This is a genomic window from Erythrobacter sp. EC-HK427, from assembly GCF_902498745.1.
Classification (GTDB): Bacteria; Pseudomonadota; Alphaproteobacteria; order Sphingomonadales; family Sphingomonadaceae; genus Alteraurantiacibacter.
Genome location: NZ_LR701479.1, coordinates 2,530,361 through 2,588,031, shown reverse-complemented (window position 1 = coordinate 2,588,031; position 57,671 = coordinate 2,530,361). Strand labels below are relative to the sequence as shown.

Below are 57,671 nucleotides of genomic sequence, written 5' to 3'. Positions count from 1 at the left end.
CAATATGGCGCCTGACAAGGTTCGCGGATGGCTGCTGCGCTGCGCCAAGGCGCGCGAGGCGTGGGAAGGGCCGGGCGGATGGCAGTCACCGATGCGCGACCGTGTGCTGCGCCTGCTGGGCTTGCCTGCTGAAGCGACGATGGAGAGCCTGTCCGCGTGCTGCGCTGACGATACGCCTGCCATCGCCAGCGTGCGGCAAGCGATGTGGGCCTTTCACGAATGGGGAACGCCTACCGGTCAGAAGATTGCCGAGGCGGTGGGAGGATGGCTGCTCGGCACGCCGCAACAGCGGTTCGAGAAAATCAGCGACGTGATGGGTGAGCTGTTCAACAAAGAGGGGGTTTTCAAGAACCTCAACAATCTCTCAAAGAAGGTCGAGAATGCAAAGGCGATCGGAGAGGAAGCACACGCTTGGCTGACCCAAGTCGCTGATCAGGCGGTGCTCTTCGAACTCGCGCAATTCCTCACCCCCGCGCTCGAAACCGGGCGCAAATTCGCCATGGCGTGGCAGGCGGCGAAGGCGCGCGAGGGGTTTGTCGACTTTGACGATCTCATCCACCGCGCCGCCGCTCTGCTCACCAAAGCGGAAATGTCTGACTGGATCCGCTACAAGCTCGACCGCGAATTTGATCACATTCTGGTAGACGAGGCGCAGGACACCAACGCGCAGCAATGGGAGATCATTGGCGCGCTGACCGATGATTTCTTCTCGGGCGAGGGGCAGAAGGGCAACCGCCAGCGCACGATCTTCGTGGTGGGCGATTACAAGCAGGCGATTTTCGGCTTTCAGGGCACCAGTCCGCAAAATTTCGCGCAGGCGCAGAAACGCTATGCCGAATTGCTGCGGACGCGGAAGGAAAACTGGGCGCGGGGGCGCGACGCCATCACTGTGAACGAGCTACGCGCGCTCGATCTCGGCCGCTCGTTCCGCACCGCGCAGCCGATCCTCGAATTTGTTGACCACGCGATTGCTGCCATTGGCCATGATGCCTTGGGGTTGGATGCGAATGCACCGCCACATGAGGGCGAGGATCGCGCAGGGATCGTGCGGCTATGGCAACCCGTTCCCGCTCAGGGCGGCGAGGCTTCCGATGACGAAGCGGAAGACGGCAGCGACTTCCGCCTCACCCCCTCCGAACGGCGCATGGCGGACGGAATTGCCAAGGAAATCAGACGCTGGCTCGATGAAGGCTTCCCGCTCGAAAAGGGCAAGCACCGCAACGCGACGCCGGGCGACATCATGATCCTTGTGCGCAAGCGCGGCGAGCTGGTGAACCCGATTGTCGCCCGCCTCCACGCCCGCGGTGTGCCGGTGGCCGGCGTAGACCGCCTGCGTCTGGGCGCGCCGCTGGCGGTGAAGGATCTGATGGCGGCGCTGCGCTTTGCCGCGCAGCCATTGGACGATCTGTCGCTTGCTAACCTGCTGGTTTCGCCCATTTTCGGTTGGTCGCAGGAGCAATTGCTCGAACACGGCTACCGGCCCGACAAGCGATGGCTGTGGGAGCATTTGCGCGGGTCGGACGATCCCTTTGTCGGGCGCACGGTTGCGGCCTTGCGCGACCTGCTGGCGCTGGCGGATTTCGAACCGCCACAGGCTTTGCTCCACTGGATGCTCACCGGCCCGTGGCGCGCGCGCGCGAAGCTGGTCGCGCGCCTTGGCAGCGAAGTGAACGATCCTATCGACGAGCTGCTCAACGCCGCGCTGCAATTCTCCGCCAGCCACACGCCGAGCCTGCAAGGCTTCATCCGCTGGTTCGATGCCGGGGACGGCGAATTGAAGCGCGAGGCCGAGGGGGCTGGTGGTCTGGTGCGGGTGATGACGGTGCATGGCTCCAAAGGCTTGCAAGCGCCCATCGTTATTCTGGCGGATGCTTGCGTTGATCCCGATGCGTCGAAAGCGCGCGATCTGGCGCTGGTTGAGGAGACCGTTGGCGATGGGCCGGAACGCGAAATCCCGATCATCGCATCGCGCAAGGAACAGCGCGTCGGCCGGATTGGCGAAGTCGAGGCGGCACAGCTGGCGGCGGACAAGGAAGAGCATTGGCGGTTGCTCTATGTTGCCATGACGCGGGCCGAGGAGGCGCTGTTTATCGGCGGCGCGCTCAATCAGAAGAGCAAGGACGGGCCGAAGCCCGACAGCTGGTTCGCGCGGCTTGAACCGCTATTTGACGGGGACTGGCTGGCTGGCGGGCCGTTCGGTGCCTACAAGCAATTGGGCCGGATGGCCGCGCCGGTGGTGGAAACCGGGAGGGTTATCGAGGGCCAACGCCTGCCCTTGCCCGATTGGGCCGTCACCCCCATCGGTGCGGAACCGCGCCCGCCGCGTCCGCTCGCGCCTTCGGGCGGGATTGAGGACAGCAGCGCTGATCCCCCGCTCCCCAGCGCGGAAGCAGCGGCGGCAGCGCGGCGCGGGGTTCTGATCCACGCGCTGCTCGAACGGCTGCCCGATGTGCCGGTGGAGCTGCGCGATGCTGGCGGGCGTGCATGGCTCGCGCGGCATGGCGAGGGGTTGGACGAAAGCGAGCGGGCAGACATCCTCGCGCGGGCCATCGCGGTGCTGGAGCATCCCGATTGGCGCGATCTGTTCTCGCCCGGCGCGCTTCCCGAAGTCCCGCTGGCGGCGACTGTGGGCACGCAAGTGATCGCGGGCACGGCAGACCGCCTGCTGGTGCGTGACGACAGTGTGCTGGTGGTCGATTACAAAACCGCGCGACGCCCCCCGCAATCGCTGGCGCAGATTCCGCCTGCCACCTTGCGGCAGATGGCGGCCTATGTGGCGGCTTTGCAGGTGATCTATCCCGGGCGGACGGTGTCGGCGGCGGTGCTTTATACCCAGACGCCGCGCTTGTTCGCGCTCCCCGCAGAAATGCTCGCCGCGCACGCGCCGGGCGAAACCGGAAGCGCGGCGTAGGCGAATTGGGGAAGACCCAAGGAAAGCTATCGCGCCAAACGCGTTGCCTTACTAACGAACGCACCTAAATGGTGTGCGAGACGAAATCAGGAGAAGCCGAGATGGCCACTATTGCAGTTACCGATGACAGTTTCCAGGCTGATGTGCTCGATGCCGAAAAGCCCGTGCTGGTGGATTTCTGGGCCGAATGGTGCGGCCCGTGCAAGATGATCGCGCCCGCGCTGGAAGAGATTTCGGAAGAGCTGGCCGACAAGCTGACCATCGCCAAGATGGACATCACCGATAACCCCGAAGTTCCGGGCAAGATGGGGGTGCAGTCGATTCCCTTCCTGGTGCTGTTCAAGAACGGCCAACCGGTGGCCCAGCAGGCGGGTGCCGCGCCCAAGAACGCGCTCAAGGGCTGGATCGAAAGCGTGCTGTGATCAGGAGTGGCCGAGCGCGTTCAGCCGCTCGGCCATGTCCGCCCAGAGCGCGGGCGACGCTGCGCCGATCAGGCCTTTGCGTTCCCATTCGTCCACGCGGTAGGGGGAACCATCGAGGCGCGCGACTTTGCCACCAGCTTCGTTGAGCCAGAGCGCGCCAGCGGCATGATCCCACGCCAGCGTGCGTTCGAAAATCGAGACGTCGTTCACGCCAAGGCCAAGGCGGGGATATTGCTCCGCCGCACACCACGGAATATCCACCAGCGTGTAATGCGGCGCGATATGCGTCTTCATCGCTTCACGCTGGGATTCGTCCATGAAGGCGAGCGAGATTGCGGCCACGGGCGGCGCATGACCTGTTGCCTGTGCGGTGACTTTCTCATCGCCGATAAACGCGCCCTTGCCCTTGTGCGCGATGCAGAGCCGTTCGGTCAGGCAGTCATAGATCCACCCCGTATGCGCCTCGCCGCCGCTGGCCATGGCGATGAGAATGCCGAAGGGTGGCTTGCCGGAAGCGAAGTTGCGGGTGCCGTCGATGGGGTCGACAATCCAGCAATCGGCTTTCAGGTTCTCCAGCGCCGAGGGATCGGCATGAACCTGCTCCTCGCCCACGAAAGCGAGGCCGGGGATGATCTTGTCGAGCCCTTCGCGCAGCATCGTCTCGGCTTCGCGGTCGGCGATGGTGACTGGATCATTGCCGCCTTTGTCCTCGATCTCGCCAGCGGTGAGGTTACGATAGCGCGGCAGGATGGCCTTTTCAGTGACGGTGTGCAGCAGCGTTTCGATAGCGCGGTGGAAGGCCATTATGTCGCTCACGAGCGATAATCCGCATTGATGCTGATATAGCCGTGGGTGAGATCGCACGTCCAAACGGTGGCGCGGCCATTACCGATGCCGAGATCGACAGTGATGTCGACTTCGTCGCCCGCCAGATGCGCCGCCACAGGAGCTTCGTCAAAGCCTTCGACAGGCAAGCCGTTGCGCGCCGTCCAATGCCCGCCAAAAGCGATGGAGAGCGTGTCGCGGTCGGCAGGCTCGCCCGCTTTGCCTACCGCCATAACCACGCGGCCCCAATTCGCATCGCCCCCTGCAATCGCGGTTTTGACCAGCGGCGAATTGGCGATGGCGAGGCCGACGCGCCGCGCGCTGTCATCGCTCGCTGCGCCCGACACACTCACGGAAATAAACTTGCTCGCCCCTTCGCCGTCGCGCACCACCAGATGCGCGAGCTGGCGGCAAACATCCTCCAGCGCGGCCATCAAGGCGTCGGCTCCGCCGTCATCGAACGAGGCGAGCGGCGCGTTACCCGCTTTTCCGGTGGCGAAGGCCAGCACCGTGTCGCTGGTCGAGGTGTCGCTATCCACCGTGATGCAGGAATAGCTGCGGCTGTTCGCGGCAGAGAGGCATTCTTGCAGGAAAGCAGGCTCCACCGCCGCATCGGTGAAGATATAGCCGAGCATCGTCGCCATATCGGGCGCGATCATGCCGCTGCCTTTGATAATGCCGTTGAGCGTGACTTTGGTCTCACCAATCATCGCCGTGGCGGTCGCTCCCTTGGTGAAGGTGTCGGTGGTGCCGATGGCGGCGGCGGCTTGCTCCCACGAGCACGGTTCGGCCTGTAAGGCGCTCGCTACGCCCGCTTGCGCGATATCTTTGGGCAAGGGCACTCCTATCACGCCGGTGGAGGACACCAGCACTTCACCCGGCCCGCAGCCAAGATGCGCGGCCACTTGCGCGGTAATCTGCTCCACCGCCTCGCGCCCGCGATAACCGGTGAAAGCATTGGAATTGCCCGCATTGACGATTAGCGCCCGCGCGCGGCCCGCCGCCACACTTTCGCGCCCCATTTCGACTTCGGTCGAGCAGCAGACATTGCGCGTGAACACACCTGCCAGCGCGGTGCCCTCGGCCAGCTCGGCATAGGTCAGATCAGAACGATCCCATGCCTTGTATCCCGCCCGCACTGTGCGCAGCGTCACGCCCTCAATCGGCGACATATCGGGGAAGGGCAGGGCGAGCGGGGAGCGCGGGATATCCATCGCTTGGCGCTCTATTGCGCCGGACTATGGCTCGCAAGTATCTTGGCGCATCAGGCCGTCGCGGCCTGCACGGTCTTGCCTTTGGATGATGCAGCGCCGGCCCGCGGTTCGAGCCTGTTCGCCACCACCAGCGCCAAGGCTGGCGCGACGATGATCGAGAAAGTCACTGGCGCGATAATGTCCTCCAAGCGGCCAGCCAGCCAGAGCACCGGCATATGCGTTGCATACAGCGGGTAGGATATGCGACCAAGCTCGGCGCAGGATCGCTCAAACGCCTGTGGCAGTGTCGCGCCGATGGCCAGCACGAACAGCGCGGGGAAGAGAACGACGCTCACCACGATGTCGCCAAGCGCATCGTCGATTTTGAAGACGTCCAGCGCCGCAATGAACAGCAGGGGCAGGGTTAGCGCGGGCAGCCAGGCGATGCCGCCAAAGCGCGGCATTGATCCGGCGCGGTACCGGCGGGCGAGGGCGACGCCCAGCACATAGGCGAAGGCGACGCGCGGCAGGCCGAGCAGCCAGCCCTCGGCGGCAACGCCCGACGTGTTCGATCCATGAACCATGATCGCAGCAACCAGCAGCACGCCGCTCACAGCCGTCAGATACCACAAGGTTCTCTCCTTGAGGCGCACCAGCAGCAGGCCGTGGACAAGGTTGGCAAGCAATTCGAGCAGCAGCGACCAGTGCGGCGTGTTGAGCGGGTAGAGGACGCCCGACTGCCAGAATGCGGGCACCAGCGCCATCGCCAGCATGGTGCTCATAACGAGACCGCCAACCGGCACCTGGCCCAGCATCGCCGCACCGCCGAGCACGGCACCCAAGGCGATGACCGGCCAAAGGCGCCGCACGCGCGATGTCATGAACCTGCGCCAATCGGTCAATCGCGGCTCTGCAGCGAGTCCGAGGACGAAGCCGCTAAGCAGGAAGAAGAAATCGACGAAGAGATAGGATCGGCCCAGCGGCACCGACAGGCCGAATTGCGCCACCATATGATACACAAACACCGCCAGTGCTGCGATGCCGCGCAGGCCATCCAGCAGCGGCAACCGTGTCGAAATGGCAGCGTTGTTAGGTGCACCCGTCATGCGATGGAGGCTATGCGAAAAATGCTGACAAATGGCTAAGGCAGGCGGGACGCAGGTTTGCAGCAATCTTTGCCCCGCACGCAGTCGGCGCAGAATTTCGCCTTAGTAGTGGACGATTAAGCCGCGCGCGCCTATCTGACACGCCAGATGCTTCGCCAATTGCTCACCCTGCTTGCCGTTTTCTCGGGCTTCACGCTCGCGGCGGAGCCTGTGCAGGCGGCGCAAGGCGCGGTTGTCAGCGTGGCCGCAAGTGCAGCGGCGAGCGAGCAGCAGGCTGCCGGTTACACGCTTGGTGAGCAGCAACTTTCGGTTGCGGAAACGCTGCAAACACAGACCTTTGAGGCAGCCGAGCAGCGCTTCGCCATCCCGGCAGCGCCCAGCGTCCGTCTGCAGGCCGACCGCGCCCGCGAATAGCGCGCCGCGCTTTTCCCATCGCCAGAGATTCTCAGGCCGTGCCCGTGCCGCATGGCCGCATTCCATATACACAGACAGGTATTTCCCATCATGTGGCAAGCTATCGCCAAGACCATTTTCGGTTCGTCCAACGACCGTTACGTCAAATCGCTCGACAAGACCGTCGCCCGCATCAATGCGCTCGAGGAGCAGCTCGTCGATTTCTCCGATGAGGAATTGAAGGCGCAAACGCTCAAATTCCGCAAGAAGCTGGAAGAGGGCCAGACGCTCGACGACATTCTGCCCGAAGCCTTCGCCACCGTGCGCGAAGCAGCCAAGCGCGTGATGGGAATGCGCCATTACGATGTGCAGATGGTCGGCGGCATCGTGCTCCATCGCGGCGAGATCGCCGAGATGAAGACGGGTGAAGGCAAGACGCTTGTCGCCACGCTCGCCACCTATCTCAATGCCATCGAAGGCAAGGGCGTCCACGTCGTTACCGTGAACGATTACCTTGCCCGCCGTGATGCGGAATGGATGGGGCAGCTTTACGGCTTCCTCGGCCTTACCACCGGCGTCATCATCCCCAATCTGCCCGAAGCAGCGCGGCGGCAGGCCTATGCCTGCGACATCACTTACGGCACCAACAACGAATTCGGCTTCGATTATCTGCGCGACAATATGAAGCAGGAACGCCGCCAGATGGTGCAGCGGCCTTTCAACTTCGCCATCGTTGACGAGGTCGACTCGATCCTGATCGACGAAGCGCGCACGCCGCTAATCATCTCCGGCCCGACCGAAGACAAGTCGGAGCTCTACATCGCGCTCGACGCGCAGATCAAACAGCTGGTGAAAGACCAGGCCGCGCTGGAAAAAGCCAATGGCGGCCCGATGCCCGAAGGCGAAGGCTATTTCACCAAGGATGAAAAGTCGCGCAATATCCAGCTCACCGAAGAAGGCTTCGAGGAGATGGAACAGCGCCTTCTCGCCGCCGGGCTGATCGAGACCGACAATCTGTATGATGTCGAAAACACGCTGGTGGTCCACCACATGGATCAGGCGCTGCGTGCGGTGGTGATGTTCAAGAAGGACACCGACTACATCGTCAAGCATGACAAGGTCATCATCATCGACGAATTCACCGGCCGCATGATGGACGGTCGTCGCTGGTCGAACGGCTTGCACCAAGCGGTCGAGGCGAAAGAGGGCGTGGAAATCCAGCCCGAGAACCAGACCATGGCCTCGATCACCTTCCAGAACTATTTCCGGATGTATCCCAAGCTGTCCGGCATGACCGGCACCGCCGCCACCGAAGCGAGCGAGTTCTGGGACATCTACAAGCTCAACGTCGTGGAAATTCCCACCAACGTGCCGGTGGCGCGCGTGGACGAAGAGGACGAGTTCTACAAGAACACGATGGACAAGTTCGCCGCCATTGCGAAGGCCATCAAGGAAAAGAACGAAATCGGCCAACCGGTGCTGGTCGGCACCGTCTCCATCGAAAAGTCCGAATTGCTCAGCAAATTCCTCGACAAAGAGGGCGTGGCGCACAGCGTTCTCAACGCCCGGATGCACGAACAGGAAGCCCGCATTGTGGCGCAGGCCGGTCGGCCCGGCGCAGTGACCATCGCGACCAATATGGCTGGTCGCGGCACCGACATCCAACTGGGCGGCAATGTCGAATTCCGCATCGATGACGAGCTGGCCGAGATGGAAGACGGCCCCGCCAAGGAAGCAGCCATCGCCAAGATCAAAGCCGAAGTGGCCGAAGAAAAGGCCAAGGTTCTGGCCGCGGGTGGTCTGTTCGTGCTCGGCACCGAACGCCACGAAAGCCGCCGTATCGACAACCAGCTGCGCGGCCGCTCGGGCCGTCAGGGTGACCCCGGCCTGTCGCGCTTCTACCTCTGCCTTGAGGACGATCTCCTGCGCATTTTCGGGCCGGACACGCTGTTCGCCAAGATGATGAACGCCAATCTGGAAGATGGCGAGGCGATCGGTTCCAAATGGCTCAGCAAGGCGATCGAGACCGCGCAGAAGAAGGTCGAGGCGCGCAACTACGAAATGCGCAAGCAGGTGGTGCAGTTTGACGACGTGATGAACGACCAGCGCAAGGTCGTCTACGAACAGCGCAGCGAGATCATGGATTCAGAGCGCGTCGATGACGTGGTCGATGAAATGCGCCGCGACGCCATCAACGCCATTGTCACCGGCGCGTGCCCGCCCGGCTCCTATCCCGAACAATGGGACGTCGCGGGGCTGAAGGAAAAGGTCACCGACACGCTCGGCCTCGATGCTCCCATCGATGCGTGGATGGAAGAGGAACAGATCGAGCCGGATATCTTCGAAGAGCGGTTGCAGGAAATGTCGGAAGAGAAGCTGGCGGCCAAGATCGCCGAGCTTCCCGAGGACACCTGGCGCCGGGTGGAAAAGAGCATCCTGCTCGAGCGGCTCGATTACCACTGGAAGGAACACCTCGCCACGCTGGACGCGCTGCGGCAGGTTGTGTTCCTGCGCGCCTATGCGCAGAAGCAGCCGATCAACGAATACAAGCAGGAAGCGTTCGGCCTGTTCGAAACGATGCTCGAAACGCTGCGTGAGGATGTGACCAAAGTGCTGCTGACCGCGCAATTCCGCGCCGCCGCCCCGCCGCCGCCGCGCCCGCTGCCCGATCTGCCCCAGTTCCTCACCGGGCATATCGACCCGCTGACGGGCGAGGACAATTCGAACGACGGGGACGGCTCGGAAGCCATGGCCCCGCTGTTCGGCACGCTTGCCCCGTCACCCGTAGCCTCGACCGGCTCGGGCGGCGCACAGACGAACGATCCCTATGCCGGGATGGGCGTCAGCCGCAACGCACCATGCCCCTGTGGTTCGGGCAGCAAATACAAGCACTGCCACGGAGCGCAGAGCTGATCGGCTGAGTTCCCGTTATATCGAAGAGAATGACGAGCGGCCGCGGACACCAGTTCGCCGCCGCTTGTCCATGACCAAGGTCTATTGCTGCGGGCTACCGCGGAGTTTGGGCGCCGGATTGCGCTTTCCCGGCCGAGTCACCTCTGGTAAGGAACGGCAAGATTTCGATGGGGGGAAATTCGATGGTTCTCGTTGGCGCTCTTCAGCAGCACTACGACTTAGCGAGGTATTATCTCGCTGGCGGAATGTTCGTCGCAATAGCCGAAGATCATACGAAAACGCATGGAAGAACATTGGCCGAGGCGCTACTGAAGTGTGGCCATGTGGAAAAGTTCTTCGTTGAATATTTTGGCCAAAGTTTCGCAGATAATGCGGCAATCGGATCTCTAAACTACTGTGCAGACGAAGAAGATTTCGATGGCATCAAAAGATTGAGAGATGACGAACACATTTTCTCAAGCCTCAAGACGAACCATGCTCGCCCGACTATAAAGGATCTCGCGTTTCTCGCCGCTGAGCGCGGAATAGAAGTCATAGCAGCCGATCCCAAGATTAGTCAGAAAACTCTCACGGATACGATTGAGCGGGACCAAGCAGCGGCAGAGATGATCGCCGAAAACTACTCAGCGCGAGTTGGGCGCGGGTGCTTGATGTTATGGGGCCAGGATCATCTCCGTATCGAAAACGGCATTCACAAGATGCTGATGCGGAGTGAGAAAGTACCTGGAATGGTGGTGCACCTCTTTGACGTAGCCGATCTTTGATTCGATTGGAAAATATGGCTCTACGCATCCACAGGCGGTACCGCTTGAATTCCCGGCGATGTGTGGAAAAGTGGCTCCCCGAGTAGGATTCGAACCTACGGCCAAGTGATTAACAGTCACCTACTCTACCGCTGAGCTATCGGGGAGCAGCCCCCAAGCGGTAACTCAGGGGGCAGGAGTGCGCCTATATGGGCGCGGGATTCGTTTGGCAAGACCGTTTGACGGGCAAATTTCACCGGCTGGTAATTTTCCTGAAGAGGTCAGGTAACAAACTGTTCGGCGACAATCCGCTCATCCAACGTGTGGCCGCGATCGAAGAGCAGCGTCATGCATTTCTCGCGCGCGATTTCGATGTGAACCTCCGCCACGTCGCGTACTTCGCGCTGGTCGGCAACGGCGGCGACGGGACGCTTGGCAGGCTCGCGGACGCGGAAGGTGACGCGGCTTGAATCGGGCAGGATGGCGCCCGGCCACCGGCGCGGGCGGAACGGGCTGATCGGGGTGAGCGCGAGCATCGCCGAATCGAGCGGGAGGATCGGGCCATTGGCAGACAAATTGTAGGCTGTGGAGCCGACGGGTGTGGCCAGCAGCACGCCATCGCCCGCCAGTTCCGGAATGCGCACTTTGCCGTTCACCAGAATTTCGATCTTCGCGGTCTGGCGCGTTTCGCGCAGCAGGCTGACTTCGTTGATCGCACAGAACGTATGCGCATCACCATCCTGCGTCACCGCGTCCATCCGCAAGGGTGAGACGACAATGGGCTTGGCCTTTGCCAGCCGCGCCGCCAGATCCTTGGTCTTGCGGTGCGGGTTCATCAGAAAACCCACTGTTCCCAGATTGATGCCGAACACCGGCATGATATGCTTGCCATCCAGCATTGCGTGCAGCGTATCGAGCATGAAGCCGTCACCACCCACCGCGATCACGGCATCGGCGTGTTCCAGCGGCACGAAATCCGCGCATTGCCGCAATTGCTGCGCCGCCTCTGCCGCCCGCTCGGTTGGCGAATGGAGCAGCGCGAGTTTGCTATATGGCTGCGGAACAGGTGCGGGCTCAGTCATGGGAGGCGACACTATGGAGCAGCGTCCCGATTTGCAACGCGCCATTCACTGCGCAAGACGCGGATGTTAAGATTTGCCAGAGGCCGCCAATGCCTATTCCCGCCCCCACCTTTGAACGGCGCACCGCTATCGATCGCCGCAGCAGCGAGCCGCATCCGATTACCGAGGATTTGGCCGAAGCCATTACGCGTGACAAGATCGAGCTGCTGTTCCAGCCACAATGGCGCTCCGACGACGGCGCGTTGGTGGGAGCAGAGGCGCTGATCCGCTGGAACCATCCCGAGCACGGGGCGCTGGCCGGCGACGCGCTGTTTGCCATTGCGCAGAGCGGCGGGCTAGCACGGCGCCTTTCGCGCCACGTCACCCGTGCCGCGCTGGATGCCGCGCGGCTTTGGCCTGCGGAGTTGCGGCTGTCGGTGAATGTCACGGCGATGGATTTGTTCGACCGCACCTTCGCCGAAGGGCTGCTCGAAATGATCGATGACAGTGGCTTTCCGCCCGCACGGCTGACGCTGGAGATCACCGAACAGGCGCTGGTGGCAGACCTTGATCGCTCGGCGACGCGGCTCAAAATCCTTGCCAATGCCGGACTGCACATCGCGCTCGACGATTTTGGCGCGGGTTTCTGCAATTTCCGCTACCTCAAGCTGCTCCCGCTGCATTCGCTGAAGCTCGACCGATCGATGATCGAGGGCGTGGCCGAGGATGCGCGCGATCTGGCGGTGCTGCGCGGTATTCTGGCGATGGCGAAGGCGCTCGATTTGCAAGTGATTGCGGAAGGCGTCGAAACACCCGCCCAGCGCGATGTAGCGGTGCGCGAGGGATGCCATGTCTGGCAGGGCTTTCTGGGCGGAAAGCCAGTACCCGTCGCAGACTTCGCCCATGCCGGGAGCGCGTTCCGCTTCGAAGCCTAAGCCGCCTTCTTCTCCGCGCGCTTCACGATATTGCCAAGCCCCTTGGTCAGCTGGAACAGCCCATTCAGGCGGCTTTCCGGATCGCCCCAGGCGCGGTTGATTTGCAGTTTCATATCCGGACGCAGTTTCGCGGTGCCTTCGCGGCTTTCATTGAGACGCGCCACATAAGCGATCAGGCCTGCGGGATCGGGGAAGTGGTCCTTGTGGAAGCTGACCAGTGTGCCGCGCGCGCCGACATCGATCTTGGCGATTTGCGCGGTGATAGCCTGCGCCTTGATTTCGATAAGGCGGATGAGGTTCTTGGTCGGTTGCGGCAGCTCGCCGAAACGGTCGATCATTTCGGCGGCGAGGCTTTCGATTTCGGACTGGCTTTCGGTCTGGTTGAGGCGGCGGTACAGCGCCATCCGCACCGCCAGATCGGGGACGTAATCCTCCGGAATCATGATCGGCGCATCGACGGTGATTTGCGGGCTGAGACCCGAGGAGGCTGCCTCCAATCCGGCATCGCCCGCCTTGGCGGCCATAATCGCGTCTTCCAGCATCGACTGGTAAAGTTCGAAGCCGACTTCACGGATATGGCCGGACTGCTCGTCCCCCAGCAGATTGCCCGCACCGCGAATATCCAGATCGTGGCTGGCGAGTTGGAAGCCTGCTCCCAGCGAATCCAAATCGCCGAGCACTTTCAGCCGCTGCGCCGCCACTTCGCTCATCTGCATATCGGCGGGTGTGGTGAGATAGGCATAGGCGCGGATTTTGGAGCGGCCAACGCGGCCGCGCAGCTGATAGAGCTGGGCAAGGCCGAAGCGGTCCGCGCGGTGGATAATCATCGTATTGGCGGTGGGCAGATCGAGCCCGCTTTCGATGATGGTGGTGGAGAGAAGGACTTCATACTTGCCTTCGTAAAAGGCGCTCATCCGCTCCTCGATCTCGCCTGCCCCCATCTGCCCGTGCGCGCTGACGGCCCTGATTTCGGGGACGAATTCGCGCAGCCATTCCTCGACAGATGCCATGTCCGAAATGCGTGGCACCACGATAAAGCTCTGCCCGCCGCGATGGTGTTCGCGCAGCAGCGCCTCGCGCACCACCATATCGTCCCACTCCATCACATAGGTGCGCACGGCGAGCCGGTCGACCGGCGGAGTCTTGATGGTGCTGAGTTCGCGCAGCCCGCTCATCGCCATTTGCAGCGTACGCGGAATGGGCGTTGCGGTGAGCGTGAGGACGTGGACGTCGGCGCGGAGCTGTTTCAGCTTTTCCTTGTGGGTGACGCCGAAACGCTGCTCTTCATCGACGATCACGAGGCCGAGATTCTTGAACTGCGTGTTCTTGGACAGAATAGCGTGGGTGCCGATAACGATATCGATATCGCCAGAGGCTAGGCCCTCGCGTGTTTCCTTCATCTCTTTGGCGGAGACGAGGCGCGACAGGCGACCGGTCTTTAGCGGGAAGCCGGCAAAACGCTCGCTGAAATTCTGGAAATGCTGGCGGGCAAGCAGCGTGGTCGGCGCGATCATGGTGACTTGCTGGCCATTCATCGCGGCAACGAACGCTGCACGCAGGGCGACCTCGGTCTTGCCGAAGCCGACATCCCCGCAAACGAGACGATCCATCGGCCTGCCGCTTTCCAGATCGCGCAGCACGTCGGCGATGGCGGCTTCCTGATCCTCGGTCTCTTCATACTGGAAGCGGTCGAGGAACTGGTTGTAACTGGCTTCGTCCGCCGCCAGCACAGGGGCCTTGCGCAAAGCACGCGCGGCGGCGACTTTCATCAGCTCTCCGGCAATGGCGCGGATACGCTCTTTCAGGCGCGCGCGGCGTTTCTGCCATGCTTCGCCGCCCAGCCTGTCGAGCGGGACGCTTTCTTCGGATGAGCCATAGCGGCTGAGGACTTCCAAGTTCTCGACCGGAATATACAGCTTGTCGCCGCCTGCATATTCGAGCCGCACGCAATCGTGCTGGCTTTTGCCGACAGCGATGGGTTCCAGCCCGATATATTTGCCGATGCCATGATCGAGATGTACCACCAGATCGCCGCGGCTGAGCGCCTGCAATTCGGCGAGGAAAGCGTCGGCATCCTTCTTCTTCTTGCGGCGGCGGACAAGGCGGTCACCCAGCAGATCCTGCTCGGTGATGATCTCCAGCTCGTCATTGGCAAAGCCGGTGTCGAGCGGCAGCACCATGGCCACCGCTTTTCCTTTTACTGAAGCGCCCAGCGCCTCCTGCCAGGTCGCCGCAGCGGCAACCGGTGTCCCGGCTTCCTGTATGATCGAGGTAATGCGGCTCAGCGAACCTTGGGTGTAGGCAGCGAGCAGCGGGCGCCTGCCCGCCTTGCCGAGCGCCGCCAGATGCTTCGCCGCCGCTTCATAGACATTCGCGCCTTGTCCGCGTTCCGGCGTGAAATCGCGGGCGGATTTGAAGCCGAAATCGAGAGTGTTCGCGCTCTCCGGCTCGTCAAACAAGGTCGCGCGGTGGATCGGCCAGCTGGCAAGCGCGTGCTGGAATTCGGCTTCGGTCAAATAGAGCTGCTCGGGATCGATCGGGCGATAGCTGCCCCGGCGCTGTCCCGACGTCTCGCCGCGTTGGCGGTGATAGTCGGCAATGTCCTTCAACCGCTCCTCGGCGGCTGACATCGACGCGGCGTCGATCACCATCGTGTCTTTCGCATCGAGATGGTCGAACAAAGTCGCCATCCGGTCTTCGAACAGCGGCAGCCAGTGCTCCATTCCGGCGAGCCGCCGTCCGTCGCTCACCGCTTCATAGAGCGGGTCTTGCGTGGCGTCCGCACCAAAGCTCTCGCGGTATCGGCTGCGGAAGCGTTTGATGCTGTCCTCATCGAGCAGCGCCTCGCTGGCCGGCAGCAGCAAATGGCTTTCCATGGTCGCGGTGGTCAGCTGCGTGGCGGGATCGAACAGGCGCAGGCTTTCCAGTTCGTCGCCGAAGAAATCGAGCCGCAATCCGCCTTCCAGCCCGCTGGGATAAATATCGACAATGCTCCCCCGCATCGCAAACTCGCCAGTGTCCACCACCGTGTCGACGCGGGTATAGCCTTGCTTGCGGAGCAGATTGGCGAGGCTGGCATGGCCGATTTCTACGCCCGGCTTGAACTCGCGCACCGCCTCGCGAATGCGGAACGGGGTGAGGACGCGCTGGAGCAGGGCGTTCACCGTTGTCACCAGCAATTGCGAACCGGCCTGGCCCTTTTGCAGCCGGTGCAGTGCGGCAAGGCGCTGCGCGCTGATCGACATGGCGGGGCTCGCACGATCGAAGGGGAGGCAGTCCCACGCGGGGAACTCGATCACCTCCAATTCGGGCGCGAAGAAGCGCGCGGCATCAGCGACCGCGCGCATGGCGGCATCGTCGGGCGCGACAAACACCGCGCGGCCTGTGGATGCGCGGGCGAGATCGGCCATCACCAATGGCTGCGCACCGCGCGCAACCTGTGCGAGCGTGAGGGGGCTTTCCGCCTTCAGGATACGGGACAGATCGGGCATCGGGGGCATCAACTCACGGCAAGCGAAAAAGCCCCCAGCTCTCATGAGATGGGGGTGCGGTGCCGCTCAAATGCTCACATAATCGAGTTTCCGCAAGGCCGCCATTTGGCTGCCTTGCAGATTTTCCGGCGGCTCCTGCGTGCCGAGCGCCCATGCCATCACATCCACATCGTCCTCGTCCAGCAGGGCCTCGAACCAAGCGAGCTCGTTCGCGCTCCATTGGGCGTGATAGGTATCGAAGAAGCAGCCGAAGGTATAATCGGCCTCGCGCGTTCCGCGATGCCAGGCACGGAACTTGGCGCGGGCGAGGCGAGTGGTGAGATCGGTGGAAGTCATTGCGCGGCCTTCTACCGATGCGCTGCGCAATCGGCTAGAGGCAATCCATGCGCCCCGAAATTCTCAACCCGCTGTTTGCCGAGATCGACAGCCTCGACGGCGTCGGGCCGAAGCTGAAGAAGCCGCTCGCCAAATTACGGTTGGAGCGGGTGCGCGATGTGCTGTTCCATCTGCCCGACCGGTTCGTGATACGGCGCGCGGTGCGCGATCTCGACGATGCGCAGGTGGGGGAGAACGTCTTTATTGCCCTGACCGTTGTCGAACATCGCAGCAGCCGTTCCCCGCGCGGGCCATACCGGGTGATTACGCGCGACGAGCCCGGCAATATCTGCACGATCACCTATTTCGGCAAAGCCAGTTTTACCGCGAAGAAGCAGCTTCCCGTCGGCGCGCGGCGGTGGGTCGCAGGGCGGCTCGACCAGTATGACCAGATGCTGCAGATCGTACACCCCGATCATGTGGCGGAAGAAAGCGCCGAAGCGATGGGCAAGATGGTGGAGCCGATCTACCGCCTTGCCGAAGGGCTAACCCAGCCACGGATTGCGGGCATGGCCACGCAGGCACTGGAACGCGCACCTGACCTCGCGGAGTGGATCGAACCCGGCGTGCTGGCGCGTGAAGGCTGGCCGTCATGGCGCGAAGCCATTGCTGCCGCCCATGCAGGCGAGAACGCCAAAGCCAGTGATCGCCTCGCCTATGACGAACTGTTCGCCAACGCCCTCGCGCTAATGCTGGTGCGGCAACAGAACCGCGCGCGTAAGGGCCAGGTCTTGCAAGGCACCGGCGCGCTGCGCGACAAGCTGCAACTGCCGTTTCCGCTCACCGGCGCGCAGCAGCGCAGCATTGCCGAGATCACTGCGGACATGGCGCGACCATCCCCCATGCTCCGCCTTTTGCAAGGCGATGTGGGCGCCGGGAAGACGGTGGTCGCGCTGGAAGCGATGCTGGTGGCGGTGGAGGCAAGCGCTCAGGCCGCTTTGTTGGCCCCCACCGAACTGCTCGCCCGCCAGCATTACGACAGCCTGCGCAAGTTAGCCGCATCGACAGGCGTAGAAATCGCGCTCCTGACGGGCCGCGACAAGGGCAGGGCGCGCGAAAGTATCCTGATGGGCCTGCTCGACGGGAGCATCGACATTGTCGTGGGCACCCACGCGATTTTTCAGGACACGGTTGCCTACAAAAATCTCGGCCTGGTGGTGATTGACGAGCAGCACCGCTTCGGCGTGTCGCAGCGGCTGATGCTGACGCAAAAGGGCCGGGTGACACCGCACACGCTGGCGATGACCGCCACCCCGATCCCGCGAACGCTGGTGCTGGCCAATCACGGCGAGATGGAAGTCAGCCGGTTGGACGAGCTTCCGCCGGGGCGGCAGGCCATAGACACCCGCGTGCTCCCCTTGGACAGGCTGGAAGATATCGCAGCGGCGGTAGGGCGGCATTTGGCGAGCGGGCAGCAGGCCTATTGGGTGTGCCCGATGGTGCGCGGCACCGAAAGCGAGACCGACGATCTGGCCGCCGCCGAGGCGCGCTACGCTGCGTTGAAAGTGCGGTTCGGTGACGACGCTGTGCTGGTGCACGGCCAGCTCGCCCCCGAGTTGAAAGACGCCGGGATGGCGCGCTTTGCTTCAGGCGAGGCCAAATTGCTGGTCGCCACGACGGTGATCGAAGTCGGGGTCGATGTGCCCAACGCCACGCTGATGGTGATCGAGCAGGCCGAACGCTTCGGCCTTGCACAGCTCCACCAATTGCGCGGGCGCGTGGGGCGGGGGAGTGAGAAGTCGACCTGCCTGCTGCTCCGCTCCAGCGAGTTGAGTGAGACGGGCAAGAAGCGGCTTGAGTTGATGAAATCCTCGCAAGACGGGTTCGAACTCGCCGAAGAAGATCTGCGTCTGCGCGGGGGTGGCGAGTTACTCGGCACGCGGCAATCAGGCGAGGAAGGTTTCACCATCGCCTCGCTGGAGCAAGTGTCCCGCCTGATCGACACCGCCAATGCCGACGCCAAGATGCTGGTGGAGCAGGAGGGCGGGCTGGACAGCGCCCGGGGACAGGCGGCGCGCGTGGTGCTGTATTTGTTGGAACGCGACTGGGGCGTGCAGACTTTGCGGGGTGGGTAGGCTGTCGAATCCCGATTGCGCGGCGCAAAAATCGGCGTAATCAACGCGGTGTGGCTGGTTGAGCGGGAGGGTCTCGCGGCAAGCCATGGGGTTCAATCAAAACATGATACTAGATCGGGTTAAACCGCTCGACGCCATCCTTGCGACGGCCGAGCGCAAATCGCTCCATCGCTCATTGTCGGGTATCCAGCTGATGCTGTTCGGCATTGGCTGCATTATCGGCACGGGCATTTTCGTTCTCACCGCTGCGGGCGCGCAAAAGGCCGGTCCCGGTCTTATGCTCGCCTTCATCATCGCGGGCGCAGTCTGCATCGTCGCGGCGCTGTGCTATTCCGAAGTCGCCTCCATGATCCCGGTGGCGGGATCGGCCTACACGTATAGCTATGCTTCGATGGGCGAGTTCATGGCGTGGACCGTGGGCTGGGCGCTCATCCTCGAATATGCCGTTGCCGCCAGTGCGGTTTCGGTCGGATGGTCGGGCTATTTCAGCGGGACGATATTACAAGAGTTTTTCGGGATATCTTTGCCAGCATGGCTTGCCGCAGGGCCGCTGGCTTTGGGCGGCGCACCGGGCGGTTTTATCAACTTGCCTGCGCTGGTGATCGCACTGCTGGTGACTGCTTTGCTGGTTGTCGGCACATCGGAAAGCGCGAAAGTGAACGCGGTGCTGGTGGCGATCAAAATCAGCGCGCTGCTCGCCTTCATAGGCCTGACGCTGACCAGTTCCGAGTTCGATATGGCGAATTTCAACCCCTTCCTTCCCGCCGGGCTTGATGGGGGGTTTGGCAGCGGGATTGGCGCGGTGGGGGCCGCCGCCACGATCTTTTTCGCCTATGTCGGGTTTGACGCGGTTTCGACCGCGGCAGAGGAAACCAAGAACCCGCAAAAGAACGTGCCATTTGGCCTTATCGGTTCGTTGTTGGTCTGCACCGTGTTCTACATCCTTGTGGTGGCAGGCGCGGTTGGCACGATTGGCGGCCAGCCAATCATGGGCCCGAACGGCATTCCCTTCCCCGCGGGATCGGAAGAGCTGGCGCGCCAGTGTGCCTTGCCCGCCTATTCGGGCATGCTCGTGTGTTCGGACGAAGCGCTGGCCCACGTGCTGCGGCAGATCGGCTTCGGCACTATCGGCAATATGCTCGGTATTGCGGCCTTCCTCGCCCTTCCTTCGGTCATCCTTGTGCTGATCTTTGCGCAAACCCGCATCTTCTTCGTGATGAGCCGTGACGGCCTGCTGCCCGAACGCCTCAGTACGGTGCATCCCAAGTGGAAGACGCCGCACATCGTGACCATCATGACCGGTCTGGTTGTCGCTGTTGGCGCGGCCTTCTTCCCGGTCGGATTGTTGGCGGACTATGCCAATGCGGGAACGCTCTACGCCTTCTTCATGGTGGCCGTGACAGTGATGGTGCTGCGCAAGAAGGATCCGACGCGCCACCGACCGTTCAAGATGGCTGGGGTGTGGATCATCGCGCCGTTGACTATGGCGGGGTGTCTGTGGCTTTATCTGAGCTTGCCCTATCAGGCCATTTTGGTACTGCCGATCTGGGCCGCTATCGGCCTGGTGATATACTTCGCTTACGGACGCAGCCGCAGCCATCTTGGGCGCGGTATTGTTGAAGTGGTGGACGATATCGGTGGCGAAGAGACCATGGTCCCGATCCATCCGCCAGCCGACGGCAAGTCCGGCTAGGGCCACTTGCCTTCGATTGCAGCTCGTCTAGTCTCCCGGAAAGCGATTTCCGGGAGACTTTTTATGATCCGCACCCTTCTTGCCGCAACGGCGCTTTCCGTGATTGCGCAGCCTGCCCTTGCGCAGAGTGCCGAGCAGGATTTCACCGAACTACGCCAAGAGGTGTGGGAGTGGACGCTGGACAACTCGCCGGGGCTTGCCACCAGTCTGGGGGATCGGCGGGGGGATGGGTTGCTGGGTGACAATTCGCTCGCGGGCAGCGAACGTTTGCTCGCCGAAACCGCTGCCTTCCGTGCGCGGTTGCTTGCCATCGATCCCGCCAGCTTACCCGCCAATTTGCAAATTGACCATGCGCTGATGCTGCGCAGTTTTGACGACGAGCTGGAAGCCGCCACCTATCCGCACACGCAGTATATCGCCTTCACCAATCGCGGCGGGCCGCAGGGGGCGATTGCGGGGTTGCCCTATGGCTCACCGCTGTTCACCGCCGCCGATTACGAAAGCTATATCGGGCGGCTGGAGGCGTTTCCTGCCTATGTCGAAAACGTGATCGAGCGCAGCGAGCGCGCCATCGAACTGGGGCTGACCCAGCCTTGCGAGCCGATGCAGGGCTACGAAAATTCGATCACCGGCCTGCTCGCGGAGACACCCGAGGACTCGGTCTGGTGGAGCGCCTTTGCTGAGCGCCCGTCCACCATTGCCGAAGATGTCTGGAGCGATCTGGTGGTGCGCGGCCGGGAAGCGATTGCGGACGGGGCCTTTGCTGGCCTGCAAAACTTCGCGGACTTCTACATCACCGAATACGCGCCCAATTGCCGCACCGACGCGGCACCCGGCATTGGCGGCACACCGGGTGGGCAGGACTATTACGCCTACCGCGTGCGCAGCTTCACCACGACCGAGATGACTCCGCAGGAGGTGCACGATCTCGGCCTGTCCGAAGTCGCGCGCATCCGTGCGGAAATGGAGGCAGTGGCAGCATCGGCGGGCTTTGCCAGCCGCGAGGCCTATATTGAGCATCTGCGCACTGATCCGCAGTATTATCCGACGGATGAGGCGAGCTATCTGCAATATACGCAGGCGCTGGCGAAAGAGATTGACGGGTGGATGCCGCGCCTGTTCGGCCGCCTGCCGCGCCTGCCCTATACGGTGCAGCCGATCCCTGCGGCCAATGCGCCGGGCAACACCACCGCCTATTATGAGCCGGGTTCGATCGCCACCGGACAGCCGGGGATTTACCGCCTCAACCTGACCGAGCTTGACCAGCGTCCCTTGTGGGAACTGCCTGCCTTGGGCGTGCACGAAGCAGTGCCGGGGCATCACCACCAGATCGCTTTGCAGCAGGAACTCGACATCCACCCGCTGCGCGCCAATGGCACGTTTTTCACTGTGTTTATCGAGGGCTGGGGCCTCTATTCGGAGCGGCTTGGCATCGAAATGGGGTTGTATGACACCCCCGCCGAGGAGATGGGGCGTCTGTCCTACGAAATGTGGCGCGCAAGCCGTCTGGTGGTCGATACCGGCATCCACGCGCTGGGCTGGACGCGGCAGGAGGCGGTTGATTTCATGCTCGAAAACACCGCGCTCTCCGAGGGCAATATCAATGCCGAGGTCAACCGCTACATCACCTGGCCGGGGCAGGCGCTGGCTTACAAGCTGGGCGAACTGAAGATCCGCGAATTGCGCGCAAGGGCGGAAGAGATGCTGGGCGAGAACTTCGATTTGCGCGCCTTCCATGACACCATTCTTGAAAACGGATCGGTGCCGCTCGACGTGCTCGAAGCGCATGTGGATCGCTGGATCGCTTCTGAATTGGCCGAAACTGCACAATAAGGCGAGCACAGCGCCGCCATTTTCATTGCAGGGCAAGGTGGCGCTTCCTAAAGCGCGGTTACGTCACACAAGGTAGTCTGAACACCGTGATCCTATCCCCATTCGAATGGTCTATCGCCAGACGCTATATGCTGCCCGGCCGCAGCGAGGCGATTATTGCGCTGGTGGCGGGCATTTCCATCACCGTGGTCGCGCTTTCGGTCGCCATGTTGCTGATCGTGATGAGCGTGATGAACGGCTTCCGTGCCGAGCTGATTGACCGCATCACTGCGCTGAACGGTCACGCTGTGGTGCAGGCCTATGGCGGGCGGCTCGAAAACTGGGAGAGCGTGCTGGAAGAAATCCGCGCGACCGAAGGCGTTATCGATGCCTCGCCAATGATCGAGCAGCCGCTTGCTGCATCCTATAATGGCCGCACCGAAGTGGTCTTCGTGCGCGGGCAGACCGATGAAGATATCGGCCAGATGGCGGAAAACCTCGTCGCCGGGGATCTTGCGACGCTTTCAAACGGCGAGCGCAATATCGCCATCGGCTCGCAGCTCCAGCGCAATCTGGGCCTGCGGCTGGGCGACACGCTGACCGTGTTCAATCCGCAGGGCCGCACCACGCCGTTCGGCACCGTGCCGCGCCAGATCGGCTACACCATCACCGCTGTGTTTGAAGTCGGCCTGTATGATTTTGACGAGCGGTTTGTCGTCATGCCGATCCCGCAAGCGCAGGAACTGCTGCTGACCGGCGATGCGATCAGCATGATCGAAGTGCAAACCGAAGACCCGAATCGCGTCGATGAAATTCTCGCGCCGGTGAAAGATCGGCTCGCTTCGCAGGCGATTGTCACCAATTGGCAGCAGATGAACGCCTCGCTGTTCGAAGCCTTACAGGTAGAGCGGGTGGCGATGTTCTTTGCCCTCTCGATCATCGTGCTGGTGGCGGCATTCAATATCCTGTCCTCGCTGGTGATGCTGGTGCGCAGCAAAACCCGCGATATCGCCATCATCCGCACCATGGGCGCGACGCGGCGCAGCCTCATGAAGATCTTTGTCACCACCGGTTCGGTCGTGGGCGTGATCGGCACGTTGACCGGGCTTGCGCTGGGCTTCATCGTGCTGTTCTTCCGCAACGGAATTGCGAAGTTCCTCAGCAATGTTTTCGGCGTGAATGTGTGGGACCCTTCGGTGCGCTTCCTCACCGAATTGCCCGCGCGCACCGATCCGGGAGAGGTGCTGATGATTGTCGGCATGGCTATGGGGCTGAGCTTCCTTGCGACGCTCTATCCCGCCTATCGCGCGGCGAATACCGATCCGGTGGAGGTGCTGCGTTATGAGTAGTCCGGTTGTCAAACTCACCGGCCTGGCGCGCAGCTTTACGCAAGGCGACGTCACCATCGAAGTGCTGCGCGGGGTCGATTTGGAAATTGCGCCGGGCGAGATCGTGGCGCTGCTCGGCCCGTCGGGCTCGGGCAAATCGACGATGCTGCAAGCCGTGGGTCTGCTGGAAGGCGGCTTTTCGGGCAAGATCGAGATAGCTGGCAACGATGCAAGCGCGCTCGACGGGGCTGCGCGCACCGTCTTGCGCCGCGATCATCTGGGGTTCGTGTACCAATTCCACCATCTGCTGCCCGATTTCACCGCGCTTGAAAACGTGATGATGCCGCAGCTGCTGGTCGGCACTGCGCGGCCCGATGCTGCCGAGCGGGCGCGGGCGCTGCTTAGCGCATTGGGATTGGAACACCGGCTCGATCACCGGCCCGCAAAGCTATCGGGCGGTGAGCAGCAGCGCGTCGCCGTAGCCCGCGCGCTCGCCAACAAGCCGCAGCTGGTGCTGGCGGATGAACCGACAGGCAATTTGGACGAGAAAACCTCCGACCGAGTGTTGGGTGAATTTCTCGAACTGGTGCGCGGGCAGGGCAGCGCCGCGCTGGTCGCCACGCATAATGAAGGCCTCGCCGCACGGATGGATCGTGTGGTACGCCTGCACGAAGGACGGATCGAATAGGGGGAAACCCATGTCCATGATGAAAGCACTTCTCACCGCCGCTGCACTGCTCGCCGCCCCCGCCGCTATGGCGCAGGACGAGAACGGTGCGGGCGAAGACGCCGAAGGTTCGCAGCCCGCCAAGGCTTCATGCGACGGCATCGAGTTTCGCGCTTTCGACTTCTGGATCGGCCGCTGGACGGTAGCGAACAATGGCGAAGCCCTGCCTTTCGCTATGAACCATATCGAAAGCGTGGCCGAAGGCTGCGTGATCCGCGAGACCTACACCCCGATGGACGGTCCGATGGGCGTTAGCATGACCACGCTGGAGCCCGATACCGGCGTATGGCACCAGCAATGGGTTGGCGGCGTTCCGGGGCGGGTGCATTTCCAGGGCGGCCCGGTGGGCGATCTGGGCGACACCATGGTGCTTACCGGCTTCTGGGGTACCGATAACAATGGTGTGCCGCGCCTCGTGCGCATGACCTATACCTACCGCGAAGACGGGACGGTACGGCAATTGGGCGAGGCGAGCAGCGACCAGGGCACCAGTTGGCAGGTCTCGTTCGATCTCATCTACACCCCCTATCCGCCGCAATAGGCGCTGGGCCTGCGTAACCAAAGCGCGCTGCGGCGCGAACCTTCCCCGCAAAGGAGGAAGCAAGCATGATTGAAGCACTATCCGACTGGTTCCTGTCGCTCGGCAGCGAATACGGGGTCAATCCGTGGATTTTCGGCGCGATCTATGTCGGCGCAATCCCGTTCTTCATCGCCTCCATCGGATGGCTGGTAAAGAATGCGCGGGCGGGCAAATCGACCGTGTTTCCGATCATGTCGGCAGGGTTCTTCTTCGTTTCCGCCTATATCTATCTTGCCATTGTCGGGAACAATATTCCGGTATGGGTCTGGATTTTTCTCGCCGTGCTGGTGATTTGGGGTGCGATTTCGCAGGTGCGCCAGACGCGCGCCAAAATTGCCGCAGCCAAGGCAGAAGAGGCAACGACCGAAGCCTAGTTTTGCCCGCGCTTCTCCATCGCCGGGCTTGGCGAATCCGGGGGCGGGACGCATATTACGGTCATGGCTTTTGCACCCTTTGTCCCGCTGCGTATCGTCTCCAGTTACTCGATGCTGGAAGGCGCGATTGATCCCAAGGCGATTGCCAAACTGGCCAAGGAACGCGGCTTTCCCGCCATCGCGATTTGCGACCGCAACGGCCTCTACGCCTCTTCCATGTTCGCCAGCGCGGCATTGGCAGAGGGGGTGCAGCCGGTCATCGGGACGCTCCTCGGCTTGCAACGCAGTGAGGGCGAGGCGGTGGATTACCTGCCGCTCTATGCGCAGGATGAGGATGGGTGGAACAACCTCTGCCACCTCGTCAGCCGCGCGCATCTTGACCGCCCGCTGGAATTGGAGCCGCACGTCACCCTGGCCGATCTGGAAGGGCATACGGACGGGCTGATCGCGCTGACCGGCGCAAGCGAAGGCGCGCTGACGCGGTTGCTCGCCGATGGCAAAGAGCGGCGCACGCATGAACTGGCGCAGCGACTGGCCGGGTTGTTCCCCGGGCGGCTCTATGTCGAACTGGCGCGGCGGGGTAATCCGGTGGAGGAAGCGGCGGAGCAGGGCCTGATCGACCTTGCCTTTGCGCAGAACCTGCCGCTGGTAGCCACGAACCCTGCCAATTTCGCCGAGCCACACCAGCACAGCGCGCATGATGCCATGCTCTGCATCGCCCATTCCTCGCAGATCGACAGCGCCGACCGGCCGACCTCCAACAAGCAAGCCTACGTCAAACACGCCAGCGTGATGGAAGAGCTGTTCGCGGATTTGCCCGAGGCCTCCGCCAACACCCTCGTCATCGCCCAGCGTTGCGGCTTCGCTCCCCCGCGCCGTAAACCGATCCTGCCCAGCCTCGCAGGCGATCAGGAAGGCGAGGCACGGATGCTGGAGGAGGATGCGCGCAAGGGACTCGACGCGCGCCTTGCCCTGTATGAGGGGCTGACCGCAGAGGAGCGCAAGCTGTATGATGAGCGGCTCGATTACGAGGTCGGCATCATCCGCAATATGGGCTTTCCCGGCTACTTCCTGATCGTTGCCGACTTCATCAAATGGGCGAAGGCGCAGGGTATTCCGGTGGGGCCGGGGCGCGGTTCGGGTGCGGGTTCGCTGGTTGCTTGGGCGCTGACAATCACCGATCTCGATCCGCTGCGACTTGGCCTGCTGTTCGAACGCTTCCTCAATCCCGAGCGCGTTTCGATGCCCGACTTTGATATCGACTTCTGCGAAACGCGGCGCGGCGAAGTGATCCGTTACGTGCAAGATCGGTATGGCAAGGACAAGGTCGCGCAGATCATCACCTTCGGCAAGATGAAGGCGCGCGCGGTTCTGCGCGATACCGGGCGCATCCTGCAAATGCCCTATGGGCAGGTCGACCGGCTGACCAAGATGGTGCCCAACCACCCGACCGACGCGTGGACGCTGCCGCGCACATTGAATGGTGCGGCGGATTTCAAACGCGAATATGACAATGACAGCGAGGTGAAACGCCTCATCGATCTGGCGATGCAATTGGAGGGCTTCCCGCGTAATTCCTCCACCCACGCTGCCGGCGTGGTGATCGGGGACCGGCCGCTAAGCCAGCTCGTCCCGCTGTTCCGCGATCCGCGTTCGGATATGCCGGTGACGCAATTCGACATGAAGAATGTCGAGGATACGGGGCTGGTGAAGTTCGACTTTCTCGGCCTCAAAACGCTGAGCGTGCTGCGCAAGGCCTGCGATTTGCTGGAGCGGCGTGGGATTGCGGTTGATCTCGATACGCTGGCTTGGGACGATCCGGGCGTGTTCGAGTTGCTCAAGCGCGGTGACACGGTAGGCGTGTTCCAGCTCGAATCCGAAGGGATGCGGCGCACGCTGACGGCGGTGAAGCCAACCAAGTTTGAAGACATTATCGCGCTCGTCTCGCTTTATCGACCCGGCCCGATGGACAACATCCCGCTGTTCGGCAAGCGCAAGGCGGGCGAAGTGCCGATCGAATACCCGCATCCCAAGCTGGAAGGCATTCTGGAAGAGACCTATGGGATCTTCGTCTATCAGGAACAGGTGATGCTCGCCGCGCAGATACTGGCGGGCTATTCACTGGGCGATGCCGATCTGTTGCGCCGCGCGATGGGCAAGAAGAATCAGGCTGAGATGGACCAGCAGCGCGCACGTTTTTGCGACGGGTGCCTCGAAGTCTCCGGCATCGCGAAGGCCGAAGCAAACGCTCTGTTCGACTTGATCGACAAGTTCGCCGGATATGGCTTCAACAAGTCGCACGCCGCCGCCTACGCCTTACTCAGTTACCAGACGGCGTGGCTGAAGACGCATTATCCGGAAGAATTTTACGCGGCTTCCATGTGCTTCGATATGCACCAGTCGGAAAAGCTGGCGGTGTTCGTCGACGATGCACGGCGCAATCGCATCGCGCTGCTGCCACCCTGCATCAACGCCTCCGAAGCCGAGTTCGCCGTTGAGCAGAACGAGGAAGGCTGGGCGGTGCGCTATGCTCTCGCGGGCATCCGCAATGTCGGCGAGAAGGCAATGGAACAGGTCGTTTCAGAGCGGATGGCCCATGGCCCGTTCGAGAGCTTGGAAGATGTCTTCCGCCGGTTGCCGCACGGGGCGATGAACCGCAAGCAATTGGAAAGTCTGGCGGGAGCAGGCGGATTCGACACGCTGGAGCCGAACCGCGCCAAAATCCTTGCCAATGCCGATATGCTCCTCGCCGTGGCGGACGCCGCCAATCGCGAGAAGGCGAGCGGACAGGCAGGCTTGTTTGGCGGCGAAGACCATGCCGAGCCAACGCTGAAGCTGCATGAGGTCGCTCCCTGGTCGCGCGGCGAGCAGATGGAACAGGAACGGCTCAATTTCGGCTTCTATTTTGCCGAGCATCCGGTGGCCGAGTTCAAGGAGATCGCCTCCGCCAATGGCGCGCGCAGCTATGCGTCACTTTTGGAAAGCGGCTGCGGTGGCGGGCGGCAACCGGCGGTAATGGCGGCGATGGTGGAAAGCGTGAACAAGGGACGCACCAAGCGCGGGGCGGCGTTCATTCGCGCCGATTTCAGCGATTCGTCCGGCCAGTTCAGTGCGGCCTGTTTTGAAGAGTCGCTCGTGGATAGCTTCGTCCAATGGGCGGCGGATGGCACCTGCGTGCTGCTCAATGTCGAGCTCGATTCGCCCAATCCGGATGATCCTCCGCGGGTGACGGTGCGCGGCGCCCGTCCGCTTGCCGACGTGACGAGCGCGCAGAAGATGCAGCTCCATGCGACGGTCGAGACCGCCGAAGCCTTGGCTCGGCTTTGCGAAGTGCTCGAACCGGGTCGCGCGGGACATGGCGAGGTGCGCGTGCGGCTTCCCCTTGGCGAGGAACATGATCCGCTAGTGCTGTTGGGCCGGGACTATAAGCTGGGGAGCGCCTTGTTGGACCGCCTCGAAACCGTCGAAGGTTTGCGCGATCTCCGCATTGAGCCCATTCGCGGCGCGGGACACTTGCGCCTGGTTGCATAAGCGGGCAGTCCGCAGCGGCACGCGAGCTTTCATTCAAGCATAGAAAAAGGGCCGGAGGATTGCTCCTCCGGCCCCTTTCTTATGCCATCGGTTGGCAGTGATTACATGCCCGAACCCGGGCCGTAGGTCACTTCCACACGGCGGTTTTGCAGCTCACGGACACCATCAGCGGTGGGAACGCGGTTTTGCGTTTCGCCGAAGGCTTCGCTCATGATGCGCGCAGCCGGGATGCCGCGGCCGGTGAGGTACTGCTGCACAGCGGCATTACGACGCTGCGAGAGGCCTACGTTGTACTGCGCCGAACCCGAACGGTCAGCGTGACCGGCGAGCATGACGCGGGCGGTGCCGCAGTTGCTGTATGCGCTGACGGCGCTGTTGAGCACGTTGGCCGCTTCCGGCGTAATGGTCGACTCGTCCCAATCGAAGAACACGATGTACGGGCCGGTCTCACACGCAACCACAGGCGGCGGCGGGGGAGGCGGCGNGGCAGAACACGCGAAGAAGCTCTCGCGGATTACCTTCCACGAGAAGCTTGGCACCGTCGCCGACAAGGTGGAGCGCGTCGCAAAGCTGGCGCGGTGGCTGGTGGAAGAGGGGATTGTCAAAGAATCTCCCCTCCCCCGTGGGGAGGGGAGATTCTTTGACAATCCCCTCTTCCACCAGCCACCGCGCCAGCTTTGCGACGCGCTCCACCTTGTCGGCGACGGTGCCAAGCTTCTCGTGGAAGGTAATCCGCGAGAGCTTCTTCGCGTGTTCTGCCAGCGGAACCTTCTTGTCCTGCTCCCAAAAGAACCGCGCATCGGACAGCCGCGCGGCGAGCACCTTTCGGTTGCCGTCCACCACCACGGCGGGATCAACTGCGTCGATATTGGCGGTGCAGATAAAGGCGTTGGCCAAGTCCCCCTCCCGCTTGCGGGAGGGGTTAAGGGAGGGACTGTCACTTGCGGCGGGGTGGGTTACAGGCCCTCCCCCAGCCCCTCCCGCAGGCGGGAGGGGAGCAGTGCATACGAAATACTTCTGGTTCACCCGCGCGGTGAGCTGGATGACTTCGGGGGGCACATCGAGGAAGTCCTCGTCGAACCGACCGAGCAGCGGCGCGGGCCATTCGGTGAGGCCGGCGTTCTCGATCACCAACCCCTCATCCTCGACCAGTGTGAGGCCAGCGTCCGCAGCGACCTTCGCCGCGCCTTCGCGGATGATCGCGGCGCGTTCCTCGTGGTCGACAGTGACATGGGCGGCGCGCAGCTTGCTGGCATATTCATCCGCATTGGCGAGGGTTATCGCGCCGGTGGAGTGGAAGCGGTGGCCGAAGGTCTCCCGCCCGCTCGCAATGCCATGCACTTCGCAATCGACCACAGCATCGCCCAGCAGCGCGACGATGCCCGACAGCGGGCGCACCCAGCGCAAACTCTCGGTGCTGAGCGAAGCCGCACCCCAACGCATCGATTTGGGCCAGGAGAAATCGCGGATAACCGCGGGGATCGCTTCGGCGAGCACATCGCGCATCGGCCTGCCCGGCGTGTCGATAACGGCGAAGTATGTCTCCCGCCCCTTCACATCGCGCATTTCGAGCGCGTCGCGGGTGATGCCCAGCTTGCGGCAGAAGCCCTCAACCGCTTGGTCGGGCGCGCCGACCGGCGGGCCTTTAGCCTCTTCGGAGACGGCCTCGGTCGCCTCGGGCAGATCGCGGGCAATCAGCGTAAGACGGCGCGGCGTCGACCAGACGGAGAGATCGCCCACCGAAACTCCGGCAGCCTCCATTTCACGGCGGAAGAGTTTTTCCAGTTCGCCACGCGCGCCAGCCTGCATCCGCGCGGGGATTTCTTCGCAGCGCAGTTCGAGGAGGAAGTCGCTCACAGCACCCACTCCGGATATTTCGCCTGCCATTGCGAGGTCATCACCTCGGCATATTTCTCGCAGGAACCGCGCGCCAGATCGCGCACGCGGGCCATGTAGCTGGCGCGTTCCTGCACGCTGATCACGCCGCGCGCTTGCAGCAGGTTGAAGATGTGGCTCGCCTCGACCGCCTGTTCATAGGCGGCAATCGGCACAGCATTGTCGAGCGAGCGGCGGCACTCCGCCTCCGCCTTGCCGAACAGGTCGAACAGCGCATCGGTATCGGCAACTTCGAAGTTCCACTTCGACATCTGCTTCTCGTTTTCGAGAAAGACCTGACCGTAGGACACGCCGCGCCCGTTGAAGTCGAGATCGTAGACGTTGTCGACGCCCTGGATATACATCGCGAGCCGTTCCAGCCCGTAGGTCAATTCGCCCGCCACCGGCTTGCAGTCGAAGCCGCCCATCTGCTGGAAATAGGTGAACTGGGTGACTTCCATCCCGTCGCACCACACTTCCCAGCCCAGCCCCCATGCGCCGAGCGTGGGCGATTCCCAGTCGTCCTCGACAAAGCGGATATCGTGGCGCAGCGGATCGATACCGATCACTTCGAGGGACTTGAGATAAAGCTCCTGAATGTCCGGCGGCGAAGGCTTCAGGATCACCTGATACTGGTAATAATGCTGCAGCCGGTTGGGGTTTTCGCCATAGCGGCCATCGGTCGGGCGGCGGCAAGGCTGGACGAAAGCGGCGCTCCACGGCTCCGGCCCCAGCGCGCGCAGAGTGGTGGCGGTGTGAAACGTGCCTGCGCCCATGCGCATATCGTAGGGTTGCAGGATGAGACAGCCCTGCGCGCTCCAGAAATCGTGCAGCGCAAGGATCATGTCCTGGAAGGATTTTTGCGGATTGCGTTCCATAGGACGGGCGCAATGGCTCAAGCCTTGCAAACCGTCAATGCCGCAACCGCGAAGGCGCTTGACAGAGGGCGGATTTGCAGGGCGTTATGCTGTTTATGCTGCGCACTTTCCTCGCCCCCGCCCTCGCCCCAGTCCTTGCCGCTTTTCTGCTGCTTCCGCACGCCGCCGCCGCGCAGGAGACGCAGGCCAACCCCTATGGCTTCACGCAGGATTACGATCCCGATCCGGCGATGTGGGTGCTCGCGGACGAGGACACGACGATCTATATGCTCGGCACGTTCCACGCTTTGCCGCGCGGGTTCGAATGGCGCAGCGAGCGGCTTGAAAGCGTGATCGCGGAGGCCGACGCGCTGTATCTGGAGACCACCGATTTCGACCTGTCGCTGGAAGCGGTCGATGTCGATACCAAGCTGGTGGAACGGCTTTCCCGCCGCGAGCTGACGTCGGACCGGCTTTCTGCCGAAGGCGCCGAGCGCTGGCGGCAGTTGGTGCACCTGTCGGGGCAGGATTTCGCCACCGTGGACGAAATGCCGCTGCTGCTCGCTTTGCTCACCATGGGTACGATAACGGGCGAGGCGGCGTTTGCCTCATCCTATCTATACGGTGTGGAAACGGTGCTGGAGCGCGAGTTCCGCGCGAGCAACCGCCCGATCTTCGCGATCGAGGATTCGGGCGCGGTGATGTACAGCCTCATCCGGATGGATGGCGACAATCTCCTCGCCGAACTGGATAGCCGTTTGCAAGCGTGGGACGGCAAGCAGGTCGCCTCCTTCTATGATGCGGACTATGTCGAGGTGACCGGCGATGCCTTCTGGGAGGCCGAGCACAATTGGGCACGCGGCATTGTGGCCGATGATTTCGATCTCGGCTTCGGCGATGGCGCGATCAACGATGCCTTTTCGGTCAATCTGCTCGACCGCCGCAATGCGCAATGGGCCGAATGGGTTGAAGCCAAGCTGGAAGAGCCGGGCACGATCCTGCTTGCCGTGGGTGCGGGGCACTTTGAAGGCGATGCCTCGCTGCTCGAAATGCTCGAAGCGCGCGGGCTGGTGGCGCAGCGAATCGAGTAGACGATTCGGGCTGTAGATTCGGCCCGAGGCGCTTTTGCGCCGGTTCTCGCGTGGTGCTTCTTAAAAATCCTGTTTCCTCTGGAAATCAGAAGCTTGGCTCCCCCCAAGTCATGCTATTGCGTCTTTTTGTCAGGGAGACTTGACTAGCGCAACTTGATAAGACATAAAGTCAGGGCAACCTGACAAAAAGAACGGTTGCTTTGACTATCTGGTGAAGTGGAGCGTCCGTCAGGATGAACAACAAGCTCAAAGTGCTGCGTGCCATGCGGGATTGGAGCCAGGCGGAACTTGCCGGGCACCTCGATGTCTCGCGGCAGGCGGTGAATGCCATCGAGACCGGCAAGCACGACCCCTCGCTCCCCCTCGCTTTCCGCATTGCGCGGTTGTTCGAAATGCCAATCGAGGAGATTTTCGATGACGGACAAAATTGACACCGCGCTGAGCGGAGAGGCGCGCGAGCGCCAGCGCAGGCGCAATTTCTGGCGGTATTTCGGCCTCGCAATGCTCGCCTCGCTGGTCGCAGGACTGGTGAGCGGCTTTGCCTCCGGTGCCTTCCTCGATGGCGAACTCCCGCTCTGGGTGCCGCTGCTGGCAGGGGCTATCGTGCTCCTCGGCTTCGTCTGGTTTTCCTTCGACTATTACCGCCGGATTGATGAGCTCGATCTGATGGACAACCTCTGGGCCAATTTGATCGGAATTCACATAGGCGTTCCGGTCATCGGTGGCTGGTGGTTCCTATCGGAAATCGACCTCACCAGAGCACCAACCGGTATCGAAGCCCTGTTCGTTTTTATGGCGTCGGTCGGCCTTGCCTACGGCCTGCGCAAACTCAATTTCCGTTGATCTGAATTCCCACCCATCCCCCCCAAAGGAGCTTACCTATGTTGAAGAAACTCATCATCTCCGCTTCCGCCCTCGCCCTGTCGGCCTGCGCGTTCCCCACCACCACGCTGGCGCAGGAAGCGCCGAGCGGCCCCGCTTTGTGGGTAGCGCAGGATGAGGACACGACAATCTATCTGTTCGGCACCGTCCACGTGCTGCCCGAAGGGCTCGACTGGCTCCAGCCGACTGTTGCGGAAGCGCTGGCAAGCTCTGACCAGTTCGTGTCGGAAATCGACACCAGCCAAATTGCGCAATTCGATCCGGCGAGCGGCGAAGCGCCGTCGCCTGAAGCAATGGAGTTCATCCAGTTGCAGATGAGCCTCGCCACTCTGCAAGGCGAACAGTCCTTGCGCGAGCTTATGACAGACGAAAATCGCGCCGAGTACGAAGCTGCCATGGCAGATCTCGAACTTCCCGTCGCAGCGTTTGACCGGTTTGAGCCCTGGTTTGTCAGCTTCGTGATGATGCAGCAGTCGATGATGCGGGCTGGCTACGACCCGAATGACGGCGTTGAAATGGTGCTGGATACGATGATCGATGGAAAGGAGCGGGCCGCGCTGGAAACCGTTGAACAACAATTGGGTTTCTTCGACACTATGCCGATTGAGTCGCAATTGGACTTTCTTGATGCGGGGATCGAAGGCTGGAACGATTTCGAAAATATCGATGGCGTGTTCCAGCAAATGGTGACTGAGTGGATTTCTGGTGATGCTGAAGGACTTGCTGCCATCTTGAACGAACAGATGGATGATCCCATTGTTTACGATATTATCCTCAGCCGCCGGAACGAAGCTTGGGCCGGATGGATTGATGATCGCATGGATCAGCCCGGCACCGTGTTCATCGCGGTGGGCGCAGGCCATCTTGCAGGCGAATACACCGTGCAGGACTTCCTTGCCGAGCGCGGCATTATGACGGAGCGTGTAGAATACTGATCCGCATTCTCTTTGCGACACTGGGGGCGCTGTGGCTGGCAAGCTGCGGCGCCTCTGGCGTTGATGGCGAGGCTCCGGCGCGCGACTGGCCCGAGCCCTCCCCTGCCCTGTGGGAAGCGACCGGCCCCGATGGCGAGCGCGCTTTTCTGTTCGGGACGATCCATTCGCTGCCCGATGGTGCGGATTGGCGCACGCCCGCGCTGGTCGAGGCGATCGCGGCCAGCGAGATCCTGCTGGTCGAAATCGCCAATCTGGACGATAGCGACAGCGCCGAGCGCGAGTTTTTTGCCCGCGCCTATGATCTGGAGCCGGTGCCGCTGCTCGACCGCGTCCCCGCCGCCGACCGCGCCGCGCTTGCCGCCGCGCTCGATCTGGCGGAGATCGATCCTGACAGCATGATCCACACCGAAAACTGGGCAGCGGCCCTGCAACTGGGCAATGCCAAGCGCTGCACCAGCTCGCAAAACGGCGTGGATCGCGCTTTGCTCGATGCCGTGCCTGATGTGCGTTCGCTCGAAAGTTTCGCCGAACAGTTCGCCATTTTCGATGCTCTGCCCGATGCGGCGCAGGCCGATCTGCTGATGTCAGTGGCCAATGAACGCGGCTGCGCGGCAGGAGAGGAGCGGGTCATGGCCTGGCTGACCGGCGATTTGGCCGCGCTGGAGGCGTCCATCACGCAGGGGTTTCGCGGCAATGCCGATTTGCAGAGCCGTCTGCTTGACCGGCGCAATGCGAATTATGTCGCGGATATCGTCGCGTTGCACGCGGAGCGGCCTGATGCCGACCTGCTGGTTGCGGTGGGAACCGGCCATATGCTGGGCGATAGCGGCGTGCCGGCTTTGCTCGCCGCGCAAGGCTATACAGTGCGCCGCATCCAGTAGTTGCAATTGCCACCATTGCTGCTAAAGGCGCGCCTCCCCCGTCATGGTCATCCCTGGAGGCGTGACGGGAGAGCTGTATCAAGCAACCGAAAGGCATGATTTATGAGCGACGCTCTGAACCTGTCGGCCGAGCTGCGCGAACGGGCTGGCAAGGGAGCCTCCCGTGCGCTGCGTCGTGAAGGCCGCGTCCCCGCCGTTATCTATGGCGGCAATGAAGAACCCACCACAATCCACGTCGAAGAAAAGGCGCTGATGAAGCAGCTGATGACGGGGCACTTCATGAACTCGATCGTGATGATCGACGTTGATGGCGCCACTGTCCGCACGCTTCCCAAGGATGTGGCGTTCGACCCGGTGAAGGATCGCCCGATCCACGCCGACTTCCTGCGTCTTTCCAAGGATTCCACGATCGACGTCTCGGTTCCGGTGATCTTCATCAACGAAGAAGCCAGCCCCGGCCTGAAGAAGGGCGGCGTGCTGAACGTTGTCCGTCACGAGTTGGAACTGGTCTGTGATGCAGACAAGATTCCGGGCGAAATCGAGATCGACGTTACCGGCCTCGAAGTCGGCGATTCGATCCACATCAGCGCGGTGACCCTGCCCGCAGGTTCGGCCAGCGCGATTACCGACCGCGATTTCACCATCGCCACCGTCGTTGCTCCGTCCGCGCTCAAGCGCGCTGAAGGCGAAGCCGCGAGCGCCGGTGAGGCTGACGAAGGCGAGTAAGCTCTCCTTTTCCTGTCAAACGGACATTATGCTGCGCCGGCTCCGATGGGGCCGGCGTTTGCATTTGTGCTCCCGACCTTTAGAGGAACGCCATGCAGATCTGGGCAGGCCTCGGAAATCCCGGTCCCAAATATGCCATGCACCGGCACAATGTCGGCTTCATGGTGTGCGATGTGCTGGCTGAAATGCACGATTTCGGGCCGGTGCAGAAGAAGTTCCAGGGCTGGGCGAAGGAAGGACGCATCGGCGGGGCGAAAGTGCTGCTGCTGAAGCCCGCCACCTTCATGAACGAGAGCGGCCGCGCGGTGGGTGAGGCGCTGCGCTTCTACAAGCTGGAGACAGACGCACTCACCGTCTTCCATGACGAGCTTGATCTGGAGCCGTTCAGGATCAAGGTGAAGCAGGGCGGCGGCCATGCCGGGCATAACGGCCTGCGTTCCATCGACCAGCATTGCGGCGCGGAGTTCCGCCGCGTGCGCATCGGCATCGGCCATCCCGGTCATAAGGACAGGGTGCACGGCCATGTGCTGGGCAATTACGCCAAATCCGAGATGGACGATCTGGTCGCCATGCTCGGCGCCATTGGTGCCGAAGCTGACTGGCTCGCCAAGGGTGACGATGCGCGGTTTATGAGCGACTACGCGCTCAGGATGCAGGACTAACCGCGCGAAGCACGCTCCGCCAGTTCGCGGTCAACCGGTTCGGCATTGCTGCGCGCCGCGAAGGGCTGGATCACCCGCAGCGCCTGTGCCGCATCGCCCGCTGCCAGATAGATCTCGGTAAGGATACGCGCATAGGCGGCGTTATCGGGAAAGCGGTTGACCAGCGGCTCGACCTGCGCTCGCGCCAGTTCCACCTGCCCCAGATTGAGCAGCGCCTGCCCGTACAGGCCGCGCGCGTTGTCATGATCGGCCACCGCCGCTTCATTCTGCTGCAAAAGGTCGCGGGTGGCCTGCCAGTTACCGTCAAAGGCCAGCACGCTGGCATCGAGGTAGATAAACTCGATATCGGTCGGATAGGCTGCCCTGCCCCGCGCTACCAGCGGACGGACAAGGTCGAGCCTGCCCAGTCGGTCGAGCTGCGAAATCGCGCCGAGCAGTGCCGGCCGGTCGTTCTCCGACAGCTCCAGAATGCCCATGTAAGCGCGCGCGGCCAGTTCCGCCTGACCGTCCATTTGCGCCAGGCGTGCGGTCACGAACAGCGTTTCGATACTTTGCGGGGCCAATTCCTGCGCGCGGGCAACGGCAAAGCGCGCCGCATCGGCATTGCCGCGATCGAGGTGGAAGGTTGCAGCGGCGGTGTAGAGCTTGGTCTGGTCACCCGGCGCGTCGCGACCGGCCATGAACGCCTCTGCCGCGCCTTGCGGATCATCCGCCATGATCGCTGCCAGTGCGCGCAAGCGCCAGCTTTCTGCGCTTTCCTCGCCTTCGAGCAGCTCCAGCGCCGCTTCGCGCTCGCCGGTTTGCAGCAAGGCCTCGGCCCGCAGCACCGCGCCGTCTTCCGGCAAGCCATTGGCGGTGGCAAGCCGGTCGAGCGTCGCTATGGCCTCCGCCCCCAGCCCCATCGCCAACTGGATGCGCGCGAACAGTTCCAATGCCGCGACATCCTCGCCATCTGCCTCCAGCGCCGCCAGAACATGATCGCGCGCGGCGAAATAGTCCTGCGCGGCAAAGGCTTCCTGCGCCTGCTCCACCGGATCGGAGAACAGCGAACAGGCGGCAAGCGAGGCGGTTGCAGCGGCGGCGAGCGCCAGCCGCAAGAAGGGTGTGTGTGTCATGGGCGCGGGATGTATCGCAAAACTGGAAAAATTCGGTGAAACTGCCAAACGCAAGATGTGCGCCGTGCTGGCAAAAGCGCCAGCCTGCCGCTAAGGCGCGGCGCAACACATACTCAAACAAAGGTAAAACTGATGGGATTCCGCTGCGGGATCGTTGGCCTGCCCAATGTCGGCAAGTCCACCCTGTTCAATGCGCTCACCGAAACGCAGGCTGCCGAGGCGGCGAATTATCCGTTCTGCACGATCGAGCCGAATGTCGGACAGGTCTCGGTGCCCGATCCGCGGCTCGACCAGATTGCGGCGATTGCCAAAAGCGCGAAGATCATTCCCACCCAGCTCGGCTTCGTCGACATTGCCGGTCTGGTAAAGGGCGCGAGCGCGGGCGAAGGGCTTGGCAACCAGTTCCTCGGCAATATCCGCGAGGTCGATGCCATCGTCCATGTGCTGCGCTGCTTCGAGGATGACGATATCCAGCACGTCGCCAACAAGGTTGATCCGATTGCCGATGCCGAAGTGGTGGAAACCGAGCTGATGCTCGCCGATCTTGAGAGTCTGGAAAAGCGCGTCGACAATGCCGCCAAGCGGGCCACTGCGGGCGACAAGGAAGCCAAGGCGCTCGCCAGCGTGCTGGGCCAAGCGCTCGCCCTGCTGCGCGACGGCAAGCCCGCGCGGCTGACCGAGCCCAATGATGACGAGGAAGCGCGGCTGCTGCGTCAGGCGCAGCTGCTCACCGCCAAGCCGGTGCTCTATGTCTGCAATGTGGCCGAGCACGAGGCGGCCGAGGGCAATGCGCTGTCACAGCGTGTGTTCGAAAAGGCCCAGGCAGAGGGTGCGCAGGCGGTGGTCGTTTCCGCTGCAATCGAAGCCGAACTGGTGCAGATGGCGCCGGAAGATCGCGGTGAATTTCTCGCCGATCTGGGCCTCACCGAAAGCGGCCTCGCCCGCGTGATCCGCGCCGGATACCAGCTACTCGGCCTCAAGACCTTCTTCACCGCAGGCCCGAAGGAAGCGCGGGCATGGACATTCCCCGATGGCGCTAAGGCCCCGCAGGCGGCTGGCGAGATCCATACCGATTTCGAACGCGGTTTCATCCGCGCCGAAACCATTGCTTTTGACGACTATGTCACGCTTGGCGGGGAAGTCCCGGCCAAGGAAGCGGGAAAGTTGCGACAGGAAGGCAAGGAATACGTCGTGCAGGATGGCGACGTGTTGCTGTTCAAGTTCAACGTGTAGCGCGCGCGTCGCTGGCTTTCTTGCCGAAAAGTCTGCGCATCGGCGTCGCCAGCGCGGCGGCGAGGATCAGCAGGGCGATGCCCAGTGGCTGCAACAGCTTGGCGAACAGCGCCCACACGCCGACATTCTTGGCAATCGCCACCCCCGCTCCGGTCGCCACCAGTCCGGCGATGCCATAGCCCGCCACTTCGTCGCGTTCGGCATCGAAATCGGCGTAGCGCGCGCCCGGATCAAACCGTGTTCGGCGGCCGAGATCCTGCGCGGCACTGCGGATTTCGGGCAGTTGCTCGATGCTGCCCACCACATTGAGGCTGAGCACCCCGTTGCGGCCGAGAACACGCAGATCATAATGCAGCGTATTGGGTTCACCATCGAAAAAGGTGAACTCTTTCCCCCAGGTGACGGTATTGGCCACGCTGTCATGCTCGGGCCGCTGTGCCCACCCGAGCAATTGCACATTGGTGTAGCCATCGGCCCGCCGCCCGGCATTGCCGCTGCGTACCGCGGCCTGCATCTGGCCGAGCAATGCGTCATAATCGGCATCACGCGCGGTTTCCGAAGACACATAGCCGATGTCCTCCCACGTCACGATAGCACCCCAGCCGCGCTGCTGCGGTGAGCTTCCGCGCGGCATGATAAGGCCGAGCACGCCCTCGGCCTCGCGCGCCGGGTTTTCCCACATTTCGACGAGGATGCGGCGCGTATCGGCGGGGCCGTAAAAGTCGTAGGCTTCACCGAGATCGATGCTGGCCTGCGCTTCTGGCAGCGCAATCACCCCGCCGCGCGGCGAAAGCGGCGCGCCCGCCACGCCCTGCGCGTGGAGCGGTGCGGCAAGCCAGCCGAGCAGCAGCGTGCAAAGAAGGAACCAGCGGAACATCCGCGCTCCCTTACCAGCCAAGGCTTACCATGCGGTGCACGAATGCGCGGGAAAGACAGAAAGGGCGGGAAACGGCAACCCGCTTCCCGCCCGTTCTTGAGGGTGTTGACCAGCGCGGCAATTACATCCCGCGCAGGGCTTCCACATGGGCCGTCCACAGCGCAGCGATAGTCGCACGCTCTCCGCCCACACTGGCAAAGCTGGCGAGCGCGGCATCATATTCGCCCTGCATCGCCTGGTTGATGCCGATACGCATATGCGCGGTATTGCCGTCGAAACCACGCTCAAGGCCGAGCGCATACATGTCTTCGGCCTGCGCGTAATCGTCGAGCGAGAACAGCACGTCGCCCGCATTCATCGCATCCAGCGCATCACCGCCGCGCCCTTCAGACACGATCCCGGCAATGCCATTGCGGTCAATCGGCGCGCGGGCTTGCGCAATCGTGTTTACCTCGGTGTAGTAGCCGTCCCCTTCGGTCTGGAACTCGCCAGCGGCCACGCCGATACGCAGGATTTCGAGCACTTCGTTCGACATCAGGCGGGGATCGATGGCTTCGATAAATTCGACCATATTGGGACGATCGACCAGCGCATCACGCTCTATCATCAGGCGGTAGAGATCGACGCGGGCATCTTCGCTCACTTCGAGCATCTGGCTCACGATCCGCAAGCCGTCGCTCCACGCACGGTCGGGCTCGTCAGAGGTGCGCACAAGCCGCAGAATAACCGCGCTCGCTTCGTCAACCATACCCTCTTCGTAGACAAATTGCAGCACGTTGCGCAGCCATGCCTCACGCACCGGCGTTCCGGCAGCATCGGCATCGGCAATCGCGCGCGACAGGTAGTCGTAGGCGCCGCGATCATTGCCTTCTTCGGTGTAAGTGCGGGCGATCAGGTTGACGATATCCGCACCGTCACCTGCATAGCCAGCCGCCATCGCTGCGTTCAGATGATCGCGCGCAGCGGCGTACTCCTCCACTTCAATCGCGAAATTGCCCGCATACCAATGGAGCAGGCCGACCTGCTCGGGTGCAACCAGTCCGCTGGCAAGGCGCTGTTCGAGGCCCCGACGCTGCATCTGGCGGTCGGAAAAATGGCCGCCGATATTGATCTGGATGGAGCCTGCAAGGTCATTGTCGCGGGCGTTTTCGACCGCCGCGAGGAGAGACGGGAGCATGGCGCGCGCTGCCTCGTAATCCTGCGTTTCGCCCTGCACCAGCGGCACCATCAGGTTATATGCCTCGCCAAAGGCGCGCGAAGGTGCCTGCGCTTCCTGTGCGAAAGCGGCCGGAGCATAGGCGACACCGGACACGGCAGTGCCTGTCGCCAGCGCGATGGCCAGCGCAACGTGCGAGGATTTCCGGCGAGTGGTGCGGAAAGCTGCGAACATGGGATACTCTCTCCTGAATAATTTGGGCGTGGCAGCCAATGCTGCCCCGTCGTTCCGGACGGTCTGTAATTGCACCGCCGCAGATTGCCAATCCGGGTTAGCGAAAATGCGCTGAATGGCGTTTTAACGCATTTGTAAACCCGTGTATCCCTTACCGCGAAGCAGCCCGTTGCGGATTGCGACGGGATATGTGGAAAACCGCCGTTTCTCCCCCGTTGCCGGTGCCCGAAAACTGGCGCTTTGCCCCCCCTTCCCCTACATTTTCTTTTATCTGAAACAGAACCGGAATTGCCCCGCTCGTGAGCGATGAAACCGACGATTTGACTCCGCCTTCCGCGCCGGAAGAATATGGCCGCATCGACATCGTCGATGAGATGAAGACGAGCTATCTCGATTACGCGATGAGCGTGATCGTCAGCCGCGCGCTGCCCGATGTGCGCGACGGTTTGAAGCCGGTGCACCGCCGCATTCTGTATGCCGCACAAGTGGGCGGTTACACCTCGAACAAGCCCTATCGCAAGTCGGCCAAGATCGTTGGCGAAGTCATGGGTTCGTACCACCCGCATGGCGACAGCGCGATTTACGATGCGCTCGCCCGCATGGTGCAGCCGTGGAGCCTGCGCCTGCCGCTGATTGACGGCCAAGGCAATTTCGGCAGCATGGACCCCGATCCGCCTGCCGCGATGCGTTATACCGAGAGCCGTCTGGCCAAGGCCGCGGACTCGCTGCTCGCCGATCTCGACAAGGATACGGTTGATTTCGTTCCCAATTACGACGGCAGCGAGACCGAGCCGTCGGTTCTGCCTGCCCGCTTCCCGAACCTGTTGGTCAACGGCGCGGGCGGCATTGCGGTGGGTATGGCGACCAATATTCCGCCGCACAATCTGGGCGAAGTGATCGACGCCTGTTTTGCCTATATGGATGATCCGGGCATCACGTCGGAACAATTGCACGAGATCATTCCCGGCCCGGACTTCCCGACCGCGCCGTTGATCCTCGGCAAATCGGGCGCGCGTTCGGCCTATACGACCGGGCGCGGCTCCATCCTGATGCGCAGCCGCCACGAGATCGAAACCGGGCGTGGAGACCGGCAGAGCATTGTGCTGACCGCCATCCCTTATCAGGTCGGCAAGGCCGGTCTGGTCGAAAAGATCGCCGAAGCGGCCAAGGAAAAGCGGATCGAAGGCATTTCCGATATCCGCGACGAATCGAGCCGGGCTGGTGTGCGCGTGGTGATCGATCTGAAGCGCGATGCGACGCCCGATGTGGTGCTCAACCAGCTGTGGCGGCACACGCCTGCGCAAACCAGTTTCCCCGCCAATATGCTCGCCATTCGGGGCGGACGGCCGGAAACGCTGGCGCTGCGCGATTTTATCCAGGCGTTCATCCAGTTCCGCGAGCAGGTCATCACGCGGCGCACCAAGTTCGAACTGAACAAGGCGCGCGACCGGGCGCATATCTTGCTCGGCCTGGTGGTGGCGGTGTCCAATCTGGATGAAGTCGTGGCGATGATCCGTGGCTCATCCAACCCGCAGATTGCCCGCGAAAAGCTGCTCACCAAGGAATGGCCGATTGGCGACATCGCGCAATATATCGCGCTGGTCGAAGCGATCGAACCTTCGGTGGACGAGGCTGGCGGCACCTATCAGCTGTCCGAGCGGCAAGTGAACGCCATTCTCGAATTGCGCCTCCACCGCCTGACCGCGCTGGGCCGCGACCAGATTGGCGGCGAGCTGCAAGAGCTTGCCGACAAGATCGAATATTTCCTCTCCATCCTCGCCGACCGCGTCAAGCTCTACGGCGTGATGCGCGAGGAATTGCAGGACGTGCGCGACCAGTTTGCGACCCCGCGCGTCTCCGAAATCGCGCCCGCTTGGGACGGGATCGACGATGAAGATTTGATCGAGCGCGAAGAGATGGTCGTCACCGTCACCCACGGCGGCTACATCAAGCGCACCCCCCTCGCCACGTTCCGCGCGCAGGCGCGCGGCGGCAAGGGCCGCAGCGGCATGGCGACCAAGGACGAGGATGCGGTGGTGGAGATGTTCGTCACCTCCACCCACAACCCCGTGCTGTTCTTCACCAATACCGGCCGGGTCTATCGCCTGAAGGTATGGAAGCTGCCCGAAGGCGGGCCGCAGACCAAGGGCCGCCCGATGGTCAATCTGCTGCCTTTGGGCAATGAGGAGCGCGTCACCAATGTGCTCTCGCTGCCCGAGGACGAGGCCGATTGGGAAGCGCTCAACATCGTTTTCGCGACCGAACAGGGCATGGTGCGCCGCAATTCGATGGACGCTTTCACCAACGTTCCCACGGCGGGCAAATATGCGATGGGCTTTGTCGAAGGCAGCGGCGACCGGCTGATCGGCGTCGCGCTGCTGACCGAGGATCAGGAGATTTTCCTCGCTTCGGATTCGGGCAAGGCCATCCGCTTCTCCGCCACCGATGCCCGCGAAACCAAGAGCCGCACCGGCATTGGCGTGCGCGGCATGACATTGAAGGACGGGGCGAAGGTCGTCAGCCTGGCGATCCTTGATCCGCTATCTGCCGATATGGAAACGCGCGAGGCCTATCTCCGCGCGGCGGCGTGGAAGAACAATGAGAACGAACCCACGCTGGCTGCGGACACCATGGCGCGGATGGCGGAAGAAGAGGAGTTTATCCTCACCCTCACCGCGAACGGTTATGGCAAAATCAGCTCTGCTTACGAATACCGCACCATCGGGCGCGGCGGTCAGGGGCTGACCAATATAGGCGAGCCCTCGGACAAGGATCGCAACGGCCCGGTTGTCGCCAGCTTCCCGGTGAAGCACGGCGCGCAGCTGATGCTGGTGACCGATCAGGCGAAGCTGATCCGCTTCTCCATCGACTTCCGCCATCTGCTCGGAAACGGGTTTGAGGAGCACAAGGGCTTCTCGATCTACGGGCGCAGCTCGTCGGGTGTGCGCATCTTCAACGTGGCGAAGGGCGAGCACATTGTGGGCGCGGCGCTGATCGATGAAGAGGAAGGCCCGGAAAACCCTGCGGAGGAAGCGGTAGCGGCGGAATTGCAGGAGTTGCGCAGTGACGGGGATGCGACGGAGCCCGAAGCGGATTAAAGCCCTTTTGTCATCCTGAAACGGGTTTGGAATGAAGGGTGGGGCTAATGCACCACCCGCAATTCCGGCGCGCGCTTTCGCAGAGTCGTTATCACCCCCACGGTGATGAGGAACACGCCCAGATAATAGGTCGGCCAGATCAGCAGAGCGGGCAGCACGCTGTCCGCAAGCGGCCCCATCTCACTGAAAATCAGCAGGTCAGAAATCACGAACAAAACGCCGCCAGCGCCCACCATGCGGCGGGGGAAGTCGCTCGCCCAGGCACCCGCCGCCATCGCGCCGAGCGCGAGCGCGTAAAGCGCGACGGGGATGCGCATCCCTTCGTCAGCGGGAAGATACCAGGCGAGCAGTGGCGTGCCGAGCAGCAGGGTGATGAAAATCAGGCTGTCTTTGCCCTCCATCGGCTTGCCCTTGTGGCGCAGGAACAGCGCCAGCGCGATCACATGGTAGACGAAGAAGGCCGCCCCGCCCGCCACAAAGTCGAACCGGATCGCCATGTCTCCAATCGCCGCGGCGACCAGCGCGGCGGCCAGCAGTCGCGCCGATTGCGAGCCATGCCGCAGCCACGCATAGACCGCGAGCAGGCCCACCGCGCTCCCTTTGATCAGCACCAGAAAGGGATCGGGCATCGCCGAATCCTGCACGAAATAATACAGCAGCGCCGCGCACACGCTCAGCACCAGAAAGGGGCGCTTTTCGACGAGGGCTTTCTTGGACATGGCCTGATGTCTACCGCGCAAGGCCCGATTGCGCCAGCGGGCAAAGCGACCTATCTGCGCGGGCTATGACCCATCAGGTGCACATTATCGGCGGCGGTTTGGCCGGAAGCGAGGCGGCGTGGCAATTGGCGCAGCGCGGGGTGCGCGTGCGTCTGTCCGAAATGCGCGGCGGCGGGGGCTCCACCCCTGCGCATCAGGGCGATGGCTTGGCCGAAATGGTCTGCTCCAACTCCTTCCGCAGCGATGATGACACCAAGAACGCGGTCGGCCTGTTGCACCACGAAATGCGCTGTGCGGACAGCCTCATCATGCGCGCAGGCGAGATCGCGCGGGTTCCCGCAGGCAGCGCGATGGCCGTGGACCGTGATGTGTTCAGCGCCGAGGTCGAGAAGGCCTTGGCAGGGCATCCCAATGTCACCATCGTGCGCGAACTTGTTGAGGCATTGCCAAACGCAGGCATGACCATCGTCGCCACCGGCCCGCTCACCGCCGAGAAACTGGCGCAGAGCATCGTCAAGGCGACGGGCGAGGATCGCCTCGCCTTCTTCGATGCCATCGCCCCCATCGTCCACCGCGACAGCATCGATATGAGCAAGTGCTGGATCCAGTCGCGCTGGAACAAGCGCACCGATGCCTCGAACGAAGACGGCGACTACATCAACTGCCCGATGACCAAGGAGCAGTATCTCGCCTTCCATCAGGGCCTGCTCGATGCCGAGAAGGGCGAGTTCAAGGAATGGGAGAAGGACACCCCCTATTTCGACGGGTGTATGCCGATCGAAGTGATGGCGGAGCGCGGGGTGGAGACGCTGCGCTACGGCCCGATGAAGGGTGTCGGGCTGGATAATCCCTACGACACCAATGAACAGCATCCGCAAGGCCGATGGCCCTATGCCGTGGTGCAGCTGCGGCAGGACAACAAGCTCGGCACGCTTTGGAACATGGTCGGGTTCCAGACCAAGATGAAGTATGGCGCGCAGGTGGAACTGTTCCGTACGATACCGGGGCTGGAGAACGCCGAGTTCGCGCGGCTTGGCGGGATGCACCGCAACACCTTCCTCAATTCCCCCAGCGTGCTCGACCGGCAATTGCGCCTGAAATCCGCGCCGCATATCCGTTTTGCCGGCCAGGTGACGGGGTGCGAAGGCTATGTCGAAAGCGCCGCTGTCGGCTTGATGGCAGGGATGATGACCGCCGCAGAGCTGGCGGACAACGATTGGACGCCGCCGCCTGCGACCACCGCGATGGGCGCGCTGCTCAGCCATATCACTGGCGACGCCGAAGCAGAGAACTTCCAGCCGATGAATGTCAATTTCGGCCTCTTCCCGCCGCTCCATGATGTGCCGAAGAAGCAGCGCAAAGAAGCCTATACCGGGCGGGCGAAGGCCGATTTCACCGCGTGGCTGGAAGGCCTCAGCGTTCCTGCCTAACAGCTGCAGCTTTGTGTAGACCGTGGTGACGGCCTGCTGGTGGCGAATTCCGCCTGTGTCAGTTCATCATCGCCGTCGGCATCCATGCCGTCGAACCGGTTAGAGGTGCTGATCGCCCATTCCTCGAATGTCAGCAGATTGTTGCCATCGGTGTCGAGCCGCCGGAAGGCGGCCGTGCGGGTGGAGAGCATTTCGTTGCGGCTGATCTTCAGATCGCGGTTGCGGTCGTAGCGGAAGAAGCGGCGCTGTTCGCGCGACAGCTCGCTCGCTTCGGGCGGGGCTGGGCCGCGCATTCCGCTCGCGTCCACCTGGGGCAGGGCATCCGAGTCTGCCGCGACCTCTTCGCCCGGCTCGGGCGGCGGTGCGGCCTCCTCCACTTGCGCCCTGCCCTGCATCCAGAACAGCGCGATTGTCGCCAGCACCAAAGCACCGAATGCCCCAAGCAGAATGCGGTTCATGCCGAGTCTCCTTTAATCAGCAGCTTAACCTACCTGCCGAACAAGCCAACCCGCATTGTAAACGCCATTGCCGCCGGCCCTTCGAGCAATTCGGCCTGCCCGCGATGGCGCGCGCGTTTGGCGAGCGCGTGCAGCACCGCGAGGGGGCGCAATGCCTTCGGTAGCCGGGCGGGCATCCATGGCTCCTTTGCCGTGGCATCTGCCACCAGCGCGGTTTCGCAGTCGGCGGTCAGCCTGCCGTCGAGATCGAACAGGGCCAGCTCACGCGCCGTTTGCTCGATGGGCGCGGAGTCGCCGCCGTGGCCGCCTGCATTGGTGACACCAGCCCAACCAAGGGACTTGCCGCGCAGATAGCTTACCAGCTCGGCCTCGCCGAAATCCTCCGCCAGCAGCGCTTCAAAGCCATCCACCAGCGGCACGAGGTGCGCCGGATCCATGGCGAGTGCGCGGAAATGATCGAGCAGCGGTTCGCCCGTAGGCCAGTTCTCGCGCGGCTCGGTCAGCCGGTCGCGCCACCATGCCAGCTTGATCTGCGCGATCATCGCCTCGCCCCCCATCGCCACTACACCCGCCAATCGCTGGTCGAGCACCATCAGGCCGAGGATCGCGGCACGCGATGCGCGCGGGGCGTAGCTCAGGGCAAGGCGCTGGGGCAGCGGCAATGATTCGGTAAGCGGATCGGTCACATAAAGGCGCGCACCACGGCTGCGCCGGAAATTCAAGCAAAGAGTCTCTCCGGCCCGTTAACCCTAGCCGTTTGCGAGCCGGTTACCTTTTCTGGCCTATTTCCCTGCATTGGTCCGCGAAGTGACGTGCGATAATAATTACGGAGAAGTCCGCCATGGGCGTTAACAAAGCTGGGTTTTTCGATCGCTTGCGCAGCTGCAACAGCGGCAGTGCCATGGGCCTTGTCGCCCTTGGTATGCCAGTGCTGGTGGGCGGCGCCGGTCTCGCGGTGGATGTTTCGCAGTGGTATGTCTGGAAGCGCGAAGTGCAGTATGCCGTGGATCAGGCCGCTATTGCCGGCGCCTATGCCTACAGCAACGAAGACATGCGCGAGGATTATGTCATCCGCGCAGGGCAGGAGTTCGCCGAGAACGAAGCGGTTATCGACGGCAGGACGAGCGAACCTTTGATTGGTCTTGAGGATTACAATGGCGGAACCGACAACGCTATTTCGGTCACCGCCAGCGTCTCCAAAACCTTGCCGTTTACCGGCATCTTCCTGTCCACGCCCGCTTCTGTAACAGCCACGGCTTGGGCCACGTGGGAAGGTGGCAATGATCCGCAGACCAGCTGCATTATCGCGGTGGACGAGGATGCGGACGTCGCCATTACCCTCAGCGGCAACACCAATATCCAGTCGGGTTGCGGGGTCACGGCTCTGTCGATCTCGTCAACCTCGATCGTGCTGAATGGCGGCGGCAATGATGATAATCTCAACAGCTCCTACACGCTGGGCTGGATTTTGTCTGGCGGCGGCGTCGATGACGGACTCGATGCGCTCGACGATACGCCGATTACCGAGAATGTGAGTGGATTGGTCAACCCGTACGCAGACCTGGTTCCGCCGGACAACCCGACCCCGCGTGCAGCGCCCTGCGAAGACTATAATGATGAAACGCCGGATGCCTCCTACACCAACAGCTACACGGTTACCCGGACAACCTACTCCCGGTATTATCGCGGTGATAACCGCTCGTCGATGACGATGCGCACCAGCACGCAGGTTGGCGAAAGCGCGACGCGCCAAGAAACTCTTCAGGAAACCCAGGCCGGGTGGAACCGCGAGGAGACGGTAAACACGATTTCCGGCACCGAAACACGGCGAGGCAGCGGCCGCAATGCATATTGGGATCGCACCGACACCGTTACGGTGGACAATTACGTGGTCACCAATTCGGTCGATAATAATGGCGGCGGGACGACGACTTCGACGGTCGGGTGGCTGCAACCGGGCACCTATCAGGGTTTTGATATCAGGTGCAACGTGACGCTCGCCTCGGGCGTCTACGTCATCGACGGCGGATTGTTCGAGATCAATGCGCAGAACAGCATCACCGGACACGGCGTGATGTTCGTGCTGAAGAACGGCGCGGGGATCAAGATCAATGGCGGTGCCGAAGTCGATTTGCTTGCCATGACGCAGACCGAACTGATTGCCGCAGGCGTTAACGCGGAAGATGCGGCCGTTCTGGAAGGGATGCTGATTTTCGAAGATCCCAATTCCCCCGGCAATGATCGCAACAAGGTGAACGGCACGGCTGACCTGCTGCTTGGCGGCATCATTTACCTGCCCGCCAGCCCGCTGGAATGGACGGGTAATGCCGGTGTTTCCTCACGCTGCCTTACCATCGCGGCGGCGACGATCACCTTCAGCGGCAACTTTACGCTCGGCAACCTCTGCCCGCCCGGGCAAACGCACACTGCTGTGGTGACGACGAATTCCAACGCCATCCGGCTTGTTGTGTAACGGAAAGCCGGACTTAAGGCATTTGAAACCCTAATGGGGATAGAAAGCCGTCATATGACACGTTCTGCTTATCCCTTTCCGGATCGTCCAGCTTGCTGCGGATCACGCCGCGTGTTCCGGCGGCTTTGGCAGGACGAGCGCGGGGCCATCTCCGTGGAAATGGCCTTCATCATTCCCGTGCTGCTGATTTTGGCGCTGGGCAGTTTCGAAGTAAGCTCGATGGTCGCGCGGCAAAGCGAATTGCAGAGCGCTGCCGCCGAAGCCGCTTCCATCGCCCGCGCGGCGACGGACGCAGATCCGGAGACGATTGAGGAAATCATGGTCGCCTCCACCGGGTTGGAAGCGGACGACGTCACGATCACCCAGGTCTTCCGCTGCGGCACGTATCACGAATACACCACCGACCCGACCGAGGATTGCGAGGACGACGATGTCGTGTCGACCTTTATCCAGATCCAGCTTAGCGACCGCTATGATCCGGTTTGGACGAAATGGGGCATCGGCTCCGGCTTTGACTACAACGTCAACCGGACGACGCAGATCGGATGACCATGCGCTTCCTTCTTCACCGCATTCGCCGGAACGAGAACGGCGCCGCCGCGATTGAATTTGCGTTTCTCGGCCCCATCCTGCTGCTGCTCATTCTCGGGGTGTTGCAGGTCGGCCTGGGCTACCAGAGCTACAATGCGATGCGCAGCCTTTCGGCAGACGCCGCGCGCTATGCTATGGTGCAATACCAGACCGGCAATGAAATCACCGATACCGATATCGAGACCTGGGCATTGGCCGAGGGTTCAGGCGCGCCCTATATGCTCACCGCCAGCCGCTTGCAGGTTACTGTCGATCCGGTGACCTCGCGGGTCGAAGGTGCAGACGAATATACGATCACGGTCACCTACACGCCCGATGGTGTGCTGGACATTGTCAATATCACCGCCCCCACGCTGACTTACGCGCGGCCCGTTTTCGTTATTGACGAATAAGGCTGCGGCCTGGTCTTCCTGCGGAAAATCATAAAGAAATTAACCATTTCGATTGAGAGAACTCTCAGGCTTTGCGCGTAACGCGTGTCGTATGAGCCAGAAGACATCTCTCTCGCCCGCGCCCCGCACCGGTTGGCTGACGCATCTTGCCAAGGATACGTCGGGCAACGTCATTGCTATCCTCGCCTTTGCGCTATTCCCGATGCTGGCGCTGATCGGCGGCGGGGTGGATATGGGCCGCGGCTATCTGGCGCAGAGCCGCTTGCAGCAGGCCTGCGACGCGGCGACGCTGGCGGCGCGCAAGCGTTTGGGCACGCGGGTTGCCGTCGATGGTGTGGTTCCCTCCGACGTGGTGGAAACCGGCAATCGTTTCTTCAACCTGAATTTCCAGGACGGCGCATACGGCACCGAGAACCGCCAGTTCAACATGGCGCTGGAGAACGACTATTCGGTCACCGGCACGGCCAGCGTTGATGTGCCGACCACGTTGATGGCTCTGTTCAATTTCAACACGCTGCCCGTCTCGGTCACCTGCGGTTCGATCCAGAGCTTCAGCAATCTCGATATTATGATGGTGATCGATACCACCGGTTCGATGCGCCACACCAATGCAGGCGACTCGCTCTCCCGCATTGACTCGGTGCGCGAAGTGATCCGCAGCTTCTACGACCAGATCGAGGCATCGAAGGCTCCGGAAACCCGGATCCGCTATGGCTTTGTGCCCTATGCCTCCAACGTCAATGTCGGCCACTTGCTGGAAGACGATTGGGTGGTGGACAATTGGACCTACCAGAGCCGTCGTGACACCGGCGTGCTGCTTCCGGCGGTTGGGCTTTCGTACACCTACTTCACCAATTATATGTATGTCTCCGGCACTCGCTCTCCCAACGTGGAGGTGAGTAGCTATGCTGCGACATGGTATCCGCCGGTCGGTGACGAGGCTGGATATTACCGCTGCGAAGGCACGCAGCCTGCAAACACCCGAATCTATGATTACGTGATCGACGATTCCAGCGCGACATTGTCCCTCCAGGCGTCACCTCCAGCTGTCATTACAACGAAAGATGGCGTGGCGACTGCCAATGGCACGGAATACTGGACGCAGCGCGACGGAGATACCTGCCGGGTTTGGTCGTACACCGACACGAACTATGTCGAGAACTTTGATTCGATCACCGTCCTCCCCTCGCTCGAGCGCCCGGTGTGGCAATACCGCCCGATTGCACGCGATGTATCCAACTGGCGCACCGAAACCGAGGGCTGCATCGAAGAGCGCGACACCTATGTGATTACCGACTACGACAATGTCGACTTCACCCGCGCGCTCGATCTGGACATTGATCTGGTGCCGACCGCCGGCAATCCCGCAACGCAGTGGCGTCCGCGCTATCGCAACGACATTTATGTCCGCTCGATGATGCATGATGGCACCGGCAGCTTCACCACCAGCAACGTCACCACAGCGGACGAATATGTCGATAGCGGCAATTGGTGGTTCTCCAATTGTCCTGCCCCGGCGCAGAAATTGCAGGAGATGACCGGCACAGAGCTCGACGCCTATCTCGATACACTCGTGCCCGACAGCGCGACCTATCACGATATCGGCATGATCTGGGGTGGCCGCCTGCTTTCGCCCACCGGCCTCTTCGCCAGCGATAATGCCGATACGGCATCCATGCAGATGAGCCGCCATTTGATCTGGCTGACCGACGGCCAGACCGAGCCCTACGATCTTGCATACGGCGCCTACGGTGTCGACGGGCTTGACCAGCGCCGCTGGTTGCCCGGCGGGAGCGAGACGCTGGCGGCCAATATCGAGGCGCGCTTCGGTGTCGCTTGCGAGCAGGTGAAGAACCGCGATATCGTGGTGTGGGTGATTGCCTTCGGCACGACGCTCAACCCGATCATGGAAGAATGCGCCGGCCCCGGCCGGTCGTTCCAGGCATCCAATGCCAGCGAGCTGAGCGATGCCTTCCAGGAAATCGCCGGTGCCATGAGCGAATTGCGGGTTGCCCGGTGATGTTTGCGCGGATCAAAAACCTGCATGGGGACGAGCGCGGGGTAACCCTCGTCGAATTCGCGCTGATCGCGCCGGTGCTGATCGTAACGATCATGGGCGTGTTCGACTTCGCGCTCAATTTCTACATGAAATCGGTGCTGGAGGGCGCGGTGCAACGGGCCGCGCGCGATTCCACCGTGGAACAATATGCCAATTCGCCCGGCGGGCGCGACGCTCAGGTGACCAGCGCGGTGCACAGCGTGTTGCCGAGTGCGCAGCTGGTGTTCACCCGTGCCGCCTACACCAACTACGCCGATGTTGGCCAAGCGGAAGAGTTCACCGACACCAATGGCGATGGCACCTGCAACAATAACGAGCCGTTCGAGGACATCAACAGCAACGGCATTTGGGATCAGGACCGCGCGCTCGACGCCACCAGCGGTGCGCGCGATACGGTGCTCTACACTGTCGAAGTGACCTATGAACGCAAATTCCCCCTCGCCTCGCTGATCGGGTTTGAAGACCAAGTCTACCTGCGCGCCGCCACCGTGCTGCGCAACCAGCCATACAACACCCAGGACGTATCCAACGCGACAGGGAATTGCACCATATGATCGCTTTCCGCCACACCCTGCACCGCTTGGCGCGCTCGGAATCGGGCGTCGCCATGACCGAGTTCGCGCTCGCCTTTCCCTTTATGCTCGGGGTCGGTCTGCTGGGGCTGGAAACCGCCAACCGCACCTTGGTGGAAATGCATATCGAGCAGCTTGCCATTCAGATCGCCGACAACGCCTCGCGCATCGGCGAGGATTCGGTGCTGGAAGACCGCAAGATTTACGAGAGCGAGATCAACGATCTGTTCTATGGCGCGCATCTGCAAAGCACCGCCAGCGTGGACATTTACTCGCATGGCCGCGTGATCCTCAGCAGCCTGCAGGTTGTCGATGGCACGACCAGCCAGCAGTATATCGCTTGGCAACGCTGCATGGGCATGAAAGCGGCCACCAGCAGCTATGGCGTGGAAGGCGACGGCCTGAGCGGTGGCGGGATTGTCGGCATGGGGCCGCCCGGACTCGAGGTGATCGCGTTCGAAGACGATGCCGTGATGTTTGTGGAGATTTCCTACGACTATCAGCCGATTGTGGGTGATCCGCTGTCCTTCGGCAGCCACGAGGTCACCGCCATCGCCAGCTTCACCGTGCGCGCCGACCGCGATTTGACGCAGATCTATCAGGTCGATCCGTCAGACCCGGCGCCCGTGGCGCGGTGCGATACGTACCAGCAATCCGGGCTGGCTTCTCCTAACTAGAGCTGCCTCACGGTTGGACGCGAAAAGGGGCGCGAATGGCCAGCATTCGCGCCCCATTTGTTGTCCGTCTAAGGTGTCAGTCGGCGTAGCAGACCTTCTTGCACGCAGCGACCACACGCGCCCTGTCGATCAGCGCCAGCTTTTCGAGATTGGCGGCATAGGGCAGCGGCACGTCTTCATTGCACACGCGCAGGACGGGAGCATCGAGATGGTCGAAGCCTTCCTCCATGCAGATCGCCACGATTTCCGACGCAATCGAGCAGGTCGGCCAGCCTTCTTCCGCGATCACCACGCGGTTGGTTTTGGCGAGCGAGGTGAGCACCGCTTCCTTGTCGAGCGGACGCAGGGTGCGCAGATCGATGACTTCGGCATCAATGCCCTGCCCCGCCAGCTCTTCCGCCGCTTCCAGCGCGATGCCGACAGCAATCGAATAGGCGACGATGGTAACGTCCGATCCTTCGCGCATGATCCGTGCCTTGCCGATGGGCAGGACATGGTCATCCAGCTGCGCGACTTCGAAGCTCTGGCCGTAGATCAGCTCGTTTTCGAGGAATACCACCGGATCATCGCTGCGGATCGCGGCCTTCATCAGACCCTTGGCATCCTGCGCGTCATAGGGCGCGATCACGATCAGGCCGGGGACGCTGGCATACCATGGGCCGTAGTTCTGGCTGTGCTGCGCGCCCACACGGCTCGCCGCGCCATTGGGGCCGCGAAATACCACCGGACAGCGCATTTGCCCGCCCGACATATAGTTCGTCTTGGCTGCCGAATTGATGATGTGGTCAATCGCCTGCATGGCGAAGTTGAAGGTCATGAATTCAACAATCGGACGCAGACCACCCATCGCCGCGCCGGTGCCGATGCCAGCAAATCCGTATTCGGTGATCGGCGTATCGATCACGCGCTTCGGGCCGAATTCGTCGAGCAGGCCCTGCGTCACCTTGTAGGCACCCTGATACTCGGCGACTTCCTCGCCCATCACGAACACGCGCGGATCGCGGCGCATCTCCTCGGCCATGCCATCGCGCAGGGCTTCGCGCACGGTCAGCTTGACCATGTTGGTGCCAGCGGGGATTTCCGGATCGGCGGGCCGTTCTTTCGCCTCGGGCTTGGCAGCCTCCGCAACTGGAGTTTCCGCCGGAGCCGGTTCAGCTTCCGGAGCAGCAGCGGGCGCGGTAGCGGGAGCAGCGGAGGCATCCTCGCCCTCGGCCAGCAGCACGGCGATGACGGTGCCGACCTTTACATTCTCGCTGCCCTCGGCAACCAGAATGCTCCCGACCGTGCCTTCGTCGATGCTCTCGAATTCCATCGTTGCCTTGTCGGTTTCGATCTCGGCGAGCACATCACCGGCGGAGACGGTGTCGCCTTCCTTCACCAGCCATTTGGCCAGCGTGCCTTCTTCCATTGTGGGCGAAAGCGCGGGCATTTTGAGTTCGATGGCCATGGATCAATACTCCTCGACCAAAACGTCGGTATACAATTCGTGTGCCTCCGGCTCCGGGCTGGTTTCGGCGAAATCGGCAGCTTCGGACACTGTGGTGCGGATAGCCTTGTCGATATCCTTGAGCGCGTCTTCGCTGACGCCTGCCTCCGCCAAATCCTTCTTCACCCGTTCGATCGGATCGTTCTTCTCACGCTGGTCCTGCACCTCTTCGCGGGTGCGGTATTTCGCCGGATCGGACATGGAGTGGCCGCGATACCGGTAGGTTTCGCACTCCATCAGCACCGGGCCATTGCCGTCGCGCACGTGCTTGAAGGCGATTTCGGCAGCCTGACGCACTTCGAGCACGTCCATCCCGTTCACTTTCATGCCCGGAATGCGGAAGGCCGCACCGCGGCGGTAGAACTCGGTTTCAGCCGAGGAGCGCTTGACCGCGGTGCCCATGGCGTACTGGTTGTTCTCCACCACGAAAACGATGGGCAGCTTCCACAAAGCTGCCATGTTCATCGTTTCGTAGACCTGGCCCTGGTTCGCCGCGCCATCTCCGAAATAGGCGAGGCACAGCCCGCCATCCTCATTATACTGGTGCGCCATGGCAAGCCCGCCGCCCAGCGATACCTGCGCGCCGACGATGCCGTGGCCGCCGTAGAATTTGTGCTCGGTGCTGAACATATGCATCGAGCCGCCCTTGCCCTTGGAAATCCCGGCGGCGCGGCCCGTCAGCTCGGCCATGATGACATTGGGATCGATCCCATAGGCCAGCATATGGCCATGATCGCGGTAACCGGTGATGACGCTGTCAACGTCGCTATTGAGCGCGGATTGCAGGCCGATAGCGACCGCTTCCTGACCGATATAAAGGTGGCAGAACCCGCCGATCAGGCCGAGCCCGTAAAGCTGGCCGGCCTTTTCCTCGAACCGGCGGATCAGCAGCATCTGCTCGTAGAAATGCTGGAGCTGTTCCTTGCTGGCCTTGAAGCGCTTCTGCTGCTCCAGCTCTTCCTGCAAAGATTTCAGCGTGAAGCTGTTTTCACCGGCGGCAGATGTGCTGGTTTTCGTCAATTGGGCCGGCGTTTTGGAGCCGCCGGATTTGGACGTGGAGGCTTTGGCCAAGAGGTGTCCCCTGTTTCCCGGATTGTTGTCATCGCTGGTGCGTCAAATGCACCACCATCTATAGGCAGGGTTTGATTTGACTGGCAACGCTGCGCATACGAATTTCGCCGCAGCGGCGCGATTGCTTTGGCTGGTTTACCGATTTGGTGAAATCAGTCGAGCGTCTCAAGCTCGACAATCACCTCGTCCTTATGCGCCACGCCCAGCGTTTCGCGCACCAGTTCCGAACCCAGATCGGGATCGACATTGTTGGGATCGAGCAGTTCGACACGATTCGCCAATACGGCCCGCTCTTCCTCCAGCACCGCAATGCGCGCCTGATGCGCCTGCAACTGCGCGGCGTTCTCCCGCCATGCGAGAAAACCGTTGGGCCCGACCAGCGCCAGCAGGCCGATGACGATGAGCACGAACAGCGCCAGCGCATTGCCGAGCTTCTCGCGCACCATTTCCCGCTTTGTCGGCACCGTGTTCATAGCGTGCTTGAATCACAACTTCCCCTGCGGTTCAAGCGGTTTGGTCAACTTTCCCCGTGTGATCGGCGTGTTCGAGGCAATTGCTTGCGCGAATCCGGCAAACAAGTTACATATGAAACCATGACTGATCTCTTCGAAAACCCGATTGGCCTTGATGGCTTTGAATTTGTCGAATTCTGCGCGCCGGAAAAGGGCCTGATCGAACCCGTGTTCGAGACGATGGGCTTTACCCATGTCGCCAATCACCGTTCCAAAGACGTGCAGCTTTGGCGGCAGGGGCAGATCAACCTGATCCTCAATTACGAACCGCGCAGTGCCGCATGGTTCTTCGCCCGCGAACATGGCCCTTCGGCCTGCGGCATGGGCTTCCGCGTGAAGAACGCCGCCAAGGCCTATGCAGAGCTGATCGCGCGCGGGGCGGAGCCGGTCGAAGTCACCACCGGCCCGATGGAACTGCGCATCCCCGCCATTCGCGGCATCGGCGGCGCGATTGTCTATCTGATTGACCGTTACGCCGATGCAGAGGGCAATGGCCTCTCGATCTACGATATCGATTTCGAATATCGTGATGGCGTGGAAAAGTGGCCCGAGGGCGCAGGCTTCGACGTGATCGATCACCTGACCCACAACGTCTACACCGGGCGCATGGCCTATTGGGCGGACTATTACGAAACGCTGTTCAATTTCCGCGAAATCCGCTTCTTCGACATCAAAGGCGAATATACCGGCCTCACCTCCAAGGCGCTGACCGCGCCCGACGGCAAAATCCGCATCCCGCTCAACGAAGAGGGCGAAGGCGGCAAGGGTCAGATCGAGGAATTCCTGCGCCAGTTCAACGGCGAAGGTATCCAGCATATCGCGCTGATTTGCGATGATCTGGTGGCCGCTTGGGATCGCCTCAAGAAGCTCGGCGTGCCTTTCATGACCGCCCCGCCCGCCACCTATTACGAAATGCTGGCAGAGCGCCTGCCCGGCCATGGCGAGCCGGTCGATGAGCTCAAAATGCGCGGGATTCTGCTCGATGGCACCACAGAAGGTGGCCGCCCGCGCCTCCTGCTGCAAATCTTCGCCGAGCCGCGCGTCGGCCCGGTGTTCTTCGAATTCATCCAGCGCAAGGGCGATGACGGCTTTGGCGAGGGGAACTTCAAGGCGCTGTTCGA

Annotated in this window: 47 protein-coding genes, 1 tRNA gene and 3 pseudogenes (2 of these 51 running past the window's edge); 32 read left to right on the top strand and 19 right to left on the bottom strand. The window is 62.1% G+C overall.

Translation table 11 applies throughout. From position 1 onward, the window contains the following. Both addA and trxA read left to right on the top strand, forming a co-directional pair. A protein-coding gene (gene addA, locus GC121_RS12700; protein WP_151974906.1) for a double-strand break repair helicase AddA crosses the window boundary here: on the top strand, nt 1-2,911 show its 3' portion. Its footprint begins 581 nt before the window's first position; only the last 2,911 of its 3,492 coding nucleotides appear in the window; the start codon falls outside the window, past its left edge; its stop codon occupies nt 2,909-2,911. Nucleotides 2,912-3,012: 101 nt separating this feature from the next. Then, nucleotides 3,013-3,333 (top strand): thioredoxin, encoded by a 321-nt coding sequence (gene trxA, locus GC121_RS12695; protein ID WP_151974903.1) that lies wholly within the window; start codon nt 3,013-3,015, stop codon nt 3,331-3,333. Here trxA and GC121_RS12690 read toward each other — a convergent pair whose 3' ends face one another. The 3 genes from GC121_RS12690 to GC121_RS12680 are packed head-to-tail and all read right to left on the bottom strand — an operon-like array spanning nt 3,334 to nt 6,457. Further along, a complete protein-coding gene (locus GC121_RS12690; protein WP_151975734.1) occupies nt 3,334-4,137 on the bottom strand; it encodes an inositol monophosphatase family protein in 804 nt (267 codons plus the stop codon). 8 nt (nt 4,138-4,145) lie between these two features. Then, nucleotides 4,146-5,372, bottom strand: a complete 1,227-nt coding sequence (gene argJ, locus GC121_RS12685; RefSeq protein ID WP_151974901.1) for a bifunctional glutamate N-acetyltransferase/amino-acid acetyltransferase ArgJ — start codon at nt 5,370-5,372, stop codon at nt 4,146-4,148. Nucleotides 5,373-5,422: 50 nt separating this feature from the next. Further along, on the bottom strand, nt 5,423-6,457 hold the full coding sequence (locus GC121_RS12680) for an acyltransferase (RefSeq protein ID WP_151974899.1): 1,035 nt from the start codon (nt 6,455-6,457) through the stop codon (nt 5,423-5,425). A 147-nt stretch (nt 6,458-6,604) separates the two neighbouring features. Here GC121_RS12680 and GC121_RS12675 point away from each other — a divergent pair, with 147 nt between their 5' ends. From GC121_RS12675 to GC121_RS12665, 3 genes are all read left to right on the top strand, one after another. Next, nucleotides 6,605-6,871: a hypothetical protein gene (locus tag GC121_RS12675; RefSeq protein ID WP_151974897.1), complete on the top strand. Its 267-nt coding sequence runs from the start codon at nt 6,605-6,607 to the stop codon at nt 6,869-6,871. 90 nt (nt 6,872-6,961) lie between these two features. Continuing rightward, a complete protein-coding gene (secA, locus tag GC121_RS12670) occupies nt 6,962-9,763 on the top strand; it encodes a preprotein translocase subunit SecA (protein ID WP_151974895.1) in 2,802 nt (933 codons plus the stop codon). A gap of 182 nt (nt 9,764-9,945) precedes the next feature. Then, the gene (locus GC121_RS12665; RefSeq protein ID WP_151974893.1) at nt 9,946-10,527 is read left to right on the top strand and encodes a hypothetical protein; all 582 of its coding nucleotides are present in this window, start codon (nt 9,946-9,948) and stop codon (nt 10,525-10,527) included. Nucleotides 10,528-10,598: 71 nt separating this feature from the next. Here GC121_RS12665 and GC121_RS12660 read toward each other — a convergent pair. Together GC121_RS12660 and GC121_RS12655 are read right to left on the bottom strand one after the other, a co-directional pair. Further along, nucleotides 10,599-10,673: transfer RNA gene (locus GC121_RS12660), tRNA-Asn, on the bottom strand. Between the two features lie 114 nt (nt 10,674-10,787). Then, nucleotides 10,788-11,588 carry an NAD kinase gene (locus GC121_RS12655; protein WP_151974891.1) on the bottom strand — a complete coding sequence of 267 codons (801 nt, stop codon included), beginning with the start codon at nt 11,586-11,588 and terminating at the stop codon, nt 10,788-10,790. An 89-nt stretch (nt 11,589-11,677) separates the two neighbouring features. On the opposite strand from GC121_RS12655, the gene GC121_RS12650 reads away from it, so the two are divergent. Next, nucleotides 11,678-12,502 carry an EAL domain-containing protein gene (locus GC121_RS12650; protein ID WP_199857855.1) on the top strand — a complete coding sequence of 275 codons (825 nt, stop codon included), beginning with the start codon at nt 11,678-11,680 and terminating at the stop codon, nt 12,500-12,502. Here GC121_RS12650 and mfd read toward each other — a convergent pair. Together mfd and GC121_RS12640 are read right to left on the bottom strand one after the other, a co-directional pair. After that, nucleotides 12,499-15,993: a transcription-repair coupling factor gene (gene mfd / locus GC121_RS12645; RefSeq protein WP_151974887.1), complete on the bottom strand. Its 3,495-nt coding sequence runs from the start codon at nt 15,991-15,993 to the stop codon at nt 12,499-12,501. The genes GC121_RS12650 and mfd overlap by 4 nt on opposite strands. 66 nt (nt 15,994-16,059) lie before the next feature. Next, nucleotides 16,060-16,329 carry a succinate dehydrogenase assembly factor 2 gene (locus tag GC121_RS12640; RefSeq protein WP_151974885.1) on the bottom strand — a complete coding sequence of 90 codons (270 nt, stop codon included), beginning with the start codon at nt 16,327-16,329 and terminating at the stop codon, nt 16,060-16,062. 47 nt (nt 16,330-16,376) lie between these two features. Here GC121_RS12640 and recG point away from each other — a divergent pair, with 47 nt between their 5' ends. The 8 genes from recG to dnaE all read left to right on the top strand — a co-directional run bounded on the left by recG (nt 16,377) and on the right by dnaE (nt 28,488). Beyond that, the gene (gene recG / locus GC121_RS12635; RefSeq protein ID WP_151974883.1) at nt 16,377-18,443 is read left to right on the top strand and encodes an ATP-dependent DNA helicase RecG; all 2,067 of its coding nucleotides are present in this window, start codon (nt 16,377-16,379) and stop codon (nt 18,441-18,443) included. Between the two features lie 103 nt (nt 18,444-18,546). After that, nucleotides 18,547-20,136: an amino acid permease gene (locus GC121_RS12630; RefSeq protein ID WP_151974880.1), complete on the top strand. Its 1,590-nt coding sequence runs from the start codon at nt 18,547-18,549 to the stop codon at nt 20,134-20,136. A 63-nt stretch (nt 20,137-20,199) separates the two neighbouring features. Beyond that, nucleotides 20,200-21,969 (top strand): DUF885 family protein, encoded by a 1,770-nt coding sequence (locus GC121_RS12625; RefSeq protein WP_151974878.1) that lies wholly within the window; start codon nt 20,200-20,202, stop codon nt 21,967-21,969. An 86-nt stretch (nt 21,970-22,055) separates the two neighbouring features. Continuing rightward, nucleotides 22,056-23,297, top strand: coding sequence for a lipoprotein-releasing ABC transporter permease subunit (locus GC121_RS12620; RefSeq protein ID WP_151974876.1), 1,242 nt, complete (start codon nt 22,056-22,058; stop codon nt 23,295-23,297). After that, nucleotides 23,290-23,964, top strand: a complete 675-nt coding sequence (locus GC121_RS12615; RefSeq protein WP_151974874.1) for an ABC transporter ATP-binding protein — start codon at nt 23,290-23,292, stop codon at nt 23,962-23,964. Before GC121_RS12620 ends, GC121_RS12615 begins: the two co-directional genes overlap by 8 nt. A 16-nt stretch (nt 23,965-23,980) precedes the next feature. After that, nucleotides 23,981-24,544 (top strand): hypothetical protein, encoded by a 564-nt coding sequence (locus GC121_RS12610; protein WP_151974872.1) that lies wholly within the window; start codon nt 23,981-23,983, stop codon nt 24,542-24,544. Between the two features lie 65 nt (nt 24,545-24,609). Then, the gene (locus GC121_RS12605) at nt 24,610-24,957 is read left to right on the top strand and encodes a hypothetical protein (RefSeq protein ID WP_151974870.1); all 348 of its coding nucleotides are present in this window, start codon (nt 24,610-24,612) and stop codon (nt 24,955-24,957) included. Between the two features lie 63 nt (nt 24,958-25,020). Beyond that, on the top strand, nt 25,021-28,488 hold the full coding sequence (dnaE, locus tag GC121_RS12600; protein ID WP_151974868.1) for a DNA polymerase III subunit alpha: 3,468 nt from the start codon (nt 25,021-25,023) through the stop codon (nt 28,486-28,488). Between the two features lie 101 nt (nt 28,489-28,589). Here the strand turns inward: dnaE and GC121_RS12595 are convergent. Beyond that, nucleotides 28,590-28,972, bottom strand: a pseudogene (locus GC121_RS12595) (OmpA family protein); the annotation flags it as partial. Nucleotide 28,973: 1 nt separating this feature from the next. Between GC121_RS12595 and GC121_RS15875 the strand changes: the two are divergent. Continuing rightward, nucleotides 28,974-29,091, top strand: a pseudogene (locus GC121_RS15875) (glycine--tRNA ligase subunit beta); the annotation flags it as partial. A 39-nt stretch (nt 29,092-29,130) separates the two neighbouring features. Here GC121_RS15875 and glyS read toward each other — a convergent pair. Then, nucleotides 29,131-30,345: pseudogene (gene glyS / locus GC121_RS12585) on the bottom strand (glycine--tRNA ligase subunit beta); the annotation flags it as partial. Beyond that, a complete protein-coding gene (locus tag GC121_RS12580; protein ID WP_151974866.1) occupies nt 30,342-31,241 on the bottom strand; it encodes a glycine--tRNA ligase subunit alpha in 900 nt (299 codons plus the stop codon). The pseudogene glyS and the gene GC121_RS12580, both read right to left, overlap by 4 nt. Before the next feature lie 95 nt (nt 31,242-31,336). On the opposite strand from GC121_RS12580, the gene GC121_RS12575 reads away from it, so the two are divergent. The 7 genes from GC121_RS12575 (at nt 31,337) to pth (ending at nt 36,397) form a co-directional block, all read left to right on the top strand. After that, the gene (locus GC121_RS12575) at nt 31,337-32,311 is read left to right on the top strand and encodes a TraB/GumN family protein (RefSeq protein ID WP_199857854.1); all 975 of its coding nucleotides are present in this window, start codon (nt 31,337-31,339) and stop codon (nt 32,309-32,311) included. 233 nt (nt 32,312-32,544) lie between these two features. Next, nucleotides 32,545-32,742, top strand: coding sequence for a helix-turn-helix transcriptional regulator (locus GC121_RS12570; protein ID WP_151974862.1), 198 nt, complete (start codon nt 32,545-32,547; stop codon nt 32,740-32,742). Then, entirely contained in the window at nt 32,726-33,154 is a 429-nt protein-coding gene (locus GC121_RS12565; protein ID WP_151974860.1) for a hypothetical protein, read from the top strand. Before GC121_RS12570 ends, GC121_RS12565 begins: the two co-directional genes overlap by 17 nt. A gap of 38 nt (nt 33,155-33,192) precedes the next feature. Continuing rightward, nucleotides 33,193-34,128, top strand: a complete 936-nt coding sequence (locus GC121_RS12560; protein WP_151974858.1) for a TraB/GumN family protein — start codon at nt 33,193-33,195, stop codon at nt 34,126-34,128. Beyond that, nucleotides 34,068-35,009, top strand: a complete 942-nt coding sequence (locus GC121_RS12555) for a TraB/GumN family protein (RefSeq protein WP_151974856.1) — start codon at nt 34,068-34,070, stop codon at nt 35,007-35,009. The genes GC121_RS12560 and GC121_RS12555 overlap by 61 nt, the downstream gene beginning before the upstream one ends. A 102-nt stretch (nt 35,010-35,111) precedes the next feature. Next, on the top strand, nt 35,112-35,735 hold the full coding sequence (locus GC121_RS12550; protein ID WP_151974854.1) for a 50S ribosomal protein L25/general stress protein Ctc: 624 nt from the start codon (nt 35,112-35,114) through the stop codon (nt 35,733-35,735). 92 nt (nt 35,736-35,827) lie between these two features. Further along, on the top strand, nt 35,828-36,397 hold the full coding sequence (gene pth, locus GC121_RS12545; protein ID WP_151974852.1) for an aminoacyl-tRNA hydrolase: 570 nt from the start codon (nt 35,828-35,830) through the stop codon (nt 36,395-36,397). On the opposite strand, the gene GC121_RS12540 is transcribed toward pth, so the two are convergent. Next, nucleotides 36,394-37,512, bottom strand: a complete 1,119-nt coding sequence (locus tag GC121_RS12540; RefSeq protein ID WP_151974850.1) for a tetratricopeptide repeat protein — start codon at nt 37,510-37,512, stop codon at nt 36,394-36,396. The genes pth and GC121_RS12540 overlap by 4 nt on opposite strands. A 132-nt stretch (nt 37,513-37,644) precedes the next feature. On the opposite strand from GC121_RS12540, the gene ychF reads away from it, so the two are divergent. Next, nucleotides 37,645-38,745, top strand: a complete 1,101-nt coding sequence (gene ychF, locus GC121_RS12535) for a redox-regulated ATPase YchF (RefSeq protein ID WP_151974848.1) — start codon at nt 37,645-37,647, stop codon at nt 38,743-38,745. On the opposite strand, the gene GC121_RS12530 is transcribed toward ychF, so the two are convergent. Next, nucleotides 38,735-39,622, bottom strand: coding sequence for a DUF2167 domain-containing protein (locus GC121_RS12530; RefSeq protein WP_151974846.1), 888 nt, complete (start codon nt 39,620-39,622; stop codon nt 38,735-38,737). The genes ychF and GC121_RS12530 overlap by 11 nt on opposite strands. A 121-nt stretch (nt 39,623-39,743) precedes the next feature. Then, a complete protein-coding gene (locus GC121_RS12525; RefSeq protein WP_151974844.1) occupies nt 39,744-41,012 on the bottom strand; it encodes a hypothetical protein in 1,269 nt (422 codons plus the stop codon). Between the two features lie 299 nt (nt 41,013-41,311). Between GC121_RS12525 and gyrA the strand changes: the two genes are divergently transcribed. Further along, nucleotides 41,312-44,110 (top strand): DNA gyrase subunit A, encoded by a 2,799-nt coding sequence (gene gyrA, locus GC121_RS12520; protein ID WP_151974842.1) that lies wholly within the window; start codon nt 41,312-41,314, stop codon nt 44,108-44,110. Nucleotides 44,111-44,154: 44 nt separating this feature from the next. Here gyrA and GC121_RS12515 read toward each other — a convergent pair whose 3' ends face one another. Then, a complete protein-coding gene (locus tag GC121_RS12515; protein ID WP_151974840.1) occupies nt 44,155-44,829 on the bottom strand; it encodes a lysoplasmalogenase family protein in 675 nt (224 codons plus the stop codon). 65 nt (nt 44,830-44,894) lie between these two features. On the opposite strand from GC121_RS12515, the gene trmFO reads away from it, so the two are divergent. Further along, a complete protein-coding gene (gene trmFO / locus GC121_RS12510) occupies nt 44,895-46,259 on the top strand; it encodes a methylenetetrahydrofolate--tRNA-(uracil(54)-C(5))-methyltransferase (FADH(2)-oxidizing) TrmFO (RefSeq protein WP_151974838.1) in 1,365 nt (454 codons plus the stop codon). Here trmFO and GC121_RS12505 read toward each other — a convergent pair. Both GC121_RS12505 and GC121_RS12500 read right to left on the bottom strand, forming a co-directional pair. Then, the gene (locus GC121_RS12505) at nt 46,256-46,717 is read right to left on the bottom strand and encodes an EF-hand domain-containing protein (protein ID WP_151974836.1); all 462 of its coding nucleotides are present in this window, start codon (nt 46,715-46,717) and stop codon (nt 46,256-46,258) included. The two genes, trmFO and GC121_RS12505, sit on opposite strands and share 4 nt — an antisense overlap. A 29-nt stretch (nt 46,718-46,746) precedes the next feature. Then, nucleotides 46,747-47,403, bottom strand: coding sequence for a hypothetical protein (locus GC121_RS12500; protein WP_151974834.1), 657 nt, complete (start codon nt 47,401-47,403; stop codon nt 46,747-46,749). 215 nt (nt 47,404-47,618) lie between these two features. On the opposite strand from GC121_RS12500, the gene GC121_RS12495 reads away from it, so the two are divergent. The 6 genes from GC121_RS12495 to GC121_RS12470 all read left to right on the top strand — a co-directional run bounded on the left by GC121_RS12495 (nt 47,619) and on the right by GC121_RS12470 (nt 53,481). Next, entirely contained in the window at nt 47,619-49,190 is a 1,572-nt protein-coding gene (locus GC121_RS12495; protein ID WP_199857853.1) for a Tad domain-containing protein, read from the top strand. A gap of 54 nt (nt 49,191-49,244) precedes the next feature. Further along, nucleotides 49,245-49,739 (top strand): TadE/TadG family type IV pilus assembly protein, encoded by a 495-nt coding sequence (locus GC121_RS12490; protein WP_199857852.1) that lies wholly within the window; start codon nt 49,245-49,247, stop codon nt 49,737-49,739. Further along, nucleotides 49,736-50,173 carry a TadE/TadG family type IV pilus assembly protein gene (locus GC121_RS12485; protein ID WP_151974828.1) on the top strand — a complete coding sequence of 146 codons (438 nt, stop codon included), beginning with the start codon at nt 49,736-49,738 and terminating at the stop codon, nt 50,171-50,173. Before GC121_RS12490 ends, GC121_RS12485 begins: the two co-directional genes overlap by 4 nt. Nucleotides 50,174-50,264: 91 nt before the next feature. Then, on the top strand, nt 50,265-52,193 hold the full coding sequence (locus tag GC121_RS12480; protein ID WP_151974826.1) for a TadE/TadG family type IV pilus assembly protein: 1,929 nt from the start codon (nt 50,265-50,267) through the stop codon (nt 52,191-52,193). After that, nucleotides 52,193-52,786: a TadE/TadG family type IV pilus assembly protein gene (locus tag GC121_RS12475; protein ID WP_199857851.1), complete on the top strand. Its 594-nt coding sequence runs from the start codon at nt 52,193-52,195 to the stop codon at nt 52,784-52,786. Before GC121_RS12480 ends, GC121_RS12475 begins: the two co-directional genes overlap by 1 nt. Beyond that, nucleotides 52,783-53,481, top strand: a complete 699-nt coding sequence (locus tag GC121_RS12470; RefSeq protein ID WP_151974822.1) for a TadE/TadG family type IV pilus assembly protein — start codon at nt 52,783-52,785, stop codon at nt 53,479-53,481. The genes GC121_RS12475 and GC121_RS12470 overlap by 4 nt, the downstream gene beginning before the upstream one ends. 76 nt (nt 53,482-53,557) lie before the next feature. Here the strand turns inward: GC121_RS12470 and GC121_RS12465 are convergent, their stop codons facing one another. The 3 genes from GC121_RS12465 to GC121_RS12455 all read right to left on the bottom strand — a co-directional run bounded on the left by GC121_RS12465 (nt 53,558) and on the right by GC121_RS12455 (nt 56,511). Beyond that, nucleotides 53,558-54,928: a pyruvate dehydrogenase complex E1 component subunit beta gene (locus tag GC121_RS12465; RefSeq protein ID WP_151974820.1), complete on the bottom strand. Its 1,371-nt coding sequence runs from the start codon at nt 54,926-54,928 to the stop codon at nt 53,558-53,560. 3 nt (nt 54,929-54,931) lie between these two features. Beyond that, on the bottom strand, nt 54,932-55,987 hold the full coding sequence (gene pdhA, locus GC121_RS12460) for a pyruvate dehydrogenase (acetyl-transferring) E1 component subunit alpha (RefSeq protein WP_234421335.1): 1,056 nt from the start codon (nt 55,985-55,987) through the stop codon (nt 54,932-54,934). A gap of 203 nt (nt 55,988-56,190) precedes the next feature. Further along, entirely contained in the window at nt 56,191-56,511 is a 321-nt protein-coding gene (locus tag GC121_RS12455) for a septum formation initiator family protein (RefSeq protein ID WP_151974816.1), read from the bottom strand. A gap of 120 nt (nt 56,512-56,631) precedes the next feature. Between GC121_RS12455 and hppD the strand changes: the two genes are divergently transcribed. Further along, nucleotides 56,632-57,671, top strand: the 5' portion of a protein-coding gene (hppD, locus tag GC121_RS12450; protein ID WP_151974814.1) for a 4-hydroxyphenylpyruvate dioxygenase. Its footprint extends 64 nt past the window's final position; 1,040 of the gene's 1,104 nt are visible here — the first part of the coding sequence; its start codon is at nt 56,632-56,634; its stop codon lies beyond the right edge, outside the window.

What these genes read in the sequence shown, in the direction of transcription:
- trxA (WP_151974903.1), top strand. Translation starts at nt 3,013, where the DNA reads ATGGCCACTATTGCAGTTACCGATGACAGTTTCCAGGCTGATGTGCTC.
- GC121_RS12690 (WP_151975734.1), bottom strand. Translation starts at nt 4,137, where the DNA reads ATGGCCTTCCACCGCGCTATCGAAACGCTGCTGCACACCGTCACTGAA.
- argJ (WP_151974901.1), bottom strand. Translation starts at nt 5,372, where the DNA reads ATGGATATCCCGCGCTCCCCGCTCGCCCTGCCCTTCCCCGATATGTCG.
- GC121_RS12680 (WP_151974899.1), bottom strand. Translation starts at nt 6,457, where the DNA reads ATGACGGGTGCACCTAACAACGCTGCCATTTCGACACGGTTGCCGCTG.
- GC121_RS12675 (WP_151974897.1), top strand. Translation starts at nt 6,605, where the DNA reads ATGCTTCGCCAATTGCTCACCCTGCTTGCCGTTTTCTCGGGCTTCACG.
- secA (WP_151974895.1), top strand. Translation starts at nt 6,962, where the DNA reads ATGTGGCAAGCTATCGCCAAGACCATTTTCGGTTCGTCCAACGACCGT.
- GC121_RS12665 (WP_151974893.1), top strand. Translation starts at nt 9,946, where the DNA reads ATGGTTCTCGTTGGCGCTCTTCAGCAGCACTACGACTTAGCGAGGTAT.
- GC121_RS12655 (WP_151974891.1), bottom strand. Translation starts at nt 11,588, where the DNA reads ATGACTGAGCCCGCACCTGTTCCGCAGCCATATAGCAAACTCGCGCTG.
- GC121_RS12650 (WP_199857855.1), top strand. Translation starts at nt 11,678, where the DNA reads ATGCCTATTCCCGCCCCCACCTTTGAACGGCGCACCGCTATCGATCGC.
- mfd (WP_151974887.1), bottom strand. Translation starts at nt 15,993, where the DNA reads ATGCCCGATCTGTCCCGTATCCTGAAGGCGGAAAGCCCCCTCACGCTC.
- GC121_RS12640 (WP_151974885.1), bottom strand. Translation starts at nt 16,329, where the DNA reads ATGACTTCCACCGATCTCACCACTCGCCTCGCCCGCGCCAAGTTCCGT.
- recG (WP_151974883.1), top strand. Translation starts at nt 16,377, where the DNA reads ATGCGCCCCGAAATTCTCAACCCGCTGTTTGCCGAGATCGACAGCCTC.
- GC121_RS12630 (WP_151974880.1), top strand. Translation starts at nt 18,547, where the DNA reads ATGATACTAGATCGGGTTAAACCGCTCGACGCCATCCTTGCGACGGCC.
- GC121_RS12625 (WP_151974878.1), top strand. Translation starts at nt 20,200, where the DNA reads ATGATCCGCACCCTTCTTGCCGCAACGGCGCTTTCCGTGATTGCGCAG.
- GC121_RS12615 (WP_151974874.1), top strand. Translation starts at nt 23,290, where the DNA reads ATGAGTAGTCCGGTTGTCAAACTCACCGGCCTGGCGCGCAGCTTTACG.
- GC121_RS12610 (WP_151974872.1), top strand. Translation starts at nt 23,981, where the DNA reads ATGATGAAAGCACTTCTCACCGCCGCTGCACTGCTCGCCGCCCCCGCC.
- GC121_RS12605 (WP_151974870.1), top strand. Translation starts at nt 24,610, where the DNA reads ATGATTGAAGCACTATCCGACTGGTTCCTGTCGCTCGGCAGCGAATAC.
- dnaE (WP_151974868.1), top strand. Translation starts at nt 25,021, where the DNA reads ATGGCTTTTGCACCCTTTGTCCCGCTGCGTATCGTCTCCAGTTACTCG.
- GC121_RS12580 (WP_151974866.1), bottom strand. Translation starts at nt 31,241, where the DNA reads ATGGAACGCAATCCGCAAAAATCCTTCCAGGACATGATCCTTGCGCTG.
- GC121_RS12575 (WP_199857854.1), top strand. Translation starts at nt 31,337, where the DNA reads ATGCTGCGCACTTTCCTCGCCCCCGCCCTCGCCCCAGTCCTTGCCGCT.
- GC121_RS12570 (WP_151974862.1), top strand. Translation starts at nt 32,545, where the DNA reads ATGAACAACAAGCTCAAAGTGCTGCGTGCCATGCGGGATTGGAGCCAG.
- GC121_RS12565 (WP_151974860.1), top strand. Translation starts at nt 32,726, where the DNA reads ATGACGGACAAAATTGACACCGCGCTGAGCGGAGAGGCGCGCGAGCGC.
- GC121_RS12560 (WP_151974858.1), top strand. Translation starts at nt 33,193, where the DNA reads ATGTTGAAGAAACTCATCATCTCCGCTTCCGCCCTCGCCCTGTCGGCC.
- GC121_RS12550 (WP_151974854.1), top strand. Translation starts at nt 35,112, where the DNA reads ATGAGCGACGCTCTGAACCTGTCGGCCGAGCTGCGCGAACGGGCTGGC.
- pth (WP_151974852.1), top strand. Translation starts at nt 35,828, where the DNA reads ATGCAGATCTGGGCAGGCCTCGGAAATCCCGGTCCCAAATATGCCATG.
- GC121_RS12540 (WP_151974850.1), bottom strand. Translation starts at nt 37,512, where the DNA reads ATGACACACACACCCTTCTTGCGGCTGGCGCTCGCCGCCGCTGCAACC.
- ychF (WP_151974848.1), top strand. Translation starts at nt 37,645, where the DNA reads ATGGGATTCCGCTGCGGGATCGTTGGCCTGCCCAATGTCGGCAAGTCC.
- GC121_RS12530 (WP_151974846.1), bottom strand. Translation starts at nt 39,622, where the DNA reads ATGTTCCGCTGGTTCCTTCTTTGCACGCTGCTGCTCGGCTGGCTTGCC.
- GC121_RS12525 (WP_151974844.1), bottom strand. Translation starts at nt 41,012, where the DNA reads ATGTTCGCAGCTTTCCGCACCACTCGCCGGAAATCCTCGCACGTTGCG.
- GC121_RS12515 (WP_151974840.1), bottom strand. Translation starts at nt 44,829, where the DNA reads ATGTCCAAGAAAGCCCTCGTCGAAAAGCGCCCCTTTCTGGTGCTGAGC.
- trmFO (WP_151974838.1), top strand. Translation starts at nt 44,895, where the DNA reads ATGACCCATCAGGTGCACATTATCGGCGGCGGTTTGGCCGGAAGCGAG.
- GC121_RS12505 (WP_151974836.1), bottom strand. Translation starts at nt 46,717, where the DNA reads ATGAACCGCATTCTGCTTGGGGCATTCGGTGCTTTGGTGCTGGCGACA.
- GC121_RS12495 (WP_199857853.1), top strand. Translation starts at nt 47,619, where the DNA reads ATGGGCCTTGTCGCCCTTGGTATGCCAGTGCTGGTGGGCGGCGCCGGT.
- GC121_RS12490 (WP_199857852.1), top strand. Translation starts at nt 49,245, where the DNA reads ATGACACGTTCTGCTTATCCCTTTCCGGATCGTCCAGCTTGCTGCGGA.
- GC121_RS12485 (WP_151974828.1), top strand. Translation starts at nt 49,736, where the DNA reads ATGACCATGCGCTTCCTTCTTCACCGCATTCGCCGGAACGAGAACGGC.
- GC121_RS12480 (WP_151974826.1), top strand. Translation starts at nt 50,265, where the DNA reads ATGAGCCAGAAGACATCTCTCTCGCCCGCGCCCCGCACCGGTTGGCTG.
- GC121_RS12475 (WP_199857851.1), top strand. Translation starts at nt 52,193, where the DNA reads ATGTTTGCGCGGATCAAAAACCTGCATGGGGACGAGCGCGGGGTAACC.
- GC121_RS12470 (WP_151974822.1), top strand. Translation starts at nt 52,783, where the DNA reads ATGATCGCTTTCCGCCACACCCTGCACCGCTTGGCGCGCTCGGAATCG.
- GC121_RS12465 (WP_151974820.1), bottom strand. Translation starts at nt 54,928, where the DNA reads ATGGCCATCGAACTCAAAATGCCCGCGCTTTCGCCCACAATGGAAGAA.
- GC121_RS12455 (WP_151974816.1), bottom strand. Translation starts at nt 56,511, where the DNA reads ATGAACACGGTGCCGACAAAGCGGGAAATGGTGCGCGAGAAGCTCGGC.